The organism is Mesorhizobium sp. L103C131B0 (assembly GCF_000502275.1).
In the GTDB taxonomy this organism is placed as follows: Bacteria; Pseudomonadota; Alphaproteobacteria; order Rhizobiales; family Rhizobiaceae; genus Mesorhizobium.
Window position 1 is genome coordinate 113253 of the sequence record NZ_AYXC01000012.1, and the last position, 54302, is coordinate 167554.

The following is a 54302-nucleotide window of genomic DNA, read 5'->3' on the forward strand; positions in this document are numbered from 1 at the left end:
CTCGCGCGCTTCGGCCTTGGAGACCTTTTCATGCGTGCGCAGCGTCTCGACGATCTGGCGGCCGATGCTCATCACGGGGTCGAGCGAATATTTCGGATCCTGCAGGATCATGGCGATGCGTTTGCCGCGCAGCGCCCGGCGCTGACGGGCCGGTATGGCCAGAAGGTCGATGCCGTCGAGGGCGAGCTTCTTGGCCGACACCAGAGCCTGCGGCGGCGTCAGGCCCATGATGGCGCGGCCGGTCTGCGACTTGCCGGAGCCGCTTTCACCGACAATGCCCAGCCGCTCTCGGCCAAGCGAAAAAGTGACGCCGCGCACCGCCTGGATGAGGCCGGTCCGAGTCGGGAAGGTGACGCGCAGGTCGTCGACATCGAGAAGTGCACCGCTCATTGGTCACCACTCATTGGTCGCCACTCCGGGGATCGAGCGCATCGCGCAGGCCGTCGCCAAGCAGGTTAAAGCCGAGGCTGACGATGAGGATGGCGAAGCCCGGCGCGCCGGCCACCCACCATTGGTCGAGCACGAAGCGGCGGCCGGACGCGATCATCGTGCCCCATTCCGGCAGCGGCGGCTGGGCGCCCAGGCCGAGGAAGCCGAGGCCGGCGGCGGTGAGGATGATGCCGGCCATATCGAGCGTCACCCGGATGATGAGCGAAGAGATGCAGAGCGGCATGATGTGGCGCAGCACGATGCGGAACGGAGAGGCGCCCATCAATTGCACCGCCTTGATGTAATCCGAATTGCGCACGGTCATCGTCTCGGCCCGCGCAATTCGGGCGTAAGGCGGCCACGAGGTGATGGCGATGGCCAGCACCGCGTTTTCGATGCCGGGGCCAAGGGCCGCGACAAAGGCCAGTGCCAGGATCAGCTTGGGGAAGGCGAGGAAGATGTCGGTAATGCGCATCAGAATGGCATCGGTCCAGCCGCCGGCATAGCCGGCGACGGTGCCGACCAAAAGGCCGATGGGGGCTGCGATGACAGCGACAAGAATGACGACATAGAGGGTCCAGCGCGAGCCAAAAAGAATGCGCGAATAGATATCGCGGCCGAGATCGTCGGTGCCGAACCAATGCGCCGCACTCGGCGCCAAAAGCCGGGCATTCTTGAGATCGCCGATGGTCGGCGAATAGGGCGCCAGCACATCGGCAAAGGCTGCGACCAGCAGCAGCGCGATGATGATGAGCAGGCCGAGAAACGCCAGCCGGTTGGCGGAAAAGCGCCGCCAAGCGACGTAGGCGCGGCCGAGCCGTGCCTGCATGCGCGAGGCCGGCCGATCGCTGAGCAGCCAATCGCGGCGCGTTTGGATTGCTTCGGCGCTCATCCTGTCTTCGTCCTCGGATCGAGCACCTTGTAGAGAACATCGGACAGGAGATTGATGCCGATGAACACCGAACCGATGACGATGGTGCCGCCGAGCACGGCGTTCATGTCGGCGTTCTGCAGCGAATTGGTGATGTAGAGGCCGATGCCGGGCCAGGAGAACACCGTCTCGGTCAGCACCGAACCTTCGAGCAGCCCGGCATAGGACAGCGCGATCACCGTGACCATCGGCACCGCGGCGTTGCGCAGCGCATGGCCCCAGATGATTCGCGTTTCAGACAGGCCCTTGGCGCGCGCGGCGACGATGTATTCCTGCGACAGCTCGTTCAGCATGAAGGAGCGCGTCATCCGGCTGATATAGGCGAGCGAGAAATAGCCCAGCAGCCCTGCCGGCAGGATGATGTGGCGGTAAGCGTCGTAGAAGACATCCCACTGGCCCTGCAGCGCGGCGTCGAGCAGGTAGAAGCCGGTGATCGGTGTGAATGTGTACTCGTAGACGATGTCGAGGCGGCCGGGAAAAGCCACCCATTGGAGCTTGGCGTAGAACAGGACAAGCCCCAAAAGCCCGATCCAGAAGATAGGCACGGAATAGCCGATCAGGCCGACAATGCGAACGATCTGGTCGATGAGACTGCCGCGTTTTACCGCTGCCAGCACGCCGAGCGGCACGCCGATCAACGAGCCTATCAGAGTGCCCAAAGTCGCCAGTTCGATCGTTGCCGGAAAGGCACGGCGGATGTCGGTCATCACAGGATTGGTGGTCAGCACAGAGGTGCCGAAATCACCGTTCAGCGCATGCTTGAGATAGATATAGAATTGCTCGATCAACGGCAGGTCGAGCCCCATCTCGCGGCGGGTGCGCTCGACGACATTGGCCGGTGCGCGGTCGCCGAGCACCGCCAGCACCGGATCGATCGGAATGATGCGGCCGATGAAAAAGGTCACCGCGAGCAGGCCGAGATAGGTGGTGACGGCGATGACCAGGAAGCGGCCGATCGCCAACAAGATAGCGACGGCGCGGGCGCTTCCCTGCCCCGCCGTCGCCTGGTTTTCAATCGCGCTCATCAGGGCGCGTCCGCCGGCGCTATTCCTTGGAGACCGGGCCGACGAAGTTGGTGTCGAAGCTCGGACCGAGCGCAAAGCCTTTCAGGTTTTTGCGCAGGCCTGCCACTTCCAATTGCTGGTGGATGATTACGAAGGGGCTGGTGTCGAGGATCGTCTTTTCAAGGCTCTTGTACATATCGGCGCGCTTGCCGGCATCCTTCTCCAGCAAGGCTGCTTCGGTCTGCTTTGTCAGGTCCGGGATGTCCCAGGCATTGCGCCAGGCCAGCGTCTTGGTCTTGCCTTCATCAGAATTGTCCGGGTTTGAGGCAAAGGTCTGGGCGTTGGAGTTCGGATCGAAATAGTCCTGGCCCCACTGGCCGATATAGATGTCATGATTGCGGGCGCGGTATTTGGTCAGCGTCTGCTTGCCGTCGCCCGGGATAATTTCCAGCTTGATGCCGGCCTGGCCAAGCGTCTGCTGGATCGATTCCGCCATGCCCGTTGTCGGCTGTCCCGTGCGTACGTCCATGGTTACGCTGAAGCCGTCGGCCAGGCCGGCCTTGGTCAGCAGTTCCTTGGCTTTGGCGACGTCGAACTTGAACGGATTTTCGTCCAGTTCGCCCAGCACGCCCTTGGGCAGGAAGGTCTGGTGAATCTCGCCAATGCCCTTGAGGATGGTCGTGCTCAGCGCATCGTAGTCGACCAGATATTTGAACGCCTGGCGAACCTCGGGCTTGGCGAGGTTCGGATTCTTCTGGTTGAGGCTGATGTAAAAGACCGTGCCCTTCGGCGCGCTGGTCGTGGTGAGATCGGCATTCTTGGCGATGGCGTCGAGATCGTTCGGCTCGAGGTTGCGGGCAACGTCGATGTCGCCTGCTTCGAGCGCCAGGCGCTGTGCCGAGCTTTCCTTCATGTTGCGGTAGATGACGCGGGCGAGCTTGGCCTTCTCGCCATTGTAATTGTCGTTGCGCTCCAGCACGACGACCTCATTGGCCCGCCATTCGCGCAGCTTGTAGGCGCCGGAGCCGGCATAACCGGTCTTCAGGAAGGCGTTGCCGAAATCGTTGTCCCATTTGTAGTCGGCACTCGGCGTCACCGCGGCGACATGTTCCTTGACCAGCTTTGCGTCGACGACCGAAGCGACCGTTGCCGACAGGCAGTTTAACACGAAGCTCGGCGCATAGGCCTTGTCGACGGTGAACTGGAAGGTGGTATCGTCGACGGCCTTGGCCTTGTCGGCAACATTGTCGCCGCTGATGCCGAACTGGTTGATGATGAATGCCGGCGGCTTATCCAGCTTGATGGCGCGCTCGAAGGAATAGGCGACATCGGCGGCCGTCAGTGGATTGCCCGAAGCGAACTTTAGGCCGGGCTTGAGCTTGAACGTATAGACCAGGCCGTCGTCGGAGACGGTCCAGCTCTCGGCAAGGTCGCCCTTGACCTTGGAGGTGTCGCTGAGGTCGAGGCGGACCAGCAGATCATAGGTGTTGCCGGTGACTTCGGCGGTCGACAGTTCGAACGCCTCGCCCGGATCCATGGAGATGATGTCGTCGATGGCAAAACCTTCGACCAGCGTGTCGGCGGGGGTCACGGCAAAGGCCGGCGCGACGCCAATGAGCAGAGCGGACATGGCAGCACCTGCGAGCCAGACGCGCGAACGTAGAGCAAACTTTTCCATCATCATGATGATTGTTCCCTGTTTTGTTGATTGTTGACCCCGAGTTCCCGGCTCAGGGCTGCAGTAATCTTTTTCGCGGCCGGAGGACGACCGTTAGACCCCATACCGTGTTGATTTTTTTCCAGTTGGTCAACACCCTATCCGGCAGCCCTCCAACCGGCAACGGGCATTTTGCGAGCCGGCATACTGGACCGGAATATGCTGTGCGCGTCGAAGCATGGGCGAGCCAATTGCAGCCGCCGATGGGGAAAAATCTGCTCTTTTCGGTGTTACTTGATGGCAGCAACCAGATCGGCGTCGGGGAAGCAGGTGGCGGGGCGGCCATTCTTTTCCTGCCAGCTGCCGATCGAGCGGCGGGTCTTGAAGCCGGGCAGGCCGTCGGCGCTGCCGACATCGTAGCCCTTGGCCTCCAGCGCCCGTTGCAGCGCGGCGATGTCGGAACGATGCAGGCCGCCAACCGCACCCCAGCTGCCGACGAAATCAGCATCGCCATGGGCGATGCGGTCAGCGCCATGGCCGATGAACAGGGCGTACAGGTCGCTGGTGTTGTACTGTTTCAGCACGTAGAAATTGGGCGTGGCGATGAAGGCGGGGCCGCTGCGTCCGGCCGGCATCAAAAGGAATCCTTCCGCTTTCAGTTCGCCGGCCGGAAAGGCTTTGCCGCCGACGCGGCTGATTCCCATCGCCGCCCAGGCTGAGATTTTCTTGCCCTGGTCGGGACCTTCGAGCGAGCAGGAAACGCTTTCCGGCACCGTCACCTCGAAACCCCAGCCACGCCCCTTCACCCAGCCATAGTGGACGAGATAGTTGGCGATCGAGGCCAGCACGTCCGGCGTCGAATTCCAGATGTCGGGGTGGCCGTCACCGTCGTAGTCGACGGCGTGCTTCAGGAACGAGGTCGGCATGAATTGCGGCTGGCCGAGCGCGCCGGCCCAGGACGATTTCATGGCGCCGACCGGCGCCAACCCATGCTCGACGATCTCGAGCGCCGCCAGCACTTCGGTGCGGAAGAAGTCTTTCTTGGTCGACATGAAGGCCTTGGTGCCGAGCACTTCGAAAGCGTCGTAGGGCATTTTCGCCGCGCCGAAGCCGGTCTCGCGGCCCCAGATCGCCAACAGTATCTCGCCCGGGACACTGTAGCGCTTTTCGATCGCAGCCAGCGTCCTGGCGTTGGCCGCCTCGCGCGTGCGCCCACCTGACGTGACGGCGCGCACCGTCTTTTCGGCGAAATAGGCGCCGGGCGAACCGAACTCCGCCTGATGCTGCTTCTGCGGGGTTTTGCGTTTCTCGCCGGGCAGGACGAGGTCGGGCAATTTGAGGTTCGGCTTCACGCCGTTGAAAGCGGCGTCGAAGGTGGATTTGGAGATGCCTTTGGTCTGGGCTTCGGGCCAGAGATCGGTTTGCAGCCAGGCGCGGAACTGGTCGTCGATTTTGGCGGCGGAGGCGGGGGAGATGAGGAGGAGGGCGAGCAGAGCCGCAAGGAATGAAAATAGTAGCAGCCTTGGAGGCTTGCGTTCCCTCACACCCCCCTCTGTCCTGCCGGACATCTCCCCCTCAAGGGGGGAGATCAGCAGCTTCTCGGACGGCATTCTTCTTTCAACGCAGGTGGTAGGCGAAAACCGAAGCGACAGCCAATCTCCCCCCTTGAGGGGGAGATGTCCGGCAGGACAGAGGGGGGTGTTTGGCGCAAACCTCGAAGAATGCGAAGCTTTCATGTCGCACATCCTGCCCGCCAATTGCGTCAAAACGCCGTCCGCGAGCGCAAGGCCGCCGCCAGCGTCCCCTCATCCAGATAGTCGAGTTCGCCGCCGACCGGCACGCCATGTGCAAGCCTGGTGACCTTGATCTCGAAACCCGAGAGCTGGTCGGTGAGATAATGCGCCGTCGTCTGGCCCTCGACCGTGGCGTTGACGGCGAGGATCACCTCCTTCACGTCGCCGCCGGCGACGCGGTCGACCAGCGAGCGGACATTGAGCTGGTCGGGGCCGATGCCGTCGAGCGGCGACAGCGTGCCGCCGAGCACATGGTAGCGCACATTCATGGCCGCCGCCCGCTCCAGCGCCCAGAGGTCGGAGACATCCTCGACGACGATCACCGTCGAGGCATCGCGGCGCGGATCGGTGCAGATCATGCAAGGGTCGGAGGTATCGACATTGCCGCAGGTCGTGCAGATGCGCACCTTGTCGGCGGCTTCAGCCATGGCGGCGGCGAGCGGCGACAAAAGCTGCTCCTTCTTCTTGATGAGGTGCAGTGCCGCACGCCTGGCCGAACGCGGCCCTAGCCCCGGCACCTTGGCCAGGAGCTGGATCAGGCGTTCGATCTCGGGACCGGCGATTCGCTTCGACATCGCACTGATCTAGGATTTTTCCGCGCGCTTTGAAACATGCCGCATACGCACCGAGCCCGCCATGCTGCCATGGCGGGCTCGGAAAATGTTCTGGGCGTCAGTAGGCTGAGAGCGGCCGGGTTTGATCGACGATCATTGCGCCGATAGCGTCGGTGTTCTCAGGCGTCGACTGGAAGCCCATCGACGCTTCCTGCGTCGCCGATGGAACCGAGGTGATGTAGCGGGCGTTCAGCGTGCCGCCGAAACGCGAGGCATCGGGCTCGGCCATCGGCTCCTGCATCGCCACCTCCGTCTGCTTGGCGGCGACGCGGGCGCTCTTGGCGGGCGCCGCGGAAGCCGTCACATAGGTCTGCTCGGCTGGGGCACGTGTCGCCTTGGCTGCGCGAACCGCCGCGGCCTGCTTGGCAGGATCTGGACGGACAATGGTCTTCACCACCGGCTCGGCGTAGGCAACCTGCACCGGCGCTTCAGGCACAGGCGCGCGCGGCGTCGCCGAGGCAACCATGGTCGTGGATTCATCCGGCAGCGGCTGCCAGTTGCGGCCGCGCTTCTCGTAGAAGGCGTTGCCGCCGGCAACCATGGTGTAATGCATGTTCTTGTAGGGGAACCTCAGGCCGGCGGTGTGGAAGTACATCGTGTTCTTCAGCTTGGCCTTGCGCTCGCCCTTGAGCACCGCATCGGCGGCCTCCTCGACATCGGGCATCGCTTTCGAATTCATCGCCCGCGTCATCACGCCGGGCGCGAACTGGCCCGGTTCGCCAACCACTTGGCAAATGGTGCTACCATGATTGCCGGAGCGTAGCCGGTTCATCACCACAGTACCGACGGCGATCATGCCGTCACGGCTCGAGCGGTTGGACTCGAAGAACATCGCCCGCTCCAGGCATTCCTTTTCTTTCGGCGTGTTGCGGTAGGCGCGCGTCGAAAGGAAGCTGGGCGTGATGGCGTCGGTCAGGCTGGCGACCGACAGGCCGTGCGAAGACGTGGTCTGGCTACAACCCGCCAGGAACATAGGGGAGAAGATGATGCCGAGCAGAAGCGGCGTCTTCCATCGCGTCGCGATCAACAAAAATGCCTCATTGTCCAGATGCCAGCCCGCCCCGAGATGTGGCAAGAATGAGACTCTTAAAGGCAAAAAGATGGCTAAAGGATTAGCTTTCGTGCAGCATAGGTAAAACTTTATAAATGGCCGGATATGTCCGCGTGAGCAAAGCCGGAGAAAGTCTTAACAACAGCCTCCGCAGCCGATTTCCCTTCATAATCAATTAACTGGTTGGAGCCGGCTCAGAACGGCAATTTCATTCCGGGCGGGATCGGCAAGCCTGCCGTCAGCGCCTTGGTCTTCTCCTGCATAATCTGCTCGACCTTATTTTTGGCGTCATTGTGAGCGGCAAGCAGCAGGTCTTCGAGGATCTCGACCTCGTCCTCCTTGAACAGCGACGGATCGATCTTCAGCGACTTCATCTCGAACTTGCCGGTCAGCGTGACATTGACCAGCCCGCCTCCGGCCTGCCCGCTTGCTTCTATCGTGGCGATCTCGTCCTGCATGGCCTGGAACCTGGCCTGCATTTCCTTCGCCTTGCCCATCAGGCCGAGAAGATCTTTCATGGTCGGGTCCTTTGCGGATTCGTGGCTATGGTCAGGTTTCGTCGTCGTCCGGCGGCGGCTCGACCGGCACTTCGGCCTTGTCGGTGTCGACTTCCGGCGCGTCGGGAATGCGCACGTCGATGATCTTGGCGCCGGGAAAGCGCGCCAGGATGGCGGCCACAGCCGGATCGCTTTTCGCGTCGGAGAAAGCAGTCTCGCGCCTGGTCGATTCCATCTCGGCCAGCGTTTGGCCGCCCTCTTCCTTCGACAATGACACCAGCCAGTTGCGGCCGGTCCAGGCGCGCAGCTTCGTCGTCAAGTCGTTGAGCAGCATCTTGGGCGCATCGGCGGTCAGGCCGACGTCGATACGGCCGGGCTCGATGCGCACCAGGCGAATACAGCTCTTGACCAGCACCTTGAAGGCGATGTCACGCTGCGCGTCGGCAAGAGCGACAATATCGGCCAGCGATTTCAGCGGCGGCGATTGCGGCTCGACGACCGGCTGCGGAGGCGCGACAAAGGCGACCGGGGGCGCGTCGACCAATCGCATGGTTTGCGCACCGGCTGGCCCGGACGGCATCCGGGTCTGCGCTACCGCGCTGGCGCCGCCGCCATTGCCGGCATTTACCGGCGCACCATTCGGGCGTGACGCACCACCGGACGCCGGAGCGCCGCTCTCCAGAGATTTCAGCGCCTCGTCCAGCGTCGGCAGGTCGGCGGCATGCGCCAGCCGGATCAGCACCATCTCGCCGGCGCTGACCGGTCGGTTGGACGACTGCACCTCGGGAATGCCTTTCAAGAGCATCTGCCAGGTTCGCGACAGAACCTTGACCGACAGCGTGCTGGCGAAGTCGGCGCCGCGGCGGCGCTCATCCTCGGACAGGGAAGCGTCGTCGGCAGCCGTCGGCACGAAGCGCAGCCGGGTGACGAGGTGGTTGAATTCGGCCAGATCGGTCAGCACGGCAGCCGGATCGGCGCCGGTGTGGTACTGGTTGCGGAATTCGGCAAGGGCGGCCGCCACATCGCCCTTCATGACATGTTCGAACAGGTCGACGATGCGGGCGCGGTCGGCGAGACCCAGCATGTCGCGCACCGCTTCGGCGCTGACGGCGCCGCCGCCATGGGCGATTGCCTGGTCGAGAATGGAGAGCGAATCGCGGGCCGAGCCTTCGGCGGCGCGCGCGATCATCGCCAGCGCGTCGTCGTCTACCGATATGCCTTCCTTGCCGGCAATGGAGGCGAGATGCGCGACCAACGCGCCGGCATCGATGCGTCTCAGGTCGAAACGCTGGCAGCGCGACAGCACGGTGATCGGCACCTTGCGGATTTCGGTGGTGGCAAAGATGAATTTGACGTGCGGGGGCGGCTCTTCCAGCGTCTTCAACAGGCCGTTGAAGGCCTGGGTGGAGAGCATGTGCACTTCGTCGATGATGTAGACTTTGTAGCGCGCCGACACCGGGGCATAGCGCACGCGCTCGATAATGTCCCTGATGTCGTCGATGCCGGTATGCGACGCGGCGTCCATCTCGATGACGTCGACATGGCGGCCTTCCATGATCGCCTGGCAGTGCTCGCCCAGGAGGGCGAGGTCGACCGAGGGATGGTCGACCGTCGGCGTCTTGTAGTTGAGCGCCCGCGCCAGGATGCGCGCCGTCGTGGTCTTACCGACGCCGCGCACGCCGGTCAGCATCCAGGCCTGGGCGATGCGGCCTGTGGAGAAAGCGTTGGTCAAAGTGCGGACCATCGGCTCCTGGCCGATCAGTTCGGAGAAATTCGACGGACGATATTTGCGCGCCAGCACGCGATAGGCGACGGCCTTTTGCTTCTCCAGGTTTTCGGGGTCCGAATTTCCGGCTTCGCTCATTCGCCCGTAAAGCTCCAAAAGGCCGCGTCTCAGCGTAGCCGATTCCTGCTAGATCGTTTCACCGTTTTCTGAAACGGCAAACCGCTCTACCCTTTGCTTTAACGCAATTCCGGACGGGAAACCGCTCACACTTTCCCTGGAATTGCTCCAATAGTCTCGCCCGCGCTGCAATGCGTCGTCAATGTCGCGAGAGGGGCCGATGAGGTGGGAGGCTGGAACAATGACCCGTTCCGGGCTCGTTAGGGCTGCTTCCTTCCGGACCTGACCCGGTTGGCGAGTGGATCGTCCACCACCAACCTCCCGCGTTCCATATCGGCAATTCAGCGATCAAATGCAAGGGTGCATTGAGAATCGGATGCCCGTGAACTCCGCCGCTCAATGAATCGCTTGCAGCCCCCGTGCAGCCGCTCTAGCGTGATGAGTTTGGGAATAATGCGAGAAGCGCAAGGGAAACGCCAATGCTACCGGGCCTCAAGGCCGGATTCACGCTCGACTCCAGGCTGGAGGCGGATAGCGAGCAGCTGATGTGGCTCGGCCTGTGCGAGCTCAGGGTGATGAACGATAGCCGCTGGCCATGGCTGGTCCTGGTGCCGCAGCGGCCGGGGGCCGAAGAAATCCACGACATGACGCCGCTCGACCAGGCGATGTTGACCTTCGAAACCAACATGGTGGCGCAGGCGCTGAAAAGAACCACGAGCTGCACCAAGATCAACACCGGCGCGCTCGGCAACATCGTTCGGCAATTGCATGTCCACGTCATCGCCCGCTCGGAAGGCGATCCGGGCTGGCCGGGGCCGGTGTGGGGGCACGGCATGCGCGAGCCCTATGAGCGTTCAGGCATCCGCCAGTTTGCGCAACAGATCAAGGCGGCGCTATAAGCCGCCTGTGTCCATCCCTAGACGTTCGAGCTTCCATGACCCTTCGCCTTTTTGACGCGCCCTTGCGCGAACCGAGCCAGTTCGTCGGCTTCGCCGGAAACACGATTGATCGGCAATCCGAGAACCGCGCCGACGATTCCGTCGAAAGGGCGTTGGCCGATCCCTCGGCACGTCTTCTGCCGATGCATGGCGGACGGCTGTATCTGAAATTGCACGATGGCAGCTTCGACCCTTGGTTCGATCTGGCTGAGAGCCAGAAGCTGCAGCCATCACTCGCACAAGGCGTGCTGCTTGGCTTTGCCGAGAGCGGCCCGGTACTTGCCGTGCCGGTCGGCCTCGATCCCGAACAGCTGCCGGAGACCATGAAGGCGATCGATTTTCGCTCGGTCTATATGCAGGGGCTGATCGACGAGGCGGCAGCGGGCGCGCTGGCGCAAGGCGCCGCCCTGCTTGCCTGGCATGCCACCCATCGCTTCTGCAGCAAATGCGGCCATGAATCGCAAATGCGGGCCGGCGGCTACAAGCGCCATTGCCCAAATTGCGGCACCGAGCACTTTCCACGCACCGATCCGGTGGCGATTATGCTGACGGCGACGCGGGAAAAATGCCTGCTCGGCCGCGGCCGACATTTCGGGCCCGGCATGTACTCGGCGCTTGCCGGCTTCATCGAGCCGGGCGAGACGATCGAGGCGGCGGTGCGCCGCGAAACGCTGGAGGAAGCCGGCATCCGGCTCGGCCGCGTCGTCTACCATGCCAGCCAACCCTGGCCGTTCCCCTATTCGCTGATGATCGGCTGTTTCGGCGAACCCCTCAATGACGACATCCAGGCCGATCTCAACGAGTTGGAAGATTGCCGCTGGTTTTTTCGCGACGAGGTGCGTTCCATGCTGGAGAGGACGCACAAGGACAATCTGGTCACGCCGCCGAAAGGCGCGATCGCGCATCATCTGATCCGCGCCTGGGTCGACAGCGAATAAGAGTTGTTATTTTACGCAATTCCGGACGGAAAACCGCTTCACACTTTTCCTGGAATGCTTAACGGGAGCAAAAAATGATCCGTCACACCGTGGTTTTCACCCTGAAGCACCCGCAGTACTCGCTGGAGGAAAAGCGGTTCCTCTCCGATGCCAAGCGCATCCTCAGCGCAATCAAGGGCGTCACCCATTTCGAGCCGCTGCGGCAAGTCAGCCCGAAGAACGACTATCACTTCGGCTTCTCGATGGAGTTCGTCGATCAGGCCGCCTACACCAGATACAATGAGCACCCGGACCACGTCGCCTTCGTGCGTGACCGCTGGATCCCGGAAGTCGAAACCTTCATGGAAATCGACTATGTGCCGCTGACCCTGCTGGTTTAGGGGAACCTTAGTCCGCGACCTTCCACTGCTCGCGCGACTCACTGGCGGGATAGACGCCCAGAATGCGCACTTCGCGCGAGAAGAAGCGCAGTTCGTCCAGCGCCAGCTTGACCAGCGGATCGTCGGGATGGCCCTCGATATCGGCGTAGAACAGCGTCGCGGTGAAGGCGCCCAACTGATAGCTCTCCAGCTTCGTCATGTTGACGCCGTTCGTGGCGAAACCGCCCATTGCCTTGTAGAGCGCAGCCGGCACGTTGCGGACACGGAACATGAAGGTCGTCATCATCTTGGTGTCGGCCGAGGGCCGTTCGGCCAATCGCTTGTCCTTGGTCAGGACGACGAAGCGGGTGACATTCGAGTCCGTGTCCTCGACATTTTTCTCGATGATGTCGAGGCTATAGAGTTCTGCGGCGAGCGCAGGCGCCAGCGAGGCCATGGTGCGGTCCTTGAGCTCGGAAACCAGCTTCGCCGAACCCGCCGTGTCGCCGGCAATCACCGGCTTCCAGCCATTCTTGCGGATGTATTTGCGGCACTGTCCCAGCGCATGGATATGGCTGTGCACGGTCTTGATCTCTTCGCGTTTGACGCCGGGCAGCACCATCAGTTGGAAATGGATCGGCAGGAAATATTCGCCGACGATGTGGAGTTTCGATTCCGGCAAGAGATGATGGATGTCGGCGACGCGGCCGGCGATGGTGTTTTCGATCGGGATCATGGCGAGGTCGGCCTTGTTGGTCTCGACCGCGTTGAAGGCATCCTCGAAGGTGGGGCACGGCAACGGCTCCATCGAAGGGAACATGTTGCGGCTGGCGGTGTCGGAATTGGCGCCCGGTTCGCCCTGGAAGGATATTCTGTTGGTCTTGTCAGGCATGCCGATATCTCAGGTTGAAGGTCTCAGGAAAGAATTTGTCGGGCGCGTTCGAGGTCTTCCGGCGTGTCGACGCCGAGCGGCAGCGATTGCACGATCTCGGCATCGATGCGCATACCGGCCTCCACCGCCCGCAACTGCTCCAGCCGCTCGCGCCGTTCGAGCGGCGACGGTTTTAGCGCGACGAAGCGTTCGAGGGCTGAGCGCCGATAGGCGTAGAGGCCGACATGGTGATAGAGCGGCCCCTCGCCCCAGGGCGCGGTGGCGCGGGTGAAATAGAGCGCCTTCAGCCGCGTCGCCGACAACGGCGAACCGACGATCTTGACGACGTTGGGGTTGGCCTTTTCCTCGTCGCGGACGATCTCGACGCCGAGCGTGGCGATGTCGACCGCAGCGTCCTCGAACGGTTTCAGCGCCGCACCGATGATCTTGGGATCGATGGTCGGCAGGTCGCCCTGCACATTGACGATGGTTTCGACCTTGCGATCGGGGTCGAGGGCGGTCAGCGCTTCGAAGATACGGTCGGAACCGGATTCGTGGTCGGTGCGCGTCATCACCGCCTCGAAACCGTGCGCGCGCACCGCTTCGGCCACGTTGCGCGTGTCGGTTGCCACCACCACCCGCCCAAGCCCAGCCTCAGCGGCGCGGCGGGCGACATGGACGATCATCGGCGCGCCGGCTATGTCGGCCAGCGGCTTGCCCGGCAGGCGCGTCGAGGCCATGCGGGCCGGGATCAGGATGAGCGTGGACATCGAGGTTGCAAGGCGTTCGAAAAGAGGATGGGGAAAGTGGCAAAAGGTCTCACTGGAAGCGCCCTTATAGGTGTTGCAACGCCCAAGCAAAAGACCTAGTTTCCGCCCGATTTGACCGGCTCGACGGGGTGGGTCACGATACCGACGGACGGAGTGGACGGAGAGGTCCGCCGGAAAAGGGAGCCCTGGGGCGTATGGATTCCAACGAAGTCAACAAACTGCTCGCCGGGTTGCTTGGAACCTGTTTCGTCGTCTTCTCGGTCGGTTTGGTGTCCGACGCCCTGTTTGCCTCGCCGGCGCCGGAAAAACCCGGCTTTGCCATCGAGGCGACGGAGCCTGCCGAAGGCGGCGCCGCCGGACCCGCGGCAGAGGCCAAGCCAATCGCCGACCTTTTGGCCACCGCCAATGTCGAGCAAGGTGCGGCCGTCTTCAAGAAATGCCAGGCCTGCCATTCCGGCGAAAAAGGCGGCCCCAACAAGGTCGGCCCGGATCTCTGGGACATCGTCGACCGCCCCGTCGCCGAGCATGAGGGCTTTGCCTATTCGGCCGGCATGAAAGAGTTTTCCAAGGGCGGCGCCGAGAAGTGGACCTATGACAACCTCAACCACTTCATCACCTCGCCGAAGAAATTCGTGAAGGGCACTGCGATGGGCTTTGCCGGCCTGCCAAAGGACGAGGACCGCGCCAACGTCATCGCCTATCTGCGAACGCTGTCGGACAGCCCAAAGCCGCTGCCGACGCCAGGTGCCGCCGCTGATGCAACCGCGCCGGGCAAGCCGGCCGAGGGTGCTGCTCCGGCCAAGCCGGCTGAAGGTGCAGCTCCAGCCCCTGCGACGCCGGCACCGGCGCCCGCCAAATAACCGAATTGTCATCTCCATCATCTAAAAAAAGCCGGGTTCAGCCCGGCTTTTTGTTAGGAAAATCGCATATGCGGCGACAAAGCCGCCGCATGGCGGTTTTCACCGGCGTCAAATCATTTAGGATCGCCGGGCATCGCGAAGAGGAGAACGCATGACGGTTGGCCGAACGCTTCTGAGGTCCTTTCTGGTTGTGGGCGCCCTCGCAGGCGGCCTGCAGGCAGCCTTCCCCCAGGAATGGCACACCACCTCTTCGCTGATCGGCCCCTCCAAATATGGCGAGAACTTCCAGCGCTACGATTATGTGAATCCGGATGCACCGAAGGGCGGTACCTACAATTCGGTCGTTTCCGGCACGTTCGACAGCTTCAATCCCTATATCGTTCAGGGATCGCCGGCGGCCGGCCTGCAGCCATTTGGCGGCGGCCTGCTCTACGACACGCTGATGGATCAGGCGACTGACGAAGGCAGCGTCAGCCACCCGCTCATCGCCGATGCCTACAAGTACCCTACCGACTATTCCTCGGCCACCTACCGGCTCGACCCACGGGCGAAATGGCATGACGGACAGCCGATCACCACTGACGACGTGATCTGGTCGTTCCAGGTGCTGAAGGCCAACAGCCCGATGTACAGCCGCTATTTCGAAAACGTCACCGACGCCGTCGCTGTCTCGGACCGTGAGGTCGAGTTCCACTTCGACCAGAAGGGCAATCGCGAACTGCCCAAGATCCTCGGCGACCTTGTCGTGCTGCCCAAGCATTGGTGGGAAGGCACCGACGCCAATGGCAAGAAGCGCGACATCACCAAGGGGACGCTGGAGCCGCCGCTGGGCTCGGCTGCCTACAAGATCGCCAGCTTCAAGGCGGGGTCGGAAATCGTCTGGCAGCGCGTCCCCGACTATTGGGGCGCCAAGCTGGCTGTGAAAATCGGTCGGGAGAATTTCGACACGCAGCACTTTACCTACATTCTTGACGACAACGCCTCCTGGGAGGCGTTCAAGAAAGGTGGCCTCGACGATATCAAGCCGGAAAACAGCTCGAAGCGCTGGGCGACATTTTATGATTTCGCGGCGATCAAGGCCGGAGATGTGATCAAGCAGGAGTTCAAGACCACCTCGCCCGAGCCGATGCAGGCTTTCATGCTCAACCAGAGACATAGGTTGTTTGCCGATCGTCTGGTCAGGGCCGCGCTCACCTACCCGTTCGATTTCGAATCGATGAACCGCACGCTGTTCTTCGGTTTCAACACTCGCACCCACAGCTATTTCCAGGGCACGGACCTAGCCTCCAGCGGCTTGCCGCAAGGCAAGGAATTGGAGATCCTGGAGAAGTACCGCGACAAGCTGCCGCCGGAAGTATTCACCCAGGAATTCAAGTTGCCGGTCTACGATTCGCCGCAGGCGGAGCGCAAATATCTGAAGCAGGCGGTCGACCTGTTCGCCCAGGCCGGCTGGGTGATCAAGGGCGGCAAGATGGTCAACGCCAAGACCGGCGAGCCATTCAAGTTTGAAATCCTAGGCTCGAATGAAACCGACCAGGTCATTTCCAGCCCCTGGATCGCCAATCTGCGCAAGATCGGCGTCGATGCGACACTGCGCATCGTCGACCCGAGCCAGTACACCAACCGCGTCAGAAACTTCGATTACGACGTCATCACAGGACAGCTCCAACAGTCGGAATCGCCCGGCAACGAGCAGCGCGATTTCTGGAGCTCCAAGGCCGCCGACACACCGGCATCGCGCAATTATTCCGGCATCAAGAACCCGGTCGTTGACGCCCTTGTCGACCGCATCATTTTTGCCACGGATCGCGATGACCTCGTCGCCACCACCCATGCGCTCGATCGCGTGCTGCTGTGGAATTACTATGTGGTGCCGCAATACTATCGCGCCGTTGTGTGGCTGGCTTACTGGAACAAGTTCGGCATCCCGGAAAAGCAGCCCGGCTACCGTGGCGCCGATATCGATTCCTGGTGGATCGATGCGGACAAGGAAAAGGCCCTGGCCGCCAAGTACAAGGGCAGCAATTGATGGCGGGGCTCCCTCGCCGCGATTTCCTGGCCCTCAGTGGCGCCGCGGCCGTTGCTGCGCTGCTGCCGGGCAAGGCTTTCGCCGCCAGCCCAACCGGCGTGAAACTGCATGGACTGTCGGCTTTCGGCGACCTCAAATACAAGCCGGACTTCACTCATTTCGACTATGTCAATGTCGATGCGCCGCAAGGTGGCGTCTTCAACTTCCTGCCGCGCAACTGGCTTGCCAACCAGACGCCGCTGACCTTCAACACGCTGAATTCGTTCGTCCCCAAAGGCGATTCGCCCCAGCGCACGGAGATGTGCTTCGATTCACTGATGGTGAGAGCGTACGACGAACCTGACGCCGTTTACGGGCTGATCGCTGACGGCGTGACGATTTCCGACGACCGCAACGACTTCACCTTCTCGCTGCGCCCGCAGGCCCGCTTCCATGACAGCACGCCATTGACCGCAGAGGATGCCGCCTTCACCTTCAAGCTGCTCAAGGACAAGGGGCACCCGTACTATTCCCTGCCGCTAACGCATCTGGATGACGGGATTGCCGTGGATGCCCACACGCTGCAGCTTAGGTTTTCCGGCAAGCAGACAAGCCGCACCATCCTCAACGTCGTCGAGTTCCCGGTCCTGTCGAAGGCGTTCTACACGACCAACCCGTTCGATTCCTCGCAGATGAACCCGCCGTTGGGGTCAGCCGCCTACAAGGTCGGTCGCTGGTCGGCAGGGGCCTGGATCGAATATGAGCGTGTGGCTGATTATTGGGGCAACGACCTGCCGGTCAATCGCGGCCAGAACAATTTTCAGCGGATTCGCGTTGAGTTCTATCAGGACCGTAGCGTTGCCTTCGAAGCGTTCAAGAAGGGAGAAATCCTCTACAGGGAGGAATTCACCTCGCGCGTCTGGGCGACCGGCTACGACTTCCCAGCCTTCACTGCCGGCAAGGTGGTGAAGCACGAATTCCCGGCCGAAACGGTGCCTTCGATGCAGGGCACCGCCGTCAACCAGCGGCGCGAGCAGTTTCGCGACTCGCGCGTGCGGCAGGCGATCGGGCTGTGCTTCGACTTCGAATGGACGCGGCGCAATTTCTTCTACGGTTCCTATGAGCGCTCGCAATCCTGCTTCGAGAAATCCGAATTTCGCGCCGAGGGCAGACCGTCGCCACAAGAATTGGCTCTTCTTGAGCCGCTGCGTGAGCAGATTCCCGCCGAGGCTTTTGGCGAAGCCGTGATCCAGGACGCGTCGAACGGCTCCGGCCGCGACCGGCAGTTGCTTGGCAAGGCGGCCAAGCTTCTGGCCGAGGCCGGCTGGAAACGGTCCGGCAATTTCGTCGTGAACGACAAGGGTGGTCGGTTGTCCGCAGAGTTTCTTGTCGACGACGAAGTATTCGAACAGGTCTACTCGCCCTGGGTCGAAAACATGAAGGCGGTCGGCATCGATGCCTCGATCCGGCTGGTGGATGCCGCGCAATATCAGCTGCGGCAGAATTCGTTCGACTACGACCTCGTCTCGGTCGCGGCCTCGTTTCCGGCGACGCCAACCCGTGATGACCTCGAAACCATTTTCCATTCGCGAGCAGCTACCGTATCGGGCTCTCGCAATCTGCCGGGAACGTCGAGCCCGGCCATCGACGCCCTGGTTGACGCCGCAGGTGCCGCCGAGGGTCGCGAAAGCCTGACAATTGCCATGCGCGCGCTCGACCGGGTCTTGCGTGCACGGAGGGATTGGATTCCAAGTTGGTTCCTGGCGAATCATCGAAGCGCCTATTGGGACATGTTCGGTTTTCCCGAGCGGAAACCCGATTTCGACTTCCCGGTCGAAGCGCTGTGGTGGGTCGACAAGGGCAAGGCGGCAAAAATTGGCAAAGGGTAGGCTGTTGCGCGGCACTTTACCCTCCCCCTCGTGGGGAGGGTCGGTGAGCACTTCGTGCGCAGCGCGAATGGCGAACCGGGGTGGGGGTGTGACGGCGTACGCCGGATCGAGACTACCCCCACCCCGCTCCGCTTCGCGGATCGACCCTCCCCACAAGGGGGAGGGTGAAAGCTGATGGGCGCCTACATACTGCGCCGTATCCTGCTGATGATACCGACCCTGTTCGGCATCATGGCTGTTGCTTTCGTCGTCACTCAATTCGCACCGGGTGGACCGGTCGAGCAGGTCATCGCCAGCCTGACCAACCAGGGCGGCAGCGATCGCCTCGGCAGCGGCGGCGGCGATGCAGGAGGCGGCGGCAATTTCGATGTGGCCGGCGATGTCGGTTCGAAGTACCGCGGCGCGCAAGGGCTCGATCCTGAATTCATCAAGAAGCTGGAAAAGCAGTTCGGCTTCGACAAACCACCGCTCGAACGCTTCGGCATGATGCTGTGGAACTATGTCCGCTTCGATTTCGGCGACAGCTATTTCCGTGACATCTCGGTGCTCGATCTGATCCTGGAAAAGATGCCGGTGTCGATCTCGCTTGGGCTGTGGATCACGCTGTTGTCCTATCTGATCTCGATTCCCCTTGGCATCCGCAAGGCGGTCAAGGACGGCTCCGCCTTCGACGTCTGGACCAGCGGCGTGATCATCGTCGGCTATGCCATACCGGCCTTCCTGTTCGGCATATTGCTGATGGTGCTGTTCGCGGGCGGCTCCTTCTGGGACTGGTTCCCACTGCGCGGCATCGTCTCCGACAATTGGGACCAATTGTCGTGGCCTGACAAGATCGTCGATTATTTCTGGCACATGACCTTGCCGCTGACGGCGCTGGTGCTGTCGGCCTTCGCGACGACGACGCTGCTGACCAAGAACTCCTTCCTGGAAGAGATACGCAAACAGTATGTGGTGACGGCCCGTGCCAAGGGCCTGTCGGAGCGGCGGGTGCTTTACGGACATGTGTTCCGCAACGCAATGCTGATCGTCATTGCCGGCTTTCCAGCGGCCTTCATCTCGGCCTTTTTCACCGGCTCGCTTTTGATCGAGAACATCTTTTCCCTCGACGGTCTCGGGCTGCTCGGTTTCAGGTCCGTGTTGGCGCGCGACTATCCGGTCGTGTTCGCCAACCTCTATATATTTTCGCTACTTGGCCTGTTCGTGACGCTGTTGTCCGACCTGATCTACACATGGGTCGATCCGCGCATCGATTTCGAGCGGAGAGACGTCTGATGACGCAGGCTGCAGCCGAGATCACACCGACAAGGATCGCCCGCCCCTGGCTGTCGCCGCTCAACAAGCGGCGCTGGCAGAACTTCAAGGCCAACAGGCGCGGCTACTGGTCGTTGTGGATATTCCTCGCTCTGTTCGTGCTGTCGCTGTTTGCCGAACTGATCGCCAACGACAGACCGATCGTCGCCTACTACAAAGGCGAGATCCTGTTCCCGGTGGCGGTCGCCTACCCCGAGGAAAAATTCGGCGGCTTCTACGCCGTCACCGACTATCGCGACCCGGTCATCCGCGACGAGATCAACGCCAATGGCTGGATGATCTGGCCGCCAATCCGCTATTCCTACCGCACCGTCAACAATGCGATCCCCGACGCCGCTCCCGCAAAACCGTCATGGGAATACGACGCGCAGAGGCGATGCAGCCAATATCCGCAAGGCGCTGCCGATCCTGACTGCATTGTCGGCAACTGGAACTGGCTGGGTACCGACGACCAGGCGCGCGACGTGCTGGCGCGCATCATCTACGGGTTCAGGATTTCCGTGCTGTTCGGGTTGATCCTGACCGCGGGTTCGTCGGTTATCGGCGTCGCCGCCGGCGCGCTGCAAGGGTATTTCGGCGGCTGGACCGACCTTCTCTTTCAACGCTTCATAGAAATCTGGTCGGCGATACCGCTGCTGTATCTGCTGCTGATCGTCGCTGCCATCCTGCCGCCGGGCTTCTTCATCCTGCTCGGGCTGATGCTGCTCTTCTCCTGGACGTCGCTTGTCAGCGTGGTGCGCGCCGAATTCCTGCGCGCGCGCAACTTCGAATATGTCAACGCGGCCCGCGCGCTTGGCGTGTCCAACCGCACCATCATGCTGCGCCATCTTCTGCCCAATGCCATGGTGGCGACGCTGACCTTCATGCCTTTTCTGGTCAGCGCCTCGATCTCGACACTGACCTCGCTCGACTATCTCGGCTTCGGCCTGCCGCCCGGCACCGCGTCGCTCGGCGAACTGCTAAAACAGGCGCAGAGTAACCTCAATGCCCCCTGGCTCGGTATATCGGGCTTCATCGTCATCTCGCTGATGCTGTCGCTGTTGGTGTTCATCGGTGAAGCAACGCGCGATGCTTTCGACCCGCGCAAGGCGTTCCGATGAGCAGCGAACTCCTGCTCTCCGTCCGCGATCTCAGCGTTGCCTTCACCCAAGGCGGCAACGAGTCGACCGCCGTCGACCACATCTCCTTCGATCTCGCCAAGGGCGAGACGGTGGCGCTTGTGGGCGAATCCGGTTCCGGCAAATCGGTCTCGGCGCTGTCGGTGCTGAAGCTTCTGCCCTACCCGACGGCCAGCCATCCCTCGGGCAAGATCCTGTTCCAGGGCGCCGACCTTTTGGCGATGAACGAAAAGCAGTTGCGCAGCGTGCGCGGCAACAAGATCACCATGATCTTCCAGGAGCCGATGACCTCGCTCAATCCGCTGCACACGATCGAGCAGCAGATCGTCGAGATCCTGGCGCTGCATCAGGGCATGGGCGACCGCCAGGCCAAGGCGCGCACGCTGGCGCTGCTCAACGAGGTCGGCATTCGCGAACCGGAAAAGCGGCTCGACGCCTATCCGCACCAGCTGTCCGGCGGCCAACGCCAGCGCGTCATGATCGCCATGGCGCTGGCCAACGAGCCTGAACTGCTGATCGCCGACGAGCCGACGACGGCGCTCGACGTCACTGTCCAGGCGCAGATCCTCGAATTGCTGGCGGGGCTGAAGAGCCGCAAGGGCATGTCAATGCTGTTCATCACCCATGATCTCGGCATTGTCAGAAAGATCGCCGACCGCGTCTGCGTGATGACCAAAGGCAAGATCGTCGAGACCGGGCCGACCAGGGACATCTTCGCCAACCCGCAGCACGCTTATACCAAGCACCTCCTGGCCGCCGAGCCGAAGGGCAAGCCGCCGGCCGCCAACGACGCCGCCAAGCCGGTTATGACCGGCAAGGACATCAAGGTTTGGTTCCCGATCAAAAAGGGTTTCTTTCGCACCACCGTCGACAATGTGAAGGCAGTTGACGGAATCGACGTCACCGTACGCGCCGGCCAGACGCTAGGCGTCGTCGGCGAATCCGGCTCCGGCAAGACGACGCTCGGGCTGGCGCTGGCGCGGATGATCTCATCGACCGGCACCATCCAGTTCAATGGCAGCGACATCAACCAGCTTTCCTTCAACGCCATGCGGCCGCTGCGCCGCGAGTTGCAGATCGTTTTCCAGGACCCGTTCGGCTCGCTCAGCCCGCGCATGTCGGTCTCGGAGATCATCGAGGAAGGCTTGAAGATCCACGAGCCGAAGCTGTCGCCCGACCAACGCGACGACAAGGTCGTCGCCGTGCTGAAGGAGGTCGGGCTCGATCCGGCGACCAGGAACCGCTATCCGCATGAATTCTCCGGCGGCCAGCGCCAGCGCGTCGCCATTGCGCGCGCCATGGTGCTCAATCCGCGCTTCGTCATGCTGGACGAACCGACCTCGGCGCTCGACATGAGCGTGCAGGCACAGGTGGTCGACCTCTTGCGCAATCTGCAGGCCAAGCACGACCTTGCCTATCTGTTCATCAGCCACGATCTGAAAGTCATTCGCGCCCTTGCCAATGACGTCATCGTCATGCGCAATGGCAAGATCGTCGAAGCCGGCCCTTCCGAACAGATTTTCGAGCGGCCGCAGACCGACTATACGAAGGCGCTGATCTCGGCCGCGTTCAAGATCGAGACGGCGCCGGTCGGTATCGTCAGCGAATAACAGGGAATACAATCCGCAAATGGAAAAAGGCAAAATCCTGCTTGCCGTCACCGGCTTTCATCCGCAGCGCTGGCGCGAGCTGCTGTCGGCCGAGCGCGAAGTGGTGCTGGAGCCGGACGGCGCTTCGGATCCGTCGATCACCTATGCGGTGGTGTGGAAGCAGAAGCCTAACCTCTTGAAATCGCTGCCCAATCTACGCGCAATCTTCTCGATCGGCGCCGGCGTCGACCATATCTTCGCCGATCCCGGCCTGCCCGATGTGCCGATCGTCAAAGTGGTCGCCGACAACCTCACCCAGTACATGACCGAATATGTCGTCTGGCGCGTGCTCGACCATCACCGCCAGGGCATGCTCTATCGTGCGCAGCAGCCGAAGAAGACCTGGCACGAACCGCCGCAGCGGCCGGCCGGTGACATCTCGGTCGGCATTATGGGGCTCGGCAATCTCGGCCGCGCGGCGGCATCGGTGCTGTTGTCGCTCGGCTTTGCCGTCAATGGCTGGTCGCGGAGCGACAAGGCCATGAAAGGCGTTGCAACCTATGCCGGAGAGGCCGGGCTGATCCCCTTCCTCAACGCCACCGACATACTGGTGGTGTTGTTGCCGCTGACGCCGGACACGCACGGCATCATCAATTACGGCGTGCTGAAGGAATTGCGCAAGCGAAACGGCCTCGGCGGCTCGGTGCTGATCAATGCCGGGCGCGGCCGGCTGCAGAAGGACGCCGACATCTTGCGAGCGCTGGACGACGGCACGCTGAAGGAGGCGAGCCTCGACGTGTTCGAGGTCGAGCCGCTGCCGAAGACCAGTCCGCTTTGGAGTCACCCGAAAGTGTTCGTGACGCCGCACGCGGCGGCGACCTCCGACCCTGTCCACCTGGCGCCGAGCATGTTGCGGCAGATGGATGCCTTCGAGCGCGGCGAAAAGCTTGATAACGTGGTCGACCGCAAGGCGGGGTACTGAGGAAGTTCAGGTTCAGCTCGGCAGGGTGAACTTCTTCTGTTTGTTGGGCTTGCCGCAGTCGCGGCGGACGATCGAGCGGTTCATGGCGTCGATCTTGCCACTTGCCAGATCAGTATCGCGCTTGCTTTTGGAGCGCATATCCGGCGTGAACGGGCCGAAGCCCATCGCCGGATTGGAGAAGCTCGGCTTGGCGTCCATCGACAGATGGTATTGCTGCGCCAGTTCGTTGCGTTGCGCCAGCAACTGGTCGCAAGGCACGTTGTCATATTGCAGCGACGATTGCACGTCCTGGTCCTGCCGCTCCGACATCGAACTGCCCATGCAGCCGGTCATTGCCAGGCAAGACACCAAGACCATCATGTTCCAGCGCATGTGTTCCTCCTCAATGCCTGCCGCGGGCTTTTCCCGGCTTGTATCCTACCTGATGCCGCGCCAGCCGCAAAAATCCTATTCACGTTTTCGAACAAGACGAGACATCAACCCTTGGACGAGGGCACCGCCAGCGCGGCAAGCCCGTCGACCGGCTGGCGGCGATCCCAGCGGATCACGGTCGGCTGCATCGACAGCACCGACAGGCCGTTTGCGGCAAGCACCCGCTCGACATAGGCTTGAGAATGGGCGTAGCGACGAGACGCCTGCAGCGCGAAACCGGCGTCGCCGCCCGCCCCGCCCTTGGCTGGCTTTTCGACGGAAAAGGCAAACAGGCCATTGGTGGCCAGAATGCCCGCGACCGTCTTCATCACGCGATCGAGCGCGCCGACGTAGATGAACACGTCGGCCGCCACCACCAGATCGGCTTTCGGTCCGGCATAGGCGAAATCCTGCAGATCGGCCTTGGCGAGCAGATCGTAGACGCCTTTGGCGCGGGCCTTTTTCAGCATGGCGGCGGAGATGTCGTAGCCCTCCAGCCGTTCGGCGACCGGCCGCAGTTTCTCGCCCATCAGACCGGTGCCGCAACCAAGGTCGAGCGCCAGCGAAAAGCGGCCCGCCCTTGCCGCTCGAATGGCGCGATCGAGAAACTCCGGCAGCCGGTAGCCGAGCTTGCCGACCAGCGAATCCTCGAAAGTTTCGGCATAGTGGTCGAACAGCGTTTCGACGAAGGCGCTGGGTGGCGCCGCGGCAGCCGGCGCCTTGCCGATGAGTTGCAGCTTCAGCGCAGCGCCAAGGCGATCCGCCGGGTCGAGTTTCAGCGCCGTCGCCCAGGCTTGAGCCGCCACGTCGAGCCGCTCGGCCGTCTCCTGCATCTCGCCAAGACGGAACCAGCCCGCCGCCCATTGCGGCGCCAGTTCCAGCGCGCCGAGCAGCAGCTCCGCCGCTGCCGCGTGCTCGCCCGAGCCGAAAAGCATCTCGGCATAGTCGGCGCGACGGTCGGCGGTCAGGTCGCCGGACGAGATTTTCAGCGGTTGCATGGCGATGGCCCCGCCGGCTGATGCGGCCGGTGGCTGGCTGTAGGCCGAGTCAGCAGTCTCTTGCAACAGGCTTCCCGCGCTGGAATTAGCCACTATCTTGACTGGATGCGCGCCAGCGACCTGCTTCATCCCCGGCCTGAAGGCCTTTATTGCCCATGCGGCGATTTCTTCATCGACCCGGTGCGGCCAGTCAACCGGGCGTTGATCACGCATGGCCATTCCGACCATGCCCGATCCGGCCATCGTTCGGTGCTGGCGACGCAGCAGACGCTCGACATTATGGGGTTGCGTTATGGTGAGGATTTTGCCGGGACAACGCAAGCGGCCGTGCTTGGCGAAGCGATGGCGCTGAACAATGTCAGCGTCACCTTCCATCCGGCCGGCCATGTGCTGGGCTCGGCGCAGATCGCGGTCGAGCACAAGGGCAGGCGCATCGTCGCCTCCGGCGACTACAAGCGCCAGAAGGACGCGACCTGCGCACCGTTCGAACCGGTCCAATGCGACGTCTTCATCACCGAGGCGACCTTCGGCCTGCCGGTGTTTCACCATCCGCCCGACACGGAGGAGATCGCCCGGCTGCTCAAATCGGCGGCGCAGTTTCCCGAGCGATCGCATCTGGTCGGCGCCTATGCGCTGGGCAAGGCACAGCGGGTGATGCGGCTGCTGCGCGATGCCGGTTATGACAGGCCGATCCATATCCACGGCGCGCTGGCCAAGCTCAGCGAATATTACCAGAGCCAGGGCATCGACCTCGGCACGCTGGAGCCGGCAACCGTCGACAGCGGCGGCAAGCAGGATTTCACCGGGGCCATCGTTGTCGGCCCTCCATCGGCCTTCGCCGACCGCTGGGCGCGGCGCTTTCCCGACCCGATCTCATGCTTCGCCTCGGGCTGGATGCGCATCCGCCAGCGCGCCAAGCAAGGCGGCGTCGAACTGCCGCTGATCATTTCCGACCATGCCGACTGGGATGAACTGACCGCTACCGTCAAGGAGACGGGCGCCGGCGAAATCTGGGTGACGCACGGCCGCGAGGAAGCGCTGGTGCGCTGGTGCGAGCTGGAAGGCATCGCCGCCAGGCCACTGCACCTTGTGGGCTATGAGGACGAGGGCGATTGATGGTGATCACCAGCGCCGCGACCCGTTGCGCCCCCCTCTGTCCTGCCGGACATCTCCCCGTCAAGGGGGCATATTGGCAGCTCCAATGCCGGCTCATCTCCGCCAATATCGGAGATTGGCCAAGGCCGGCGCGACATCCGATCTCCCTCCTTGAGGGGGAGATGGCCGGCAGGCCAGAGGGGGGTGCCTCGCGCCGGTTTTCACCATTGGCGTGGGGCGACGCATGAACCGTTTCGCCGAACTCCTCGACCGCCTGGTGCTGACGCCGTCGCGCAATGGCAAGCTGACACTGCTCGTCGATTATTTCCGCAGCGTCGAGGACCCCGACCGCGGGCTGGCACTGGCGGCGATCACCGGCGACCTCAACATTGCGGCGGTGAAGCCGGCGATGCTGCGCACGCTGGTCACCGAGCGCATGGATCCGGTGCTGTTCGGCTATTCCTACGACTATGTCGGCGACCTTGCCGAAACCGTCTCGCTGGTTTGGCCGCAGACGCCGGGACATATCCCCAACCGGGAGCCGACGCTTGGCGATGTCGTGGCGAAGCTGCAGGCGGCGAGCCGCTCGGACGGACCCAAGGTGCTGGCCGGGCTGCTCGACAGCGCCGGCATTTCGGCGCGCTTTGCCATCATCAAGCTCGTCACCGGCGGCTTGCGTATCGGCGTTTCGGCGCGGCTGGCCAAACAGGCGCTGGCCGATTTCGGCAAGGTCGATGTCGCCGAGATCGAGGAGCTGTGGCACGGGCTGACGCCGCCCTATATCTCGCTGTTCGCGTGGCTGGAAGGCAAGGCCGAGAAGCCGAAGCGGACCGCACTTGCCCTGTTCAGTCCGGTGATGCTGTCGAACCCGGTCGGCGACGGCGACCTCGAAAAGCTCGATCCGGCCGCCTATGCCGCGGAATGGAAATGGGACGGCATCCGCGTTCAGGCGGTGTGCGAGGGCGGCGTGCGCCGGCTCTATTCGCGCACCGGCGACGATGTGTCCGGCGCATTCCCCGATCTCGCCCAGGCGATGAATTTTTCCGCCGCGCTCGACGGCGAATTGCTGGTCGGCGAGCCCGCGGCGACCGGCACGTTTTCGGACCTGCAACAGCGGCTCAATCGCAAGAGCGTGGCCCCGAAGATACAGCAGCAATACCCGGCCTTCATGCGCTGCTACGATGCGCTGCAGATCAACGGCGAAGATTTGCGCGCGCTACCTTTCCGCGAGCGGCGGGCCCGTCTTGAGGCCTTCATCACAACGCTGGACCCGCACCGTTTCGATCTGTCGCCATTCGTCGAATTCCGGGATTGGCAAACGCTGGAGGAACTGCGCCGCGCGCCGCCGCACCCGATTATCGAAGGCGTGATGCTGAAGCGCTGGGATTCGCCCTATCTCGCGGGACGGCCGAAAGGGCCGTGGTTCAAGTGGAAGCGCGATCCGCACACGGTCGATGCTGTGCTGATGTATGCGCAGCGCGGCCATGGCAAGCGGTCGAGCTTTTATTCCGACTATACGTTCGGCGTCTGGTCGGGGCCGGAAGGCGCGGAGGAATTGGTGCCGGTCGGCAAGGCCTATTTCGGCTTCACCGACGAGGAGTTGAAGCAGATCGACAAATTTGTCCGCGACAATACGGTCGAGCGTTTCGGCCCGGTGCGCTCGGTGCGCGCCGACCGCAGCCAAGGCCTGGTGCTGGAGGTGGCGTTCGAAGGTCTCAACCGTTCGACTCGCCACAAATCCGGCGTTGCGATGCGATTTCCCCGCATCTCACGGCTGCGCTGGGACAAGCCGACCGCCGAAGCCGACCGCATCGAAACGCTGCAGGCGCTGCTTGATCGCTAGGCGGCGCTTACGGTTCGATCGAAACGCGGATCTCGTAGATGTCGACCGCCTTGCCCTGCTTGTCGAAGTCGGAGTTGATGGCGATGCTGCCGGCCGCGCCCGGGGGCTTGTCGGGGAATTTCACGTCGAACAGATATTCGTTACGCTGCTGGCCGACCGCATAGCGCTTGCGGCCGCAGTCGCCGAGATCGCCGAAATTGCAGTCGACGGAGATCTGCGTGTCCTTGCCGTCCTCGGCGCGGGCGACGATGTCGAACACGGCATGTTTGCCGGCAAGCTTCTCCAGCACGCCCTGCCCGACATCGAAGCTGATGGCCGAGCCGGAAGCACCGGAGCGGATGCGCAGGAAGGAGCCGGTGTCGTCCTGCACGACATCGGCCTTGGCGTCGGACGGGGTCGCCACATGCGTTGGATCGGTGGGTGTAAACACGTTGATCCAGTCGCGCGTCTGTTCGGCGACACCAGGCTGCTGCGGCGCGCCAGGCTGCAGCGGCTCAGTTGTATCGACAGGCGGCGTGAAGTCGTCATCGTCTACGGTCGGCGGCGCTTCGGGCGGCGCCGTGTCGAGCTGCGCCGGCGTCTTGAAGACCCCGGTCTGCACGGCGAAATAGAGGCCGATGCCGGCGGCGGCGAGCAACGTCACGCCAAAGAAGATCGCCGTCAGCGGCAGGCGGCGGCCCCTTATCCGCCTTTCATCACGGTCAGGCGCCACTTCCGCCGCGGCCTCGGCCGGCGCGGAATCGGCCATATCGATCGCCGGGGCGCCGGGCAGCGTGGCGTCAGGCATGATGTCGGGGACGACCGGCAGCACGCGCGAACGCGGCGCGTCGGATGCCTCGGGCTGAACCGGTTCATCAACGACGATCGCCGGCGACGGTCCGGCCGCGACACCTGTCGGGGCATCGACCGCGGGCGCTTCGGCGGCGCCCTGTACGGCGTCTTGCGGCTGCGCAACGCGTTGCGTCAGCGCGGTATCTTGTGTCTGCGCAGCGCTCTGCGTCTGCGCGGCGACATCGGGGACCGCGGGCAGGAATTCGGATTCGATCTCGGCGATCTTTTCCTGCACCGCCTTACGGCGCTTGATGGCGGCTTCCACCGTCACGCCGGGATTGGCCTGGAGCACGCGGTCGAGCGCCGCGAAAGCCGACCGATAGACCCGCTCGCGAAATGCCCGGTCCTCGGCGTTGCCTTTCTCGAAGGCGTTGCGGATCGCTTTTTCGATCGCGTCCAAAAGCGAATTCCCCTGTCCGTTCGCTTACATTGCCATGATCGTTAGCCGCAGGCGACCAATCAATCAACGGGCGAGCGCCCGCATTCTGCCTTACAGGCCTGTTCAAGGCCCATTTCGATGCGTTTTGGCAATAAAATCAGTCCGTTTTGCCGCCTTGCCGGGCAGTTTGTGCGCAGTCCACCGCGACGTCTCCGCGTAGCCGAAAAAGCAAATGAGGCGGTGGCTCATTGCGCGCCAATGGAAAATGCCGGGACGAATTGCCGGATGCCGGCTCGAAATCGCGGTTGCCCATCTTGAATTAGCGGCCGGTTGAGTCTATCACCCAGCCGATCCTGGAACCTCGCGCTTCCCGGGCCGCTTTAGCTCAGTTGGTAGAGCACATCATTCGTAATGATGGGGTCAGGTGTTCGAGTCACCTAAGCGGCACCAGTTCTCCATCCGACGCAAGCGTGACGGCAGGTGCAAGGCTAATGCACGTCACTCCCTACACCAACACCGGCACTTCCTGTCTGCCTCGTCGACATGCGCCATATGGCCGCCGCCACAGGATTGCGTCGTCAGACGCTTGACCATCGACTATGCTGCATCGCGCAAGATCGACAGCCTAGAGAACCCGACAATACAAGCATAATTTATAAGATACAAAACCACTATCTTGGAATAATCTTCGTCAATTTTGACCTATATCAGACACTCCGGATTATAGTTGTGTAATTAAACCGTGCCTTTTCTGACATGGTACTACTGCTCATGCAGCATTGCGGACGTGAAAAACCCTGATCGACGCAACGCACTCGCAAATCATACCCATTTTTAGCACTAACTCACACAAATATTACAGCTCGATAGATATTTTGTGTTGCACTGCACCATTGCCCGGTTGCACCATTTCTTGGGGGATTTGGTACTGGGAAGTGCGCCGTGGAGGATTCCGCCAAGTTGATCAGCTTGAATTTTTCGCTGGCCAGCACCGATTTCGAGGCTGCCCCGCGCACAAGGCGCGGGTTTGATGTTGTCGGCGCACTCTCGACGCTGGCAGGCCTCGACCTGAGGCCCGGAATGCAGGGCCGCTGGCTTCATCGGAGATTTCAGACCGGCGGAAATGGCTGATGGCGGTCGCGCGTGACAATCAGTTGGACGCTCTGCGCGCCATCGCTGTCACGATGGTTCTCTATTCCCATTTCCTTGCACCCAACGGGTCCTCCTTTTGGGGCCACATCGGGGTGCGGCTTTTTTTTGTGCTGAGCGGCTTCCTGATCACACGACTGCTGCTCGAAGCGCGCGCCGCGGCCGAATTCAAAGCCGGCCCTGCATTGAGTTCCTTTTACATCAGGCGCGCGCTGCGCATATTCCCGCCCTATTTCGCCGTGCTTGGGTTCGTCTGGCTGACCGATCTGGAGCAGTCCAGTGGATCGCTCGTCTGGCATGCGCTTTACCTGTCGAATTTTTGGTACGCGCTGCGCAACGAATGGACGCCCTGGCTACTCTGCCATTTCTGGAGCCTGAGCATCGAGGAGCAGTTCTATATCGCCTGGCCGCTGGTCGTGCTTCTCGCACCCCGCCGGCGGGTGGAAGCGATCACTATCGGCGTCATCCTGTTGTCGCTGGCCTATCGCTTCTACTGGCCGATCACCGCCACCCCGGCGCTAGCGCGCGACCTGCTGCCGCCAGCATCGATGGACGCGCTGGCGTTTGGTGCTTTGCTTGCCTGCCGGCGGACCAGAGGCGCCGGCCTGCCGCAATGGATGCGGCTAGGCTGGCCAGCCCTTGCGGCTGTCTTCCTGGCGATTGAGTGGCTTATCCCTGCGCCGGCCGATCCTATGCTGGAATGGGCCCGCTGGGCGTTACTGCAGATCCTGCCCCTAGTGCCGCTGGTGGCCGTTGTCGCCGCCTGTTCAGCCGGCCTTGGCGGCGTCCTCGGCAGGGTTTTCGAACTGCCACCGCTGCTGTCACTGGGCCGCATCAGCTACGGCGTCTATCTTTACCATCCGATCCTTCTTTCGCTCGCCGTCAAGTCACAGCCCTGGATCCCGCTCAATGTCTCGGAGCAGGGGCCAGGGCGTTTCCTGGTCGCGAGCACCGCCACGATCGCCGTCGCTTCGATCTCGTGGACGGCTTTCGAAAAGCCGCTCAACGGCCTCAAGCGCCGCTTCCCCTATGTAGCGCGCCGCCGCTCCCAGGCACGCTCTGGCGATGCCGGCTGGCTCGGCAGGGCGGCGGACGCCTATCCCGGCGGATCCCCCGATGGCCGCGCCGCACTCGAACTCCGGCGAACGGATGCGCAGAGATGACCACCGCGCCGCTCGTCTCCGTCCTGCTGCCGGTCTACAATGCCGGGCCTTATCTCACCGCTGCGCTGGAGAGCATTCTGCGGCAAGACTACGATCGCCTGGAGGTCATCGCTATCGATGACGGATCGACTGACAACTCGCTCGAGATTCTCGAACGATACCGCCGGGCAGACAATCGCGTTTCTGTCATCTCGCGTGAGAACCGCGGCCTCGTCGCCACCCTCAATGAAGGGCTACGACTGGCCCAGGGCGAGCTTGTTGCGCGAATGGATGCGGACGATGTCGCCTATCCCCGGCGCCTCTCGCGCCAGGTCGCACTGTTCGAGCGGCGGCCCGATCTCGGCTTCTGCGGCGCCTGCGTCGATACCTTGCTTCACGGCCGTATCGCCAAAGGCAGGCTAGACCCGGTGTTCCGGCTCGGCCGGCTCGACATATTGTCGATGTTCTTTACGATATTCTTACATCCGACGGTGATCTATAACAGGAAGGTTATTGGGAACAACGATCTCTATTACGATCCAAAATATAGGCATGCCGAGGATTTCGATCTCTTCAGACGGCTTGCCGGCCGTTTCCCGGCGACCATATTGCCCGATAGCCTGCTCGTCTATCGCATCCATGCGGGAAGCGTGACCATGCGGCATGCCAAGGAAATGCGCAGGACGCATTTGCGGATCGTGGCCGAAAATCTCGAGCGTGAGGGGCTTGCGGAAACCACAGCGGATCTGCGCGACATCGGCGAGGCCGTCTCTTTCGACACGGTTTCGCGCGCAGCCGATTTCATCCGTGCGCTCGAAGAGCGGATTTCCGAGCTGCCGACCGACACACGGCCAAGCTTCGAGGCAGGCGCGCTGAACCTGTTCTATTTCCTCTACCAACTCGTCGGCGACGAAGGAGAACCGCCGCTGACCCACGAATTGCTCACGCGGACGGCGAGATGGAATTTCATCCGGCGCCGCGAACAATATGCGCTGCGTCCCGGCGTCTGGGCGCCTTGGCTCAGCCTGCTCTCGATAAGGGCCGGAAAGCGGGCGGACGCGGTGGCGTACTTCTTCAAAACCACGCCGGCCGAAGCGGTGCTTGCGCGTTATCAGCGGGGACTGGTATGACCGACAGGCCCCACCCGCTCCTGCGCGATCACCAGTTTGCGAGTGCACCTGTCCCGACATCTCCCCGATCGGAGCGGCCGTCGCTCGAGGTCAGTTTCATCGTCTGCACGCGCGACCGCGCCGCTGTGCTGGAGGCTTGCATAGCCTCGATCCAGACCGCATGCCGGGTGCACGCCACCTTCGCGGCAGAGTTGGTGGTGGTCGATAATGGTTCACGGGACGGCACGTCAAAGCGGCTGGCCGCTATCGCCGAAACTTCCGACATCCCAGTCACAGCCGTCTCGGAGACTCGCCCCGGACTAGCCGCTGCCCGCAATGCCGGATTGGCGCGAGCGCGAGGCCGCGTGCTGGTCTTCGTCGACGACGACTGCAAGCTCGACCGCGACTATCTCCGCGACCTGGAGCGGCACTACCGGAGTGGCGAGAAGTGGCTGATCCGCGGCGGCCGGGTCGAGCTCGGTGATGCCCGGGACCTGCCCTTCACCATAAAGCTCCGCGAGGCAAGCGAGCGGCTGACCCCGGCGGTCCACCCCGGCGGCTTCGTGCTCGGCTGCAACATGACCATGCACCGCGACGTCGCGGCCCGCATCGGCTCGTTCGACGAACGCTTCGGCGCTGGCGGCCCGCTACGCTCGGCTGAAGATACTGATTATCTCGTGCGGGCGATGCTGCTCGGCATGCCGGTCGAGTATGTGCCCGACATGACGGTCTTGCATCATCACGGCCGGCGAGACCGCAAATCGATCGACAGGCTGCACCGCGACTATAGCCTCGGTAATGGTGCGCTGTGCCTGAAACATGTCCGCCACGCCCCTTGGCTGCTTCGCCATGTCTATTGGTCCGCGCGGGCCGCGTTCAGGGAACTGGCGGGCCGTCCTCGCTTTGACCGCGACCTCGATCTGTCGCACTGGCCTATTGTTGTTATGAATCTGGCAGGTGCCGCCAGATTTGCGCTGCTCGTCATGATGGGATGGCCAAAACGGCTGCCGCTGCGCCACGACCGAGAAGCCAGCGAAGCCAATGCGGAGGCCAGAGCGCGATAATGTCACTGATTCCGTCAGCCCTGCCAATGCTGCGCCGCGCGCTTGGTGGCAGGCTGTTGCGGCTCGTTCCCGTCGTGGTGGGGCTCGGGCTTGCGGGCGCCGCGCTGGAAGGCCTCGGCATCGGTCTCATCATTCCGCTGCTCGGCATCATTATGGGACGTGGCGAAACATCAGGCATGGCCGGTTTCTCCGCCCTCCTCCAGCAGGTTGGAGCGGACCTCGGCGAGCGCCAGCGGCTGATCGCCATTTCGGCCGCGATCCTCGGTTCGATCGTACTGAAAAATGTCTTTGCCTTCGCCAACACTCTGCTGACCAGCTACATCTACGGCAAGGCAGGTTATTCGATCCGTAGCGCACTGTCGGAGCAGTTGCTCAGGGTCGGCTACCCCTTTTTCCTGCAGCAAAGCCCCGGGCGGCTGCTCAACATCATCTCCAACGAATCCTGGCGAGCATCCGACGCTATCCAGGCCCTGCTCGGCGCGATCGTCAGTGCCTCGGCCGCCGTCATCCTGCTCGCCTTCCTCCTGCTCCTCTCTTGGCAGATGACGCTGCTGGTGACTCTAGGGCTGGCGCTTGTCCAGCTGGCGCACGGGGTTTTGTCGTCCAATCTGAAGGCGCCGAGCCGCAGCGTCGTCTCGCGCAACAGCGCACTGGCGTCGCAGATGCTGCATCTGGTGCATGCCGGGCGCCTGATTCGCATCTTCGGGCAGGAGAACCGCGAAAAGGCGGTCTTCGCCAAAGCGTCCGACGGGGTGCGGCGGGCGGCTTTCGTGCTTTCAATCCGCCAGGGCGTCTTGCCGCCACTGACCGAGGTATTGCACGCGATGCTGTTCCTGGCGGTGGTGATCGGAGCCTGGCTGGCGAATGTAAGCTTCCCGCTGACCGTCGCCTTCCTCATCCTGCTCTACCGACTCCAGCCGCATATGCGGGCCTTGCAGATGTCCTGGAGTCAGTTGCAAGGCATGAGCGGCTCGCTGGAGGAGGTACAATGGCTGCTCGATCCTTCCGACAAGCCCGAGGCGCCGCAGGGCAGCCTGCCGTTCGACGGCTTGCGCCAAGGGATCAGCTTCGATGATGTGAGCTTCGCCTATTCCGGTCCCCTGTCAGGCCCCGACGCGCGCGAGGCGGTGCTGCATAAGGCGGTGTTCGATATCCGCAGCGGCCGCTCGACGGCGCTGATCGGCCGCTCGGGCGCCGGCAAGACGACGATCGTCAATCTCCTGTGCCGCTTCGTCAAACCCGACAGCGGCAGGATCCTCGTCGATGGGGCACCGCTCGATGAAGTCGACCCAAGCCAGTGGCGGCGGAACATTGCCCTGGCCAGTCAGGAGCTGGAACTGGTCGATGGCACCATTTTTGAAAACATTATCTACGGCTACGACACGGCCTCGGCCAGCGACGCCATGCGCGCCGCAAGGCTGGCCGAGGCACATCAATTCATCGAGCACCTGCCGCAGGGTTACGCGACGCTGGTCGGATACCGGGGCATCAACCTGTCAGCCGGACAAAGGCAAAGGATCGCCCTGGCGCGGGCGCTGGTGCGCGATCCCGATATTCTCATCCTCGACGAAGCCACCAGTGCGGTGGATGGGTTGTCAGAAGCCGCTATTGTCGAGACGCTGAAGTCGCGGGCCGGCCGCCGCACCACCATTGTCATCAGTCATCATTACAGCACCATATCGTTCTGCGACGACGTGGTGATCTTGAGCCGCGGTCGGGTGAAAAAACAGGCCCCCTTCGCAACCCTGGCAATGCTCAGCATGGACGAGCTTTACCAGCACGGAGCGGGTGAGTGATGGGGCGCACCCCAACCTGCGACGCGGCTTACGCCCGGCAGCTCGCAGATCGCGATCGATCCTGCCGGCAAACCACCGCCGCGACGCATTTCCGATTGTTCAAAAACAATTCTCGGTGAGAGGTCAGGCGGCCTTCTTCTTCGCCAGCCGCGCCTTGATCGAGGCGACGTCGGCGCGCGGCGTCGCGGCGAACAGCGTCCTGGTGTAGTTGTGCTTGGGGTCGGCGAAGACCTCCTCGCGCGAGCCGTATTCGACGGCTTCGCCGAAATACATCACCATCACATCGTCGGCGATGTAGCGCACGACCGACAGATCGTGGCTGATGAAGACATAGGTCAGCTGGAATTCGTCCTGCAGGTCGGCGAGCAGGTTGAGCACCTGCGCCTGCACCGAAAGATCGAGCGCGGAGACCGGTTCGTCAAGCACCAGCAGGCTCGGGTTCAGCATCAGCGCGCGGGCAATGGCGATGCGCTGGCGCTGGCCGCCCGAGAACATGTGAGGATAGCGATTGTAGTGCTCGGTTCCGAGGCCGACTTTCTTCAGCATCCTCATGGCGAGGTCGCGCCGCTCTTCGGCCGGCTTGTCGGTGTTGATGAGCAGCGGCTCGCCCAGCACATCGCCGATCTTTTGGCGCGGATTGAGCGATCCGTAAGGGTTCTGGAAGACGATCTGCACCTTGCGGCGCATCTCCCTGGTCAGGCCGTTCCTTGCGATGTCGACCTTGTTGCCGTCGATGAACAGTTCGCCCGACGTTGCCGGATCGATCAGCGTGATGATGCGCGCCAGCGTTGACTTGCCGCAGCCCGATTCACCGACGATGGCCAGCGTCTTGCCCTTGTCGACGCTGAACGAGACGCCCTTGACCGCATGCACGGTGCGCGCGCCGCGAAACAGGCCGCCGCCGACGTGATAGTCGCGCACGATGTCCTTGCCTTCGACGACCTTGATGCTCATCAGACGCCCCCGGCAGCCGGTTCGAACAGCATGTCCGAGACGGTCGGTAGCCGGTCGCCGACGGCATTTTCCGGCAGCGCCGACAAAAGCGCGCGGGTGTAATTGCTCTTCGGCGATTCAAACAGCGACAGCACGTCGGCCTCTTCCATCTTGCGGCCCTTGTACTGGACGATGACGCGGTCGGCGGTCTCGGCGACGACGCCCATATTGTGGGTGATCATGATCAGGCCCATGCCGTATTTGACCTGCAGCGAGACCAGCAGGTCGAGGATCTGCTTCTGGATGGTAACGTCGAGCGCGGTGGTCGGCTCGTCGGCGATCAGAAGCTTGGGATTGCAGGCGATGGCGATGGCGATCATCACCCGCTGGCACTGGCCGCCCGACATCTGGTGCGGGAACGAGTTCAGCCGTTCGGCCGGCTCGGCAATGCCGACCTGCGTCAGCAATTCGATGGCGCGCTCGCGACGCTGGGCCTTGTCCATGCCCATATGGAAGCGCAGCACTTCCTCGATCTGGAAGCCGACGGTGAAGCACGGATTGAGACTGGCCATCGGCTCCTGGAAGATCATCGACATGTCCTTGCCGACGATCTTGCGACGGTCGGCCGGGCTCATCTTCAGAAGATCGCGACCGTTGAAGCTCATCTGGTCGGCAGTGACCGTCGCCGTCCACGGCAACAGCCCCATCACAGCCAGCATCGACACCGACTTGCCGGAGCCGGATTCGCCGACGATGGCCAGCACTTCACGTTCGTTCACATGGAGCGAGACGCCATCGACCGCGCGGAACGGGCCGGATGCGGTCTGGAACTCGACGACGAGATTGCGGATGTCGAGCAGCGCCATTACGACCTCCTCAGCTTCGGATCGAGCGCATCGCGCAGACCGTCGCCGATCAGGTTGATGGCAAGCACGGTGATGAGGATGGCCAGACCGGGGAAGGTCACCACCCACCAGGCGCGCAGGATGAATTCACGCGCCGAGGCGAGCATGGTTCCCCATTCCGGTGTCGGCGGCTGGGCGCCAAGGCCGAGAAAGCCGAGAGCGGCCGCCTCCAGGATGGCGTTGGAGAAGGACAGCGTGCCCTGCACGATCAGCGGCGCCAGGCAGTTGGGCAGGATGGTGCGCAGCATAAGCCTTATATGGCCGGCGCCGGCGACCTTGGCGGCGACCACATATTCGCGGCTCTTTTCGGCCATGACGGCAGCGCGCACCAGACGGGCAAAGTGGGGTTGCAGGACAAGCGCGATGGCCAGCATGGCGTTGAACAGGCCGGGGCCGAGGATGGTGACCAGAACCAGCGCCAAGAGCAGCGACGGGAAGGACAGGATCAGATCCATGACCCGCATGATCGCCACGTCGACCCAGCCCCGGAAATAGCCAGCCAAAAGGCCGAGCGTGATGCCGCCGACAAGCGCCAGCGTGACCACGACGGCGCCGATGAGCAGCGAGAAACGCGCGCCATAGAGCAGGCGCGAGAGCATGTCGCGGCCGACCGCGTCGGTGCCAAGCAGATATTCCATGCTGCCGCCTGCCTGCCAGGCCGGCGGGCGCAAGAAAGCGGTCTTGTCCTGGATGTCGGGCGCATAGGGCGCGAGCAGCGGTGCAAAGAGCGCGGCCAGCACCAAAAGGATGAAGACGAACAGGCCGATGACGGCGCCGCGGTTTACCGAGAAATAGTGCCAGAAAGTCCTGAAGCCGGTCAGTCGGTCAGGGTTGCCGGCGGCCATCGGGGCGATTTCGGTCGACTGGCTCATCACGCCGCCCTGATGCGCGGGTTGATGACGGCATAAAGCACGTCGACGATCAGGTTCACCGCCATGACGATAAGGGCGATCAGCAGCAAGCCTGACTGCACGACGACATAGTCGCGCTTGGATATGGATTCGACCATCCACTTGCCGATGCCCGGCCAGGCGAAGATGGTTTCTGTGAGAATGGCGCCGGCGAGCAGGGTACTGACCTGCAGGCCGATGGTGGTGACCACCGGGATCAGCGCATTGCGCAGCGCATGCACGCCGATGACGCGGGACGACGACAGGCCCTTGGCGCGGGCGGTCCGCACATAGTCTTCGCCCAGCACTTCGAGCATGGCCGAGCGCGTCTGGCGCGCGATCACCGCCAGCGGGATGGTGCCGAGCACAATTGTCGGCAGCACCAGGTGGCTCAATGCCGAGCGGAAAGCATCCCATTTGCCGTAGAGCAGGCTGTCGAGGGTCAGGAAGCCGGTGATCGGCTTGATAAAGAACTGAAGGCCGATGCGTCCTGAAACCGGGGTCCAGCCGAGATAGCCGGAGAAAAAGATGATCAGCAGCAGACCCCACCAGAAAATCGGCATGGAATAGCCGACAAGGGCGGTGCCCATCAGCCCCTGGTCGAACCAGGAGCCGCGTTTGACCGCAGCAATGATGCCGGCCGGGATGGCCAGCACCATGGCGAAGATCATGGCGAAGACTGAGAGCTCGACGGTTGCCGGGAAGAGCGTCATGAAATCTTCGATGACCGGCCGCTTGGACGAAATCGACACGCCGAAATTGCCGGTCGCGGCATCGCGGACATAATGCGCGTATTGCTGCCAGATCGGCAAATTGTAGCCGAACTGTTCCTTCAGTTCCGCGTAACGCTCGGGCGACACGCCATGCTCGCCGGCCATGGCAAGAATGGGATCGCCGGGCAGCAGCCTGACGAAAGCGAAGGCGCAGATGGTGATGCCGATCAGCGTCGGCAGCACCAAGACGATTTTGTTTAGGAGATATCGGAGCATCTTGAAAAGCGGGCGGCGCCTGATTGCGCGCCGCCCGCCTAACAGTTCTATTCGGCCTTGTCGACGCCGTCGAAGCGATGAATGCCGAGCGGGTCCATCATGAAGCCGCTGACATTTTTGCGCACGACTGCGTAGACCTGGCTGTGTGCCATGAGGAAGGCCGGAGCCTGCTTCTGGAAGACAACCTGCGCCTCTTCATAGAGCTTGGTGCGTTCGGCCTGGTCGCTGGTCTTCTTGGCCTTCTGGATCAGATCCTCGAAGTCCTTGTCGCACCAGCTGGAGTAGTTCGACACGCCGATGGCCGAGCAGGCGAACAGCGTGGCGAAGAAATTGTCCGGATCGCCATTGTCACCGGTCCAGCCGATCTGGAAGGCGCCCGGACGCTCCTTCTTCTTGCCTTCTTCGCGGTACTTCGTCCACTCGTAGCTGACGATCTCCGCCTTGACGCCGACCTTGGCCCAGTCAGCCTGGATCAGTTCGGCGGCGCGCTGGAAGTTCGGGTTGTAGGGACGGACGCGGTCGGAGGCCCAAAGCTGGATCTCCTTCAATCCGGCATCGGCCAGCACCTTCTTGGCGGCTTCCGGATCATAGGCGTCGGACTTCACGTCCTTGTTCCACGACCACATGGTCGGCGGGATCAGGTTTACGGCCGGCGTGGCGCCGGCGTCCTGGAACAGCGACTTGATGAGCGATTCCCGATCGATCGCCTGGTTGAGCGCATGGCGCACTTCAGGCTTGTCGAGCGGCGGGATGGTGGTGTTATAGCTCATATAGCCGATGTTGAGGCCAGCCTGATCCATCAGGGTCACGTCGGCGTTGGCCTTGATCGTGCCGATGTCGGCAGGATTCGGATAGGGCGCGATATCGCATTCGCCGGCGAGCACCTTCTGGATGCGGGCGGTGGCGTCAGGCGTGATCGCGAAGACGAGATCGTCGATCTTTTCCTTGCCCTTGAAGTAGTCCGGGTTGGCCGCATAGCGGATGACCGAATCCAGCTGGTAGTCGACGAACTGGAACGGACCTGTACCGACCGGCTTGGTCGAGAAGTCGGCCATCTTGCCGTCTTTTTCCAGCTGGTCGGCATATTCCTTCGACACGATCGAGGCGAAGTCCATGCCGAGATTGGCCAGCATCGGCGCGTTCGGCTCGGTCAGCGTCAGCTTCACGGTCAGGTCATCGACCTTTTCCCACTTGGCGACGTATTTCGGCATGTCCATGCCGGTGTAGTAGTCCCAGGTCAGGTTCGGCAGGTACTTCTCGCCGTTCCAGGGGTTTTCCTTGTTGAACTGGCGATCGAACGAAAAGACGACGTCGTCGGCATTGAAATCACGCGTCGGCTTGAAGAAATCCGTCGTCTGGAACTTCACGCCCGGATGCAGGTGGAAAGTATAGACCAGGCCGTCGTCCGAAATCTCCCATTTGTCGGCGAGACCGGGCACAACTTCGGTGCCGCCATGCTTGAACTCGACCAGGCGCGAATAGACGGTGCGCGACGAGGCGTCGAAGTCGTTGCCGCCCGTCGTGGTACCCGGGTCGAAGTTGGCCGGCGAGGCCTCCGAGCAATAGACCAGCGTCTTGGCATTGGCCACACCGCCGAGGACGCTTGCAGCCAGCAACGCGGCTGCAAAAGTCAGTTTCTTTTTCATTGAGCACTCCCTGATGTTCTTCCAAGCCCCTCTATAGGCTCGCGAAGCGCGCATATAAGCACCGTTTTTCCGGCTTTGGAACACCCTGTTTGCCTACCCCACCGTAAGCAGAAAATATTTCTCGGTCTTTGACGAACTGCAGAAACAAATAGCAAAATCTGCTAATCACGGGATTGTTAACGACCGCATTTTTTCATTGATCGCAGCAATCGTAAGCCAAAAATCCACAAGCCTGGGTTTCGCCACCGAGATGACCGGACGGCATTGCCTGAGCTGGCATCGCGGGAAGGATTTCGACGGCAAATCTTTGCCGTCCTGCCGCTGGGGCAAGACTTGCACGGCCGCCGATAGTCGCAATAGATAGATGACACGCTGGATTTTCCGGGAATCCGCGACATCGCTGCAGCGGAGGACGCCTCACCACATCGAGGCGGCGCAGCAGGAGCAGGCAACAGAACGACCGAGGGAGGCTAGAGGTGGCGAAAGCAACAAAGACAACGGCCCCGGCGAAAGCAAAAGCGGCGAAAGCTTCAAAACCGGCCGCCGCTGCCGCCAAGTCGAAAGCGCCACCGGCCAAAGCCACTCCCGCCGTCAAGCCAACGGCAACCTCGACGCCGGCGAAGGCAAGCGCCAACCCGGCAGCGAAACCTGCGGTCAAGCGCGCGGCGAAGACAACACCCGCTGCAAAGCCCGCCCAGCCGCCAGCCGCGAAGACAGCCGCGGCGAAGCCCGCCTCGAAGCCGTCGCCGGGCGCGGCCAAAAAACTGCCGAATACGCTGACGGCGCTTGCCGCGGGCTTGCCGGAAAAGCCATGGCTAAAAAGCTATTCGAAAGTCGTGCCGGCGGAGATCGGCGCCCTGCCCTACAGTTCGATCGGCGACTTCCTCGTCGGCGCCTGCAAGCAGTTTTCCGGCCAGCCGGCATACGTCTGCATGGGCAAGTCGATCTCCTATGCCGAACTCGAGCGGCAATCGGCCGCCTTCGGCGCTTATCTGCAATCGAAGGGCCTGCAGAAAGGCGCACGCGTGGCGCTGATGATGCCGAATGTGCTGCAATATCCGGTGGCGATGATGGCCGTGCTTCGCGCCGGCTATGTCGTGGTGAACATCAATCCGCTCTACACGCCGCGCGAGCTCGAACATCAGCTCAAGGATTCCGGCGCGCAGGCGATCGTCATTCTGGAGAATTTCGCCAGCACCCTGGACGCGGTGATTGCCAGGACGGCGGTCAAGCATGTGGTGGTCGCGGCGATGGGCGACATGCTCGGCGGCCTCAAGGGCACGATCGTCAACCTGGTCGTGCGCCGGGTGAAAAAGATGGTGCCGGCCTGGTCGCTGCCCGGCCATGTCAAGTTCAATGCGGCGGTGAAGGCCGGCGCCGGCATCGCCTTCAAGCCGGCCAAGATGGAAGCCAGCGACGTCGCCTTCCTGCAATATACAGGCGGCACCACGGGGATTTCCAAAGGTGCTGTGCTGCTGCACTCCAATGTGCTGTCCAATGTCGCGCAGAACACGCTGTGGCTGCAGGACGCCTATGCGATCAAGCCGAAACCGGCGCATCTCAATTTCATCTGCGCACTGCCGCTCTACCATATCTTCGCGCTGACGGTGAACGCGCTGATGGGCATGCAGCAGGGCGCCCAGAACGTGCTCGTTCCCAACCCGCGCGACATTCCCGGCTTCGTCAAGGAGCTGCAGAAATACCCGATGCACATTTTCCCCGGCCTCAACACGCTGTTCAACGCGCTGCTCAACAACGAGGATTTCCGCAAGCTCGACTTCAAGCCGCTGATCATGACGCTGGGTGGTGGCATGGCGGTGCAGAAGGGGGTTGCCGAGCGCTGGAAGGCGCTGACCGGCAATTCGATCACCGAGGGCTACGGGCTGTCGGAGACCTCGCCGGTGGCGACCGCCAACAAGTTCAGCGACAGCAATTTCACCGGCACGATCGGCCTGCCGCTGCCGTCGACCGAGATCGTCATCCGCGACGATGACGGCAACAACCTGCCGCTCGGCGAGGTCGGCGAGATCTGCATTCGCGGGCCGCAGGTCATGGCCGGTTACTGGAACCGGCCGGACGAGACCGCCAAGGTGATGACCAAGGACGGGTTTTTCAAATCCGGCGACATGGGCTTCATGGACGAGCGCGGCTACACCAAGATCGTCGACCGCAAGAAGGACATGATCCTGGTCTCCGGCTTCAACGTCTACCCCAACGAACTCGAGGAAGTCGTCGCCCAGCATCCGGGCGTGCTCGAAGTGGCGGCGGTCGGCGTGCCGGACGAGCATTCGGGCGAAGTGCCGAAGCTGTTCATCGTCAAGAAGGATCCGGCGCTGACCGTTGAGGCAATCACTGCGTATTGTCGCGAGAACCTGACCGGCTACAAGCGGCCGAAATACATCGAGTTCAGGACCGAGCTGCCGAAGACGCCGGTGGGCAAGATTTTGCGCCGGGCGCTGCGGGAATAATTTGAACGGCGAGCCTGGCGACGGCGGGATGGCGGACGATAGTCGGCGTCCCGATGCAGTAGTGTTCATCAAGGCGAACCTGCGGCTTGCGCCCGTTCCCGCGCTCCCTGAAATCCAGCTCTATACGGCTCATTCCGGCAGCGGCCTGAGGCGGCTTGTCGAGTGGCGAGCTCATGGACCGGAAGACGGCAGCCAGACCGAGGAGCACGAAGCTGAGCCGCAGCCGCCCTACTGGGCCTATGCCTGGGCCGGCGGCGCCGTGCTGGCGCGCTATATACTCGACCATCCGCAAATCGTGGCCGGTCACCGCGTGCTCGACCTCGGCGCCGGCTCGGGCCTCGTCGGCATCGCCGCCGCCAAGGCCGGCGCCAGCGCGGTGATCGCCGCCGAGAGCGATCGCAACGGCGTCGCCGCGATCGGCCTCAACGCGTTGGCCAACGGCGTCGAGATCACCATTGTCGACCAGGATATCACCACGGGCCCGCCGCCAGCGGTCGATCTCGTGCTTGCCGGCGACGTGTTCTACGGCCGCGAGGTTGCTCTGCGGGTGATCCCGTTCCTCGACCGCTGCCTGGCAGCCGGCATCGAGGTGCTGGTCGGCGATCCCCGCCGCGCCGATCTGCCGCTGTCGCGGCTACGATTGCTCGCCGAATATCAGGTGCCGGATTTCGGCGACGCAAAGGGTGATTTGACCAAGCCGAGCGGTGTGTTTTGGTTCGAGCCGGAAGATTGCTAGCGCGACGCGGCAAAGCCCAGTCGCTCTGAATGGCCGGATTCTACTCATTGTGGACAAACCTCAAGGGGCAGAAAATAGATTGGATTAGCCGTTGATAGGAGAAGTCGAATGGCGTGGATTAAAGTTGTTCAACGTATCGGCTTCATAGTTTGCCCAAAGTGCGAAAATCGCGGCTTCGAGCTTCAGCCTGGCGAAGACATCGATAACGCAAGCGCCAAGATCAGGTGCGGCAGATGCGGGTACGTTTGCTCTGCTGATGAGTAGCCCACTATGTCCGAAAACAAACCAGAAGCTCCATAGTTTCATGGCTGCTTCCCCCAACTCGGCCATTGGCGGGGAAATCCCGAGCCGAATTGAGTTTGCCCCAGGCCCCCGTCAGACCGTCTCCTTGACCCGCGCCGACAGAAAGTCCGGCAAGTCGGCAACCGAATCCAGAACGACATCGGCGATCGACGCCAGCGATTCCCGCGTGCCGGTGCCGGAGAGCACGCCGACCGCCAGGCCGCAGCCGCCGGCACGCGCCATCTCCAGGTCGTGGCGGTTGTCGCCGACCATGGCGATCTCGGACGCCTTCAACCCGGTCAGGTCGCAAAAGGCGACGATCGTGTCCGGCGCCGGTTTCGGATTGGCGACCGCGTCATAGCCATAGGCGGCGGTGAACAGCTGCGCGACGCCGAGCGTGACCATGGTCTTTTCGGCACCGGCAGTCGAATCATTGGTGGCGACGCCGAGCCGGTAGGATCGCTTGTGCAGAGCCGTCAGCGCCGCGACGATGCCGGGCAAGGCCACCGCCATCGATGAGCCTTGCACCGAGGTGATCTCGTTGAAACGGGCGACGGCCAGCATCTGGTCCTCGTCGGACAGGCGCGGGAACCATAGTTCGACGACATCCATGTTGGTGCCCGAGGCGAAGATGGAATCCGGCTTGAAACGCTTGGCGACAAAATCGAAGCCCGCCGCTGAAAGCAGCCTGTCGGCTTTCCAGCGATCGCCCTCGGCAGCATCCATGGCCATGAAATCGGCGATGCCGAGCCAGGTCGCGTTGAAATCGACAAGCGTGCCGTCCTTGTCGAACAATATGCCCTTGATGTCGGCCGGATTTTTCATTGCGCCCCCCGCAGTTGCTGGATGCGCGCCACCAGCCCGGCCGTCGATGCGTCGCGCTTGGCGGCGCTCTCCTTGCCTTCCACGACTGGCAACAGGCCGGTCGCCAGCTCCTTGCCGAGCTCGACGCCCCATTGGTCGAAGGAATTGATGTTGAACAGAGTGCCTTCGACGAAGACGCGGTGCTCGTAAAGCGCGATCAGCCGGCCGAAGGTGCGCGGGTCGAGCTTGCGGTAGAGGATCGTCACCGAGGGGCGGTTGCCGGAGAAGACGCGGTGCGGGGCTATTCTGTCGACATCGGCCGGCTTCATGCCCTTGGCCAGCATCTGCGCGCGAGCCTCGTCCAGCGTGCGGCCCTTCATCAACGCTTCCGATTGGGCCAGGCAATTGGCAAGCAGTAGATCGTGCTGGTGCTTCAGATCCGGCTCATGGCCGACGGCAGCGGCAAGGAACTCGACCGGGATGGAATCGGTGCCCTGGTGCAGCAGCTGGAAGAAGGCGTGCTGGCCATTGGTGCCGGGCTCGCCCCAGACCAGCGGTCCGGTCGGCGTCGTCACCGGCGTGCCGTCGAGGGTGACGCCCTTGCCGTTCGATTCCATGTCGAGCTGCTGCAGATAGGCCGGCAGCCTGGAAAGGCGCTGGTCATAAGGGATGACCGCACGCGCCGGATAACCGCAGATCACGCGATGCCACCAGCCGACCAGCCCCAGCAGCGCCGGCAGGTTCTTCTGCAGGGGTGCGGTGCGGAAGTGCTCGTCCATCTCATGCGCGCCATCGAGGAAGGCGCGGAAGTTGCGCGGGCCGATGGCGATCATCACCGGCAGGCCGATGGCGCCCCACAGCGAATAGCGGCCGCCGACCCAGTCCCAGAAGCCGAACACGCGATCCGCTTCGATGCCGAACTTGGAAACCAGGTCGAGCGCGGTCGAGACGGCGGCGAAATGCTTGCCGACAGCTTCCTTGCCGAGCGCCTTCTGCACCCATTCGCGCGCCGTCTCGGCATTGGTCATCGTCTCGACCGTGGTGAAGGTCTTCGAGGCGATGATGAACAGGGTGGTTTCGGCCGACAGGCCCTTCAGCGTGTCGTGGATATGGGCGCCGTCGATGTTGGAGACGTAGTGCGCGCGCGGGCCGTCGTGATAGGGCGCCAGCGCCAGCGTCGCCATGGCCGGGCCGAGATCGGAGCCGCCAATGCCGATGTTGACAATGTCGGTGATTTTCTTGCCGGTGGCGCCGGCGGCCTTGCCGGAGCGAATGGCGTCGGCGAAAGCGCCCATGGCGTCGAGCACGGACAGCACATCCGCCTTGACGTCCTGGCCATCGACGGTGACGCCCTTGCCCGAGAGGTTGCGCAGCGCCGTGTGCAGCACGGCGCGGTCTTCGGTGATGTTGATTTTCTTGCCGGAAAACATTGCGGCGCGGCGACCTTCGAGATCGGCGGCGGCGGCGAGCTTCTCGAGCAGTTCCATCGTGCCCTGGTCGACCGCGCATTTCGACCAGTCGAGCAAAAGGTCGCCGTCGCTGGCCGAGAACGTCTCGAAGCGCTTGGGGTCGGCGGCAAAAGCCTCGCGCATCGTACCCGATGCCGCCGCGCGCGCAGCACGCAAGGCGACAAGCTGTTTGTCGAAGGAGGAATGATCCACTTTCGGCTCCTGATCGTTTTTCACGACATCTTATCAGACCGGATGTTTCCGGCGCGTGTCGTCGCGCTGATCTTATTGAGCCGAATTCCGCATGTTTCAATGCGTGGGGATGACGCAGTGCAGCATAGTGCGATGTGATGGAGCTATGACGCTGCGCGCCGCGCTGGATGATTTGATGGGAGTAGCGACGACGCTGCGCGTCGCGCTGGGGATAATGAGGCGCGACGACGCTTCGCATCGCGCGGGCGTCCGCGCTGCGGGATGACGCAAGCGTCACCCGGGGATGAGACGACGCTGCGCGTCGCGCATAGATCACTGGCATAAATCCCAGCGATCAGAAAAATTGATTGGCGCAACCCCTTGTGCCACGGTTACCTTCCGCTGGTCCAGCCAAGCAAAAAAGACTGGCCATCGAGGAACACCTTCCATGCCACAGCGTAACGACACGGCCATATGGTCCGGCCTGTTCCGGATTTCGGCGGAATCGGGCCAGACCCTGCAGGCGCAGATCCGTCAGGCGATCGTCGCCGCCATTCTCGACCGGCAGATCGCCGCTTCGATGCCGCTTCCGTCCTGCCGCATCCTGGCTGAAAAACTCGGCGTCGCGCGCGGCACTGTGGTGCTGGCGTTCCAGCAATTGGTCGACCAAGGTTTCCTGGTGGCGCGCGAACGGCGCGGCCATTTCGTCAATCCGGATGTGCTGGCCACCCCCGCCAAGCCGCACCAGAAGGCGCCCGACCAGCAGAACGAGATCGACTGGAAGGCACGCCGGCAGATCGCCGCCAGCGACATGCCGCCACCGGCCAAGCACGACAACTGGATCAAGTCCTCCTACCCCTTCGTCTACGGCCAGTTCGACCCGGCGCTGTTCCCGACAGCCGAATGGCGTGAGTGCAACCGCATGGCGCTGGCCGTGCTCGAAATCCGCAACTGGGCCTCCGACATGGTCGATCGTGACGATCCGCTCTTGATCGAGCAGATCCAGGCGCGGCTGTTGCCGCGGCGCGGCATCTTCGCCAATCCGGACGAGATCATCGTCACGCTGGGCGCCCAGAACGCGCTCTATATGCTGGCGACACTGCTGATGACAAAGGGCTCCAAGGTCGCGATGGAAGACCCGGGATACCCCGACGCGCGCTCGATCTTCCGCTTGGCAGGCGCCGAAATCCAGCCGGTTCCGGTCGATCAGTCCGGCATCGTCACCTCGTCCATTCCCAACGATTCCGGCTTTGTCTTCGTCACCCCCAGCCACCACTGCCCGACCATGGTGCCGCTGTCGGCGGAGCGGCGGCAGGACCTTCTGGCGCGCGCCAACCGCCACAACCAGATCATCATCGAGGACGGCTATGACAGCCAGCTTCTCGACGAGGCGCCGCAGCAGGCGCTGAAGAGCCTCGATCGCTCGGGTCGCGTCGTCTATGTCGGCTCGATGTCGAAGACGCTGGCTCCGGGCCTACGGCTTGGCTACATCGTCGCTTCGGCTGGACTAATCTCCGAGCTCAGGGCGCTGCGCCGCTTCATGCTCAGGCACCCGCCGGCCAACAACCAGCGCGCGGTTGCGCTGTTCCTGTCGCTCGGCCATCACGAAGCCCTGGTGCGGCGGCTGTCGTCGGCCTTCGACGAGCGGCGCAAGCGTCTGGTCCATGCGATTTCCGCATTCCTGCCGGAATGGCGCTCGACCGATTCCGCCGGCGGCACATCGCTCTGGCTGGAAGGCCCGCGCGGCACCGATTCACGTGGACTGGCCGAGGCCGCGGCGTCGCGCAGCGTCATAATCGAGCCCGGCGATCGTTTCTTCGATCGCACCGAAAAGCCGTCGCGTTTCATGCGCTTGGGCATTTCCTCGATCGCATTGCAGCACATCGAGCCGGGTATTCGCGAGCTCGCGACCGCAGCCGGACGCAGGCCCGCTGCAGCCTGATTTGCCTGTGCCGGGGCTTTGAACAGTCCCGGCCCTTGGCATGATCACCAACATTCTGCATTAGCTCTCTGGCATACTCGGCTGCGTTGACTGGCCCATAGGCTGGGCCAATGGCAACGGCATAGTCGGCTGACAGAGGGACGAAGCAAGCCGACGGTGGACCAATCACCGCGCCGTGTTTCGCGAGCTAAAGGTGGAGTGCCCCCATGTCAGTGGCTGTTGAAAAGCAGGATGCGGCTCCTAAAGATGCATCAGCCGACCAGCGTTCGCGCCGATCCGGCGGGCGCGAAGCGCGCCGCGCCATGCGGGCCGCACCGCTTGCCGACGATATCCGGCCGGTGCGCGCCGGCCTCGAAGGCGGCAGCTACGGGCCGCTCAACCAGAACGACCAGGAGCGCATCCATGAAGCGGTGCTGACGCTGCTGGAGACCGTCGGCTTCGCCAATGCCATTCCCTCCTGCATCGAGGCGCTGACCGGGGTCGGCGCCGTCTATGGCGATGACGGCCGCGTCCGCTTCCCACGCGGGCTTGTGATGGACACGATCAGACGAGCCGCGCGGAATTTTACGCTGCACGGCCAGGACCCCAGGCATGACATGCTGATCCAGGGCAAGCGCGTGCATTACGGCACGGCGGGTGCGGCGGTGCATCTGGTCGATGTCGAAAAGCGCGAATACCGCGAGTCGCTGGTGCAGGACATTTACGACGCCGCCCGCCTCGTCGAAGGGCTCGACAACATCCATTTCTTCCAGCGGCCCATGGTGCCGCGCGACATTCCCGATCCGCTCGAAATGGACTTCAACACGCTCTATGCCTGCGTGATGGGGACGTCGAAGCATGTCGGCACCTCGTTCACGGTGCGCGAGAACGTGCAGCCGGCGCTGGAAATGCTTTATGCGATCGCCGGCGGCGAGGAGAATTTCCGCGCCCGGCCGTTCGTGTCGAACTCCAATTGCTTCGTCGTGCCGCCGATGAAGTTTGCCGAGGACGCCTGCGGCGTGCTCGAAGCCTGTGTCGACGGCGGCATCCCGATCCTGCTTTTATCGGCCGGCCAGGCCGGCGCCACCGCTCCCGCGGCGATTGCCGGCGCTGTGGTGCAAGCGGTGGCCGAAGTGCTTGTCGGCCTCATCTACGTCAACGCCATCAAGCCCGGGCATCCGGCGATCTTCGGCACCTGGCCGTTCGTCTCCGACCTCAGGACCGGCGCCATGTCGGGCGGCTCGGCCGAGCAGGCAGTGTTGACTTCGGCCTGTGCGCAGATGGCGCAGTTCTACGATCTGCCGGGCGGTTCGGCCGCCGGCATGACGGATTCGAAACTGCCCGACATCCAGTCCGGCTATGAAAAGGGCATCACCGACGTGATGGCCGGCCTTGCCGGCCTCAATCTGGTCTATGAATCGGCCGGTATGCATGCCTCGCTGCTCGGCTTTTGCCTGGAGAGCCTGATCATAGACAATGACATGCTGGGCCACTGCCTGCGCTGCGTGCGGGGCATCGAAGTGACCGACGAAGCGCTGTCGATCGACACCATCACCGAAGTCTGCATGAATGGCCCGGGCCACTATCTCGGCAACGAGCAGACGCTGCGCCTGATGCAGACCGAGTATTTTTATCCGGCCGTCGGCGACCGCTTTTCGCCCAAGGAATGGAACGAGAAGGGCCGGCCCGACATCTTGCAGCGGGCGATCATCGAAAAGAAGCGCGTGCTTGCCGAGCGCTTCCCGCGCCATGTGCCGAAGCTGCTCGACGACAAATTGCGCGCCCGCTTCGGCGAGATGATCAAGCTGCCACGCAGCGGCATGGGCGGGTAAGCTTCACCTTACGTAGGTCAGTCGGCACTTAACCCAAAGCGCTCGACCACTTCGGCGCTAATCAGCTTGCCATGCAGCGCCATCAACACGATCTGGGCATCCAGGCTGTCGCCGGTTTCAAGCGCAGCCTCGATGCGGCGCTCAGCGTCCAGCCGCCGCTCCGGCCCATTGGCCTGCTCGAAGGTTTGTGGGCCCGCGATGCAATAGCCAAACAGCTGCGCCACGGACCGGTAGGCGTCGGGCGGCGGCTCGTCCGGCCAATGATCCTTCATCAAATTGACGATGGTGAGCTTTACCCCCTCAGGGACAAGCGCCGGATGCAGATCGGCGCCGCGCAGCGCGGTGTCGAGTTCCCGCAAATCGCCGGAGCGACCGAACATGCCGAGGAAACCGATTGAAGAGCGCCGCTTCGTCATTGATGGGTGTTATCCCTTGTGCAGGACCTATCGACACGACGTATCTGTAGACTTGGCCCAATCGATACAAGAGCGTTGCCATGAGAAAAGGCGGCCTGCCCGATGGCAAGCCGCCTTCGATTTCACCAAACTTGCAATGCTCAGTGGTTGTCCCTCGGCACGCCGCTGGTGTGCGCGACGTCCTGGTATTTCACCGCCGGTTTCAGCACCATGCCCTCCGAGAACTGGTCGACCATGGAGCGCTGGATTTCCTGCCATGGCGTCTGGTGCTTGGGATAGTGGTAGCCGCCATCGTCCTGCAGTTCGGCACGGCGGCGCGTGATTTCCTCGTCGGTGACGAGGATGTTGGCAGTGCCTTTCCGTAAATCGATGCGCACACGGTCGCCGGTCTTGAGCAGCGCCAGGCCGCCGCCAATGGCGGCTTCCGGCGAAGCGTTGAGGATAGAGGGCGAGCCCGATGTGCCCGACTGGCGGCCATCGCCGATGCAGGCCAGCGCGTGAATGCCCTTCTTGATGAGATAGGCGGGCGGCTGCATGTTGACCACCTCGGCGCCGCCGGGATAGCCGATCGGGCCGGCCCCGCGCATGAACAGGATGGTGTGCTCGTCGATGCCTTGCGCCGGATCGTCGATGCGGGCGTGGTAGTCCTCCGGACCGTCAAAGACCATGGCGTTGCCTTCGAAGGCTTCCGGGTCGTTCGGGTTGGAGAGATAGCGCTCGCGGAATTCCGGCGAGATGCCGCTCATCTTCATGATTGCGGAATCGAACAGATTGCCGCTGAGATTGATGAAGCCGGCATTGGCCTTCAGCGGCTCGGCGACGGTGCGGATGACGTCGGTGTTCTCGTTGGCGACACCCTTGCAATTGTCACCGATAGTCTTGCCATTGACGGTCATCGCTTCGGGATAAGGCAGCAGCTTGGCCTTCATCAACTCGGCCACCACAGCCGGCACGCCGCCGGCATGGTGATAGTCTTCGCCGAGATATTCGCCCGATGGCTGCAGATTGACGATGAGCGGCACATGGAGGCCGACCGTCTGCCAGTCGTCATTGGTGAGCGGCACGCCGAGATGACGGGCAATCGCGTTGAGGTGGATCGGGGCATTGGTCGAGCCGCCAATCGCCGAATTGACGACAATGGCGTTCTCGAAGGCCTTGCGCGTCATGATGTCGGACGGCTTCAGATCCTCATGCACCATCTCGACGATGCGCTTGCCGGTCTCATAGGAGATCTGGCCGCGCTCGCGGTAGGGTGCGGGAATGGCGGCCGAACCCGGCAATTGCATGCCGAGCGCCTCTGCCAGCGAGTTCATCGTGGTGGCGGTGCCCATGGTGTTGCAATAGCCGGTCGACGGCGCCGATGAGGCGACGATGTCCATGAACTCGTCATAGTCAATCTCGCCGGCGGAGAGCCGCTGGCGCGATTCCCAGACGATGGTGCCGGATCCCGTGCGCTTGCCTTTGTGCCAGCCATTGAGCATCGGTCCGACCGAAAGCGCTATGGCCGGAATATTGACGGTGGCCGCCGCCATCAGCAGCGCCGGCGTGGTTTTGTCGCAGCCGATGGTCAGGACGACGCCGTCGAGCGGATAGCCGTAAAGCACTTCGACCAGGCCGAGATAGGCAAGGTTGCGGTCGAGTGCCGCGGTCGGGCGCTTGCCGGTCTCCTGGATCGGATGGCACGGGAATTCGAAGGGGATGCCGCCCATCGAGACGATGCCTTCGCGCACGCGCTTGGCCAGTTCGATATGGTGGCGGTTGCACGGCGACAGATCCGAGCCGGTCTGGGCGATGCCGATCAGCGGCTTGCCCGACATCAACTCGGCCCGCGTCAGGCCGTAGTTCAGGTAGCGCTCGAGGTAGAGCGCGGTCATGCCTGGATTGTCGGGATTGTCGAACCACTCCTGCGAGCGAAATTTCTTCTTTCCGGTGGGGGCGCCTGCCATCATGGTCTCCGTATTTGTAAGACAAATCGATATGGCAACGCGCGGAAGCAGGCAAGAGGGCGCACCGTCGCAACCGGACTTTGGTGCGATAGACACAGACCAGACCTTGCGTTAGGCCTTCGAAGTCTGTCCGGGAGGTGTCGATGGCTTTGGTGATCGAAGGCGAGGAACGCATTGCCGCCCCCCTGCAGAAAGTGTGGGACGCGCTGAACGATCCGAAGGTTTTGCAGGCGACCATTCCCGGCTGCCAGCACCTGGAGATGAAATCGCCGACCCAAATGGCGGCGACGGTGGTGTTGAAGATCGGACCGATCAAGGCGACATTCAACGGCGAGGTGACGTTGAAGAACCTGAAGCCGCCGCACTCCTACACCATCCAGGGCGAGGGCAAGGGCGGTATTGCCGGCTTCGCGAAGGGTGGCGCCGACGTGACGCTGACGGCGGACGGGCCGGATGCGACGGTCCTCAAATACGCGGCCAAGGCCGAAGTCGGCGGCAAGATCGCCCAACTCGGCAGCCGGCTGATCGAATCGACTTCGAAGAAGCTGGCCGGGCAGTTTTTTTCAAGTTTTGGCGAGAAGGTGGGCTCCCCTCCCCCTTGAGGGGAGGGTGCCTCGTGAAGCGAGGCGGGTGGGGTCGCCTCAACTGCCTCAACGTGAGTTGAGCTGCCTCGACTTGTAAAGAAATAGCGTCGAGCGTGTCACCGCGGACCCCACCCGGCCCTTCGGGCCACCCTCCCCTCAAGGGGAAGGGATATCCGAGCTACTCGAACACGATGTTCGGCACCGCCGCTTCGGCCGCGCCGCGTTCTTCGTTGACCCGGTCCCAGACCTTCGAAGCAATGCCGCGATAGATCTTCGCCTCGGCGCTGTCTGGCTTCGACGCCACCACCGGAGCACCTTCATCAGAACTTTCGCGAATGCCCATTTCCAGCGGCACTTCGCCGAGGAAGGTCACGCCGAGTCGCTCGGCCTCGCGCCGCGCCCCGCCATGGCCAAAGATGTCGTAGCGCTTGCCGGTATCGGGGGCTATGAAATAGCTCATGTTCTCGACGATGCCGAGCAGCGGCACGTCGACCTTCTTGAACATATTCAATCCTTTGCGGGCGTCGATCAGCGCCAGGTCCTGCGGGGTCGAGACGATGACGGCGCCGGCCAGCGGCACCTGCTGGGCCATGGTCAACTGGGCGTCGCCGGTGCCGGGCGGCATGTCGACGACGAGCACGTCGAGGCGGCCCCATTCGACCTCGCGCAGCATCTGCGTCAGCGCCGACATCACCATCGGACCGCGCCAGATCATCGGCGTCTCCTCGTCGACGAGGAAGCCCATCGACATCACCTTAAGGCCGTAATTCTCCATCGGTTTCAGGATCTTACCGTCGACGGTCTGCGGCCGGCCATGGATGTTGAGCAGCCTGGGCATGGACGGGCCATAAATATCGGCATCGAGCACGCCGACACGCAAACCGTTGGCGGCGAGGCCAAGCGCGATGTTGACAGCGGTGGTCGACTTGCCGACGCCGCCCTTGCCGGACGCCACCGCGATGATCGCCTCGATGCCGGGCACGCCGCGCTTGCCCGAGCTTTGCGAGGCCGGGGCGTGCGGGGCTGGGGAGTGTGGAGCTG

47 protein-coding genes, 1 tRNA gene and 1 other RNA gene (1 of these 49 only partly in view) are annotated in these 54302 nt (G+C 62.7%); 23 read left to right on the forward strand and 26 right to left on the reverse strand.

What is annotated here, in order from left to right:
• The 10 genes from X730_RS145275 to ffs all read right to left on the reverse strand — a co-directional run.
• Positions 1-390, reverse strand: partial view of an ABC transporter ATP-binding protein gene (locus tag X730_RS145275; protein WP_023682023.1) — the 5' end (the start) only. 447 nt of this gene lie to the left of the window's left edge; 390 of the gene's 837 nt are visible here — the first part of the coding sequence; it begins with the start codon at positions 388-390; its stop codon lies beyond the left edge, outside the window.
• A 10-nt stretch (positions 391-400) separates the two neighbouring features.
• A complete protein-coding gene (gene nikC, locus X730_RS145270; RefSeq protein ID WP_023682024.1) occupies positions 401-1321 on the reverse strand; it encodes a nickel transporter permease in 921 nt (306 codons plus the stop codon).
• Positions 1318-2385, reverse strand: a complete 1068-nt coding sequence (locus X730_RS145265) for an ABC transporter permease (RefSeq protein WP_023682025.1) — start codon at positions 2383-2385, stop codon at positions 1318-1320. The genes nikC and X730_RS145265 overlap by 4 nt, the downstream gene beginning before the upstream one ends.
• Before the next feature lie 19 nt (positions 2386-2404).
• On the reverse strand, positions 2405-4048 hold the full coding sequence (locus X730_RS145260) for an ABC transporter substrate-binding protein (protein ID WP_023682026.1): 1644 nt from the start codon (positions 4046-4048) through the stop codon (positions 2405-2407).
• A 263-nt stretch (positions 4049-4311) separates the two neighbouring features.
• On the reverse strand, positions 4312-5589 hold the full coding sequence (locus tag X730_RS145255; RefSeq protein ID WP_023826832.1) for a lytic murein transglycosylase: 1278 nt from the start codon (positions 5587-5589) through the stop codon (positions 4312-4314).
• Between the two features lie 194 nt (positions 5590-5783).
• The gene (gene recR / locus X730_RS145250) at positions 5784-6389 is read right to left on the reverse strand and encodes a recombination mediator RecR (protein ID WP_023826833.1); all 606 of its coding nucleotides are present in this window, start codon (positions 6387-6389) and stop codon (positions 5784-5786) included.
• A gap of 97 nt (positions 6390-6486) precedes the next feature.
• Positions 6487-7455 carry a cell wall hydrolase gene (locus tag X730_RS145245; RefSeq protein ID WP_023826834.1) on the reverse strand — a complete coding sequence of 323 codons (969 nt, stop codon included), beginning with the start codon at positions 7453-7455 and terminating at the stop codon, positions 6487-6489.
• A 218-nt stretch (positions 7456-7673) separates the two neighbouring features.
• Positions 7674-7997 (reverse strand): YbaB/EbfC family nucleoid-associated protein, encoded by a 324-nt coding sequence (locus tag X730_RS145240; protein ID WP_023826835.1) that lies wholly within the window; start codon positions 7995-7997, stop codon positions 7674-7676.
• A gap of 31 nt (positions 7998-8028) precedes the next feature.
• Complete coding sequence (locus X730_RS145235) at positions 8029-9840, reverse strand: DNA polymerase III subunit gamma/tau (protein ID WP_023826836.1); 1812 nt, start codon at positions 9838-9840, stop codon at positions 8029-8031.
• A 204-nt stretch (positions 9841-10044) separates the two neighbouring features.
• An RNA gene (gene ffs, locus X730_RS1000000166405) (signal recognition particle sRNA small type) lies at positions 10045-10141 on the reverse strand.
• 157 nt (positions 10142-10298) lie between these two features.
• Here ffs and X730_RS145230 point away from each other — a divergent pair.
• The 3 genes from X730_RS145230 to X730_RS145220 all read left to right on the forward strand — a co-directional run bounded on the left by X730_RS145230 (position 10299) and on the right by X730_RS145220 (position 12075).
• Positions 10299-10718: an HIT family protein gene (locus X730_RS145230; RefSeq protein ID WP_023669517.1), complete on the forward strand. Its 420-nt coding sequence runs from the start codon at positions 10299-10301 to the stop codon at positions 10716-10718.
• A gap of 35 nt (positions 10719-10753) precedes the next feature.
• Positions 10754-11695, forward strand: a complete 942-nt coding sequence (gene nudC, locus X730_RS145225; protein ID WP_023826837.1) for an NAD(+) diphosphatase — start codon at positions 10754-10756, stop codon at positions 11693-11695.
• A 74-nt stretch (positions 11696-11769) separates the two neighbouring features.
• Positions 11770-12075 carry a Dabb family protein gene (locus X730_RS145220; protein WP_023669515.1) on the forward strand — a complete coding sequence of 102 codons (306 nt, stop codon included), beginning with the start codon at positions 11770-11772 and terminating at the stop codon, positions 12073-12075.
• Between the two features lie 7 nt (positions 12076-12082).
• On the opposite strand, the gene X730_RS145215 is transcribed toward X730_RS145220, so the two are convergent.
• Complete coding sequence (locus X730_RS145215; RefSeq protein WP_023826838.1) at positions 12083-12946, reverse strand: prephenate dehydratase; 864 nt, start codon at positions 12944-12946, stop codon at positions 12083-12085.
• Positions 12947-12969: 23 nt separating this feature from the next.
• On the reverse strand, positions 12970-13695 hold the full coding sequence (locus tag X730_RS145210; protein ID WP_023669513.1) for a 3-deoxy-manno-octulosonate cytidylyltransferase: 726 nt from the start codon (positions 13693-13695) through the stop codon (positions 12970-12972).
• 194 nt (positions 13696-13889) lie between these two features.
• On the opposite strand from X730_RS145210, the gene X730_RS145205 reads away from it, so the two are divergent.
• The 7 genes from X730_RS145205 to X730_RS145175 all read left to right on the forward strand — a co-directional run bounded on the left by X730_RS145205 (position 13890) and on the right by X730_RS145175 (position 23452).
• Positions 13890-14555 (forward strand): cytochrome c family protein, encoded by a 666-nt coding sequence (locus tag X730_RS145205; protein WP_023688767.1) that lies wholly within the window; start codon positions 13890-13892, stop codon positions 14553-14555.
• A 151-nt stretch (positions 14556-14706) separates the two neighbouring features.
• Positions 14707-16584, forward strand: a complete 1878-nt coding sequence (locus X730_RS145200; RefSeq protein ID WP_023745252.1) for an extracellular solute-binding protein — start codon at positions 14707-14709, stop codon at positions 16582-16584.
• Positions 16584-18452, forward strand: coding sequence for an extracellular solute-binding protein (locus X730_RS145195; RefSeq protein ID WP_023688769.1), 1869 nt, complete (start codon positions 16584-16586; stop codon positions 18450-18452). Before X730_RS145200 ends, X730_RS145195 begins: the two co-directional genes overlap by 1 nt.
• A gap of 174 nt (positions 18453-18626) precedes the next feature.
• Positions 18627-19724: a microcin C ABC transporter permease YejB gene (locus X730_RS145190; protein ID WP_023712587.1), complete on the forward strand. Its 1098-nt coding sequence runs from the start codon at positions 18627-18629 to the stop codon at positions 19722-19724.
• On the forward strand, positions 19724-20863 hold the full coding sequence (locus X730_RS145185) for an ABC transporter permease (RefSeq protein WP_023682037.1): 1140 nt from the start codon (positions 19724-19726) through the stop codon (positions 20861-20863). Before X730_RS145190 ends, X730_RS145185 begins: the two co-directional genes overlap by 1 nt.
• Positions 20860-22491 carry an ABC transporter ATP-binding protein gene (locus X730_RS145180; RefSeq protein WP_023826839.1) on the forward strand — a complete coding sequence of 544 codons (1632 nt, stop codon included), beginning with the start codon at positions 20860-20862 and terminating at the stop codon, positions 22489-22491. Before X730_RS145185 ends, X730_RS145180 begins: the two co-directional genes overlap by 4 nt.
• 19 nt (positions 22492-22510) lie before the next feature.
• Positions 22511-23452 carry a glyoxylate/hydroxypyruvate reductase A gene (locus X730_RS145175; protein ID WP_023669506.1) on the forward strand — a complete coding sequence of 314 codons (942 nt, stop codon included), beginning with the start codon at positions 22511-22513 and terminating at the stop codon, positions 23450-23452.
• Positions 23453-23464: 12 nt separating this feature from the next.
• Here the strand turns inward: X730_RS145175 and X730_RS145170 are convergent, their stop codons facing one another.
• Together X730_RS145170 and X730_RS145165 are read right to left on the reverse strand one after the other, a co-directional pair.
• On the reverse strand, positions 23465-23824 hold the full coding sequence (locus X730_RS145170) for a hypothetical protein (protein ID WP_023751915.1): 360 nt from the start codon (positions 23822-23824) through the stop codon (positions 23465-23467).
• A gap of 104 nt (positions 23825-23928) precedes the next feature.
• Entirely contained in the window at positions 23929-24861 is a 933-nt protein-coding gene (locus tag X730_RS145165) for a methyltransferase domain-containing protein (protein ID WP_023751914.1), read from the reverse strand.
• Positions 24862-24966: 105 nt separating this feature from the next.
• On the opposite strand from X730_RS145165, the gene X730_RS145160 reads away from it, so the two are divergent.
• Entirely contained in the window at positions 24967-25977 is a 1011-nt protein-coding gene (locus X730_RS145160) for a ligase-associated DNA damage response exonuclease (protein WP_023826840.1), read from the forward strand.
• A 223-nt stretch (positions 25978-26200) separates the two neighbouring features.
• Positions 26201-27799: a cisplatin damage response ATP-dependent DNA ligase gene (locus X730_RS145155; protein ID WP_023751912.1), complete on the forward strand. Its 1599-nt coding sequence runs from the start codon at positions 26201-26203 to the stop codon at positions 27797-27799.
• Between the two features lie 7 nt (positions 27800-27806).
• On the opposite strand, the gene X730_RS145150 is transcribed toward X730_RS145155, so the two are convergent.
• Positions 27807-29030, reverse strand: a complete 1224-nt coding sequence (locus tag X730_RS145150; RefSeq protein ID WP_023826841.1) for a hypothetical protein — start codon at positions 29028-29030, stop codon at positions 27807-27809.
• A 353-nt stretch (positions 29031-29383) separates the two neighbouring features.
• Between X730_RS145150 and X730_RS145145 the strand changes: the two genes are divergently transcribed.
• From X730_RS145145 to X730_RS145120, 6 genes are all read left to right on the forward strand, one after another.
• Positions 29384-29459 (forward strand) — tRNA-Thr (locus X730_RS145145).
• A 492-nt stretch (positions 29460-29951) separates the two neighbouring features.
• The gene (locus X730_RS145140; protein ID WP_023682045.1) at positions 29952-30140 is read left to right on the forward strand and encodes a hypothetical protein; all 189 of its coding nucleotides are present in this window, start codon (positions 29952-29954) and stop codon (positions 30138-30140) included.
• On the forward strand, positions 30140-31321 hold the full coding sequence (locus X730_RS145135; RefSeq protein ID WP_023740784.1) for an acyltransferase: 1182 nt from the start codon (positions 30140-30142) through the stop codon (positions 31319-31321). The genes X730_RS145140 and X730_RS145135 overlap by 1 nt, the downstream gene beginning before the upstream one ends.
• Positions 31318-32430 carry a glycosyltransferase gene (locus X730_RS145130; protein WP_023682047.1) on the forward strand — a complete coding sequence of 371 codons (1113 nt, stop codon included), beginning with the start codon at positions 31318-31320 and terminating at the stop codon, positions 32428-32430. Before X730_RS145135 ends, X730_RS145130 begins: the two co-directional genes overlap by 4 nt.
• Positions 32427-33473, forward strand: coding sequence for a glycosyltransferase (locus tag X730_RS145125; RefSeq protein ID WP_023712595.1), 1047 nt, complete (start codon positions 32427-32429; stop codon positions 33471-33473). The genes X730_RS145130 and X730_RS145125 overlap by 4 nt, the downstream gene beginning before the upstream one ends.
• A complete protein-coding gene (locus X730_RS145120; protein WP_027049321.1) occupies positions 33473-35269 on the forward strand; it encodes an ABC transporter ATP-binding protein in 1797 nt (598 codons plus the stop codon). The genes X730_RS145125 and X730_RS145120 overlap by 1 nt, the downstream gene beginning before the upstream one ends.
• Positions 35270-35392: 123 nt before the next feature.
• On the opposite strand, the gene X730_RS145115 is transcribed toward X730_RS145120, so the two are convergent.
• From X730_RS145115 to X730_RS145095, 5 genes are read right to left on the reverse strand one after another with little or no spacing between them, the layout of a single operon-like run.
• Positions 35393-36223: a dipeptide ABC transporter ATP-binding protein gene (locus X730_RS145115; protein ID WP_023682050.1), complete on the reverse strand. Its 831-nt coding sequence runs from the start codon at positions 36221-36223 to the stop codon at positions 35393-35395.
• Positions 36223-37068, reverse strand: a complete 846-nt coding sequence (locus tag X730_RS145110; RefSeq protein ID WP_023692618.1) for an ABC transporter ATP-binding protein — start codon at positions 37066-37068, stop codon at positions 36223-36225. Before X730_RS145110 ends, X730_RS145115 begins: the two co-directional genes overlap by 1 nt.
• Positions 37068-37952, reverse strand: coding sequence for an ABC transporter permease subunit (locus X730_RS145105; protein ID WP_050485757.1), 885 nt, complete (start codon positions 37950-37952; stop codon positions 37068-37070). Before X730_RS145105 ends, X730_RS145110 begins: the two co-directional genes overlap by 1 nt.
• Before the next feature lie 26 nt (positions 37953-37978).
• Positions 37979-38986, reverse strand: a complete 1008-nt coding sequence (locus X730_RS145100; RefSeq protein ID WP_023692619.1) for an ABC transporter permease subunit — start codon at positions 38984-38986, stop codon at positions 37979-37981.
• Between the two features lie 47 nt (positions 38987-39033).
• Positions 39034-40632 carry an ABC transporter substrate-binding protein gene (locus tag X730_RS145095; protein WP_023669491.1) on the reverse strand — a complete coding sequence of 533 codons (1599 nt, stop codon included), beginning with the start codon at positions 40630-40632 and terminating at the stop codon, positions 39034-39036.
• 476 nt (positions 40633-41108) lie between these two features.
• On the opposite strand from X730_RS145095, the gene X730_RS145090 reads away from it, so the two are divergent.
• Together X730_RS145090 and X730_RS145085 are read left to right on the forward strand one after the other, a co-directional pair.
• Positions 41109-43100, forward strand: a complete 1992-nt coding sequence (locus X730_RS145090) for a long-chain fatty acid--CoA ligase (RefSeq protein ID WP_023682052.1) — start codon at positions 41109-41111, stop codon at positions 43098-43100.
• Between the two features lie 28 nt (positions 43101-43128).
• On the forward strand, positions 43129-43836 hold the full coding sequence (locus tag X730_RS145085) for a methyltransferase (RefSeq protein ID WP_027049319.1): 708 nt from the start codon (positions 43129-43131) through the stop codon (positions 43834-43836).
• An 84-nt stretch (positions 43837-43920) separates the two neighbouring features.
• Here X730_RS145085 and X730_RS145080 read toward each other — a convergent pair whose 3' ends face one another.
• From X730_RS145080 to pgi, 3 genes are all read right to left on the reverse strand, one after another.
• A complete protein-coding gene (locus X730_RS145080; protein ID WP_155922478.1) occupies positions 43921-44142 on the reverse strand; it encodes a hypothetical protein in 222 nt (73 codons plus the stop codon).
• Between the two features lie 69 nt (positions 44143-44211).
• Positions 44212-44943 carry an HAD family hydrolase gene (locus tag X730_RS145075; protein ID WP_023688783.1) on the reverse strand — a complete coding sequence of 244 codons (732 nt, stop codon included), beginning with the start codon at positions 44941-44943 and terminating at the stop codon, positions 44212-44214.
• Positions 44940-46547 (reverse strand): glucose-6-phosphate isomerase, encoded by a 1608-nt coding sequence (pgi, locus tag X730_RS145070; protein WP_245260274.1) that lies wholly within the window; start codon positions 46545-46547, stop codon positions 44940-44942. Before pgi ends, X730_RS145075 begins: the two co-directional genes overlap by 4 nt.
• A gap of 463 nt (positions 46548-47010) precedes the next feature.
• Here pgi and X730_RS145065 point away from each other — a divergent pair, with 463 nt between their 5' ends.
• Both X730_RS145065 and X730_RS145060 read left to right on the forward strand, forming a co-directional pair.
• Positions 47011-48504: a PLP-dependent aminotransferase family protein gene (locus X730_RS145065; RefSeq protein ID WP_023669484.1), complete on the forward strand. Its 1494-nt coding sequence runs from the start codon at positions 47011-47013 to the stop codon at positions 48502-48504.
• 206 nt (positions 48505-48710) lie between these two features.
• Positions 48711-50315 (forward strand): trimethylamine methyltransferase family protein, encoded by a 1605-nt coding sequence (locus X730_RS145060; RefSeq protein ID WP_023669483.1) that lies wholly within the window; start codon positions 48711-48713, stop codon positions 50313-50315.
• Between the two features lie 17 nt (positions 50316-50332).
• Here the strand turns inward: X730_RS145060 and X730_RS145055 are convergent, their stop codons facing one another.
• Together X730_RS145055 and X730_RS145050 are read right to left on the reverse strand one after the other, a co-directional pair.
• Positions 50333-50731 (reverse strand): hypothetical protein, encoded by a 399-nt coding sequence (locus tag X730_RS145055; RefSeq protein WP_023826842.1) that lies wholly within the window; start codon positions 50729-50731, stop codon positions 50333-50335.
• Positions 50732-50871: 140 nt separating this feature from the next.
• Positions 50872-52677: an IlvD/Edd family dehydratase gene (locus tag X730_RS145050; protein ID WP_023712598.1), complete on the reverse strand. Its 1806-nt coding sequence runs from the start codon at positions 52675-52677 to the stop codon at positions 50872-50874.
• Between the two features lie 143 nt (positions 52678-52820).
• Between X730_RS145050 and X730_RS145045 the strand changes: the two genes are divergently transcribed.
• A complete protein-coding gene (locus tag X730_RS145045) occupies positions 52821-53279 on the forward strand; it encodes a carbon monoxide dehydrogenase subunit G (RefSeq protein ID WP_023826843.1) in 459 nt (152 codons plus the stop codon).
• Between the two features lie 160 nt (positions 53280-53439).
• Here the strand turns inward: X730_RS145045 and X730_RS145040 are convergent.
• A partial coding sequence (locus tag X730_RS145040) for an Mrp/NBP35 family ATP-binding protein (protein ID WP_031197127.1) occupies positions 53440-54302 on the reverse strand: 863 nt, incomplete at its 5' end.

Excerpts from the sequence above, each read along its gene's own strand:
- X730_RS145050 (WP_023712598.1), bottom strand. The coding sequence starts at position 52,677 with ATGGCAGGCGCCCCCACCGGAAAGAAGAAATTTCGCTCGCAGGAGTGG.
- X730_RS145185 (WP_023682037.1), top strand. The coding sequence starts at position 19,724 with ATGACGCAGGCTGCAGCCGAGATCACACCGACAAGGATCGCCCGCCCC.
- X730_RS145075 (WP_023688783.1), bottom strand. The coding sequence starts at position 44,943 with ATGAAAAATCCGGCCGACATCAAGGGCATATTGTTCGACAAGGACGGC.
- X730_RS145060 (WP_023669483.1), top strand. The coding sequence starts at position 48,711 with ATGTCAGTGGCTGTTGAAAAGCAGGATGCGGCTCCTAAAGATGCATCA.
- X730_RS145240 (WP_023826835.1), bottom strand. The coding sequence starts at position 7,997 with ATGAAAGATCTTCTCGGCCTGATGGGCAAGGCGAAGGAAATGCAGGCC.
- X730_RS145115 (WP_023682050.1), bottom strand. The coding sequence starts at position 36,223 with ATGAGCATCAAGGTCGTCGAAGGCAAGGACATCGTGCGCGACTATCAC.
- X730_RS145255 (WP_023826832.1), bottom strand. The coding sequence starts at position 5,589 with ATGTCCGGCAGGACAGAGGGGGGTGTGAGGGAACGCAAGCCTCCAAGG.
- X730_RS145260 (WP_023682026.1), bottom strand. The coding sequence starts at position 4,048 with ATGATGATGGAAAAGTTTGCTCTACGTTCGCGCGTCTGGCTCGCAGGT.
- X730_RS145100 (WP_023692619.1), bottom strand. The coding sequence starts at position 38,986 with ATGCTCCGATATCTCCTAAACAAAATCGTCTTGGTGCTGCCGACGCTG.
- X730_RS145160 (WP_023826840.1), top strand. The coding sequence starts at position 24,967 with ATGCGCGCCAGCGACCTGCTTCATCCCCGGCCTGAAGGCCTTTATTGC.
- X730_RS145110 (WP_023692618.1), bottom strand. The coding sequence starts at position 37,068 with ATGGCGCTGCTCGACATCCGCAATCTCGTCGTCGAGTTCCAGACCGCA.
- X730_RS145175 (WP_023669506.1), top strand. The coding sequence starts at position 22,511 with ATGGAAAAAGGCAAAATCCTGCTTGCCGTCACCGGCTTTCATCCGCAG.
- X730_RS145265 (WP_023682025.1), bottom strand. The coding sequence starts at position 2,385 with ATGAGCGCGATTGAAAACCAGGCGACGGCGGGGCAGGGAAGCGCCCGC.
- X730_RS145125 (WP_023712595.1), top strand. The coding sequence starts at position 32,427 with ATGACCGACAGGCCCCACCCGCTCCTGCGCGATCACCAGTTTGCGAGT.
- X730_RS145220 (WP_023669515.1), top strand. The coding sequence starts at position 11,770 with ATGATCCGTCACACCGTGGTTTTCACCCTGAAGCACCCGCAGTACTCG.
- X730_RS145135 (WP_023740784.1), top strand. The coding sequence starts at position 30,140 with ATGGCGGTCGCGCGTGACAATCAGTTGGACGCTCTGCGCGCCATCGCT.
- X730_RS145235 (WP_023826836.1), bottom strand. The coding sequence starts at position 9,840 with ATGAGCGAAGCCGGAAATTCGGACCCCGAAAACCTGGAGAAGCAAAAG.
- X730_RS145195 (WP_023688769.1), top strand. The coding sequence starts at position 16,584 with ATGGCGGGGCTCCCTCGCCGCGATTTCCTGGCCCTCAGTGGCGCCGCG.
- nudC (WP_023826837.1), top strand. The coding sequence starts at position 10,754 with ATGACCCTTCGCCTTTTTGACGCGCCCTTGCGCGAACCGAGCCAGTTC.
- X730_RS145215 (WP_023826838.1), bottom strand. The coding sequence starts at position 12,946 with ATGCCTGACAAGACCAACAGAATATCCTTCCAGGGCGAACCGGGCGCC.
- X730_RS145085 (WP_027049319.1), top strand. The coding sequence starts at position 43,129 with ATGGCGGACGATAGTCGGCGTCCCGATGCAGTAGTGTTCATCAAGGCG.
- X730_RS145200 (WP_023745252.1), top strand. The coding sequence starts at position 14,707 with ATGACGGTTGGCCGAACGCTTCTGAGGTCCTTTCTGGTTGTGGGCGCC.
- X730_RS145120 (WP_027049321.1), top strand. The coding sequence starts at position 33,473 with ATGTCACTGATTCCGTCAGCCCTGCCAATGCTGCGCCGCGCGCTTGGT.
- nikC (WP_023682024.1), bottom strand. The coding sequence starts at position 1,321 with ATGAGCGCCGAAGCAATCCAAACGCGCCGCGATTGGCTGCTCAGCGAT.
- X730_RS145130 (WP_023682047.1), top strand. The coding sequence starts at position 31,318 with ATGACCACCGCGCCGCTCGTCTCCGTCCTGCTGCCGGTCTACAATGCC.
- X730_RS145155 (WP_023751912.1), top strand. The coding sequence starts at position 26,201 with ATGAACCGTTTCGCCGAACTCCTCGACCGCCTGGTGCTGACGCCGTCG.
- X730_RS145095 (WP_023669491.1), bottom strand. The coding sequence starts at position 40,632 with ATGAAAAAGAAACTGACTTTTGCAGCCGCGTTGCTGGCTGCAAGCGTC.
- X730_RS145065 (WP_023669484.1), top strand. The coding sequence starts at position 47,011 with ATGCCACAGCGTAACGACACGGCCATATGGTCCGGCCTGTTCCGGATT.
- recR (WP_023826833.1), bottom strand. The coding sequence starts at position 6,389 with ATGTCGAAGCGAATCGCCGGTCCCGAGATCGAACGCCTGATCCAGCTC.
- X730_RS145210 (WP_023669513.1), bottom strand. The coding sequence starts at position 13,695 with ATGTCCACGCTCATCCTGATCCCGGCCCGCATGGCCTCGACGCGCCTG.
- X730_RS145105 (WP_050485757.1), bottom strand. The coding sequence starts at position 37,952 with ATGGCCGCCGGCAACCCTGACCGACTGACCGGCTTCAGGACTTTCTGG.
- X730_RS145080 (WP_155922478.1), bottom strand. The coding sequence starts at position 44,142 with ATGAAACTATGGAGCTTCTGGTTTGTTTTCGGACATAGTGGGCTACTC.
- X730_RS145230 (WP_023669517.1), top strand. The coding sequence starts at position 10,299 with ATGCTACCGGGCCTCAAGGCCGGATTCACGCTCGACTCCAGGCTGGAG.
- X730_RS145205 (WP_023688767.1), top strand. The coding sequence starts at position 13,890 with ATGGATTCCAACGAAGTCAACAAACTGCTCGCCGGGTTGCTTGGAACC.
- X730_RS145170 (WP_023751915.1), bottom strand. The coding sequence starts at position 23,824 with ATGCGCTGGAACATGATGGTCTTGGTGTCTTGCCTGGCAATGACCGGC.
- X730_RS145045 (WP_023826843.1), top strand. The coding sequence starts at position 52,821 with ATGGCTTTGGTGATCGAAGGCGAGGAACGCATTGCCGCCCCCCTGCAG.
- X730_RS145055 (WP_023826842.1), bottom strand. The coding sequence starts at position 50,731 with ATGACGAAGCGGCGCTCTTCAATCGGTTTCCTCGGCATGTTCGGTCGC.
- X730_RS145190 (WP_023712587.1), top strand. The coding sequence starts at position 18,627 with ATGGGCGCCTACATACTGCGCCGTATCCTGCTGATGATACCGACCCTG.
- X730_RS145165 (WP_023751914.1), bottom strand. The coding sequence starts at position 24,861 with ATGCAACCGCTGAAAATCTCGTCCGGCGACCTGACCGCCGACCGTCGC.
- X730_RS145180 (WP_023826839.1), top strand. The coding sequence starts at position 20,860 with ATGAGCAGCGAACTCCTGCTCTCCGTCCGCGATCTCAGCGTTGCCTTC.